This is a genomic window from Psychroserpens sp. (assembly GCF_045105015.1).
Taxonomy (GTDB): domain Bacteria; phylum Bacteroidota; class Bacteroidia; order Flavobacteriales; family Flavobacteriaceae; genus Psychroserpens.
The window spans coordinates 1-44,176 of record NZ_JBGCCX010000011.1 but is presented as its reverse complement, the minus strand read 5'-3'; the positions used below and the strand labels follow the sequence as shown (position 1 = coordinate 44,176).

At 32.0% G+C, this 44,176-nt stretch carries 46 protein-coding genes; 8 read left to right on the top strand and 38 right to left on the bottom strand.

The window, feature by feature from the left end:
* The 4 genes from AB8B90_RS00800 to AB8B90_RS00785 form a co-directional block, all read right to left on the bottom strand.
* The coding region (locus AB8B90_RS00800; RefSeq protein ID WP_405332682.1) for an HU family DNA-binding protein at positions 1-87 on the bottom strand (87 nt) is incomplete at its 3' end.
* Positions 88-282: 195 nt separating this feature from the next.
* Positions 283-1,236, bottom strand: a complete 954-nt coding sequence (fmt, locus tag AB8B90_RS00795) for a methionyl-tRNA formyltransferase (RefSeq protein WP_405332676.1) — start codon at positions 1,234-1,236, stop codon at positions 283-285.
* Positions 1,233-3,137 carry an ATP-dependent DNA helicase RecQ gene (locus AB8B90_RS00790; protein ID WP_405332673.1) on the bottom strand — a complete coding sequence of 635 codons (1,905 nt, stop codon included), beginning with the start codon at positions 3,135-3,137 and terminating at the stop codon, positions 1,233-1,235. Before AB8B90_RS00790 ends, fmt begins: the two co-directional genes overlap by 4 nt.
* Before the next feature lie 2 nt (positions 3,138-3,139).
* A complete protein-coding gene (locus AB8B90_RS00785) occupies positions 3,140-3,679 on the bottom strand; it encodes an AAA family ATPase (RefSeq protein ID WP_405332670.1) in 540 nt (179 codons plus the stop codon).
* 90 nt (positions 3,680-3,769) lie between these two features.
* Between AB8B90_RS00785 and AB8B90_RS00780 the strand changes: the two genes are divergently transcribed.
* The 3 genes from AB8B90_RS00780 (at position 3,770) to murA (ending at position 6,123) form a co-directional block, all read left to right on the top strand.
* Positions 3,770-4,063 (top strand): DUF493 domain-containing protein, encoded by a 294-nt coding sequence (locus tag AB8B90_RS00780; protein WP_405332667.1) that lies wholly within the window; start codon positions 3,770-3,772, stop codon positions 4,061-4,063.
* 88 nt (positions 4,064-4,151) lie between these two features.
* Positions 4,152-4,796: a DUF4290 domain-containing protein gene (locus AB8B90_RS00775; RefSeq protein ID WP_405332664.1), complete on the top strand. Its 645-nt coding sequence runs from the start codon at positions 4,152-4,154 to the stop codon at positions 4,794-4,796.
* A gap of 10 nt (positions 4,797-4,806) precedes the next feature.
* Positions 4,807-6,123, top strand: a complete 1,317-nt coding sequence (gene murA / locus AB8B90_RS00770) for a UDP-N-acetylglucosamine 1-carboxyvinyltransferase (RefSeq protein WP_405332661.1) — start codon at positions 4,807-4,809, stop codon at positions 6,121-6,123.
* A 56-nt stretch (positions 6,124-6,179) separates the two neighbouring features.
* On the opposite strand, the gene AB8B90_RS00765 is transcribed toward murA, so the two are convergent.
* The 20 genes from AB8B90_RS00765 to AB8B90_RS00670 form a co-directional block, all read right to left on the bottom strand.
* The gene (locus AB8B90_RS00765) at positions 6,180-6,548 is read right to left on the bottom strand and encodes a SnoaL-like domain-containing protein (RefSeq protein ID WP_405332658.1); all 369 of its coding nucleotides are present in this window, start codon (positions 6,546-6,548) and stop codon (positions 6,180-6,182) included.
* A 77-nt stretch (positions 6,549-6,625) separates the two neighbouring features.
* Complete coding sequence (locus AB8B90_RS00760) at positions 6,626-7,930, bottom strand: cryptochrome/photolyase family protein (RefSeq protein ID WP_405332655.1); 1,305 nt, start codon at positions 7,928-7,930, stop codon at positions 6,626-6,628.
* A 15-nt stretch (positions 7,931-7,945) separates the two neighbouring features.
* On the bottom strand, positions 7,946-8,413 hold the full coding sequence (locus AB8B90_RS00755; RefSeq protein WP_405332652.1) for a cell division inhibitor: 468 nt from the start codon (positions 8,411-8,413) through the stop codon (positions 7,946-7,948).
* Position 8,414: 1 nt separating this feature from the next.
* Positions 8,415-8,876, bottom strand: a complete 462-nt coding sequence (locus tag AB8B90_RS00750) for a TspO/MBR family protein (RefSeq protein WP_405332649.1) — start codon at positions 8,874-8,876, stop codon at positions 8,415-8,417.
* Positions 8,876-9,049: a Lacal_2735 family protein gene (locus AB8B90_RS00745; RefSeq protein ID WP_405332647.1), complete on the bottom strand. Its 174-nt coding sequence runs from the start codon at positions 9,047-9,049 to the stop codon at positions 8,876-8,878. Before AB8B90_RS00745 ends, AB8B90_RS00750 begins: the two co-directional genes overlap by 1 nt.
* A gap of 7 nt (positions 9,050-9,056) precedes the next feature.
* Positions 9,057-9,596 (bottom strand): glutathione peroxidase, encoded by a 540-nt coding sequence (locus AB8B90_RS00740; protein WP_405332644.1) that lies wholly within the window; start codon positions 9,594-9,596, stop codon positions 9,057-9,059.
* 1 nt (position 9,597) lies between these two features.
* Entirely contained in the window at positions 9,598-10,281 is a 684-nt protein-coding gene (locus AB8B90_RS00735; protein WP_405332641.1) for an SDR family NAD(P)-dependent oxidoreductase, read from the bottom strand.
* Between the two features lie 72 nt (positions 10,282-10,353).
* A complete protein-coding gene (locus AB8B90_RS00730; protein WP_299339285.1) occupies positions 10,354-10,578 on the bottom strand; it encodes a hypothetical protein in 225 nt (74 codons plus the stop codon).
* Between the two features lie 4 nt (positions 10,579-10,582).
* The gene (gene folE / locus AB8B90_RS00725; RefSeq protein WP_405332637.1) at positions 10,583-11,278 is read right to left on the bottom strand and encodes a GTP cyclohydrolase I FolE; all 696 of its coding nucleotides are present in this window, start codon (positions 11,276-11,278) and stop codon (positions 10,583-10,585) included.
* 55 nt (positions 11,279-11,333) lie between these two features.
* Entirely contained in the window at positions 11,334-11,606 is a 273-nt protein-coding gene (locus AB8B90_RS00720; protein WP_405332634.1) for a TIGR03643 family protein, read from the bottom strand.
* 2 nt (positions 11,607-11,608) lie between these two features.
* A complete protein-coding gene (locus tag AB8B90_RS00715; RefSeq protein WP_405332632.1) occupies positions 11,609-12,034 on the bottom strand; it encodes a hypothetical protein in 426 nt (141 codons plus the stop codon).
* A 139-nt stretch (positions 12,035-12,173) separates the two neighbouring features.
* The gene (locus AB8B90_RS00710) at positions 12,174-13,646 is read right to left on the bottom strand and encodes a deoxyribodipyrimidine photo-lyase/cryptochrome family protein (RefSeq protein WP_405332629.1); all 1,473 of its coding nucleotides are present in this window, start codon (positions 13,644-13,646) and stop codon (positions 12,174-12,176) included.
* Positions 13,636-15,168 (bottom strand): cryptochrome/photolyase family protein, encoded by a 1,533-nt coding sequence (locus tag AB8B90_RS00705; protein ID WP_405332626.1) that lies wholly within the window; start codon positions 15,166-15,168, stop codon positions 13,636-13,638. Before AB8B90_RS00705 ends, AB8B90_RS00710 begins: the two co-directional genes overlap by 11 nt.
* A complete protein-coding gene (locus tag AB8B90_RS00700) occupies positions 15,169-16,479 on the bottom strand; it encodes a DASH family cryptochrome (protein WP_405332623.1) in 1,311 nt (436 codons plus the stop codon).
* Positions 16,455-16,598 (bottom strand): DUF2256 domain-containing protein, encoded by a 144-nt coding sequence (locus tag AB8B90_RS00695; protein WP_405332620.1) that lies wholly within the window; start codon positions 16,596-16,598, stop codon positions 16,455-16,457. Before AB8B90_RS00695 ends, AB8B90_RS00700 begins: the two co-directional genes overlap by 25 nt.
* The gene (locus AB8B90_RS00690) at positions 16,591-18,015 is read right to left on the bottom strand and encodes an SDR family oxidoreductase (RefSeq protein WP_405332617.1); all 1,425 of its coding nucleotides are present in this window, start codon (positions 18,013-18,015) and stop codon (positions 16,591-16,593) included. The genes AB8B90_RS00695 and AB8B90_RS00690 overlap by 8 nt, the downstream gene beginning before the upstream one ends.
* A 25-nt stretch (positions 18,016-18,040) precedes the next feature.
* Positions 18,041-18,655 (bottom strand): flavin reductase family protein, encoded by a 615-nt coding sequence (locus tag AB8B90_RS00685; RefSeq protein WP_405332615.1) that lies wholly within the window; start codon positions 18,653-18,655, stop codon positions 18,041-18,043.
* Entirely contained in the window at positions 18,652-19,965 is a 1,314-nt protein-coding gene (locus AB8B90_RS00680; RefSeq protein ID WP_405332612.1) for an ABC1 kinase family protein, read from the bottom strand. The genes AB8B90_RS00685 and AB8B90_RS00680 overlap by 4 nt, the downstream gene beginning before the upstream one ends.
* A 9-nt stretch (positions 19,966-19,974) precedes the next feature.
* A complete protein-coding gene (locus AB8B90_RS00675; RefSeq protein ID WP_405332679.1) occupies positions 19,975-20,631 on the bottom strand; it encodes a TetR family transcriptional regulator C-terminal domain-containing protein in 657 nt (218 codons plus the stop codon).
* 99 nt (positions 20,632-20,730) lie between these two features.
* Entirely contained in the window at positions 20,731-21,387 is a 657-nt protein-coding gene (locus tag AB8B90_RS00670; RefSeq protein WP_405332609.1) for an MIP/aquaporin family protein, read from the bottom strand.
* A 101-nt stretch (positions 21,388-21,488) separates the two neighbouring features.
* Between AB8B90_RS00670 and AB8B90_RS00665 the strand changes: the two genes are divergently transcribed.
* Positions 21,489-22,340, top strand: a complete 852-nt coding sequence (locus AB8B90_RS00665) for a DUF2911 domain-containing protein (RefSeq protein WP_405332607.1) — start codon at positions 21,489-21,491, stop codon at positions 22,338-22,340.
* Positions 22,341-22,408: 68 nt separating this feature from the next.
* On the opposite strand, the gene AB8B90_RS00660 is transcribed toward AB8B90_RS00665, so the two are convergent.
* From AB8B90_RS00660 to dnaA, 6 genes are all read right to left on the bottom strand, one after another.
* Positions 22,409-24,112, bottom strand: coding sequence for a sodium:solute symporter (locus tag AB8B90_RS00660; RefSeq protein WP_405332604.1), 1,704 nt, complete (start codon positions 24,110-24,112; stop codon positions 22,409-22,411).
* Between the two features lie 113 nt (positions 24,113-24,225).
* A complete protein-coding gene (locus tag AB8B90_RS00655; RefSeq protein ID WP_405332602.1) occupies positions 24,226-26,727 on the bottom strand; it encodes a PIG-L family deacetylase in 2,502 nt (833 codons plus the stop codon).
* An 85-nt stretch (positions 26,728-26,812) separates the two neighbouring features.
* Positions 26,813-27,529, bottom strand: coding sequence for an SAM-dependent methyltransferase (locus AB8B90_RS00650; protein WP_405332599.1), 717 nt, complete (start codon positions 27,527-27,529; stop codon positions 26,813-26,815).
* A gap of 6 nt (positions 27,530-27,535) precedes the next feature.
* Complete coding sequence (locus tag AB8B90_RS00645) at positions 27,536-28,909, bottom strand: PQQ-dependent sugar dehydrogenase (protein ID WP_405332596.1); 1,374 nt, start codon at positions 28,907-28,909, stop codon at positions 27,536-27,538.
* 70 nt (positions 28,910-28,979) lie between these two features.
* Positions 28,980-29,444, bottom strand: coding sequence for a low molecular weight protein-tyrosine-phosphatase (locus tag AB8B90_RS00640; RefSeq protein WP_405332593.1), 465 nt, complete (start codon positions 29,442-29,444; stop codon positions 28,980-28,982).
* A 9-nt stretch (positions 29,445-29,453) separates the two neighbouring features.
* Positions 29,454-30,881: a chromosomal replication initiator protein DnaA gene (gene dnaA / locus AB8B90_RS00635; RefSeq protein ID WP_405332590.1), complete on the bottom strand. Its 1,428-nt coding sequence runs from the start codon at positions 30,879-30,881 to the stop codon at positions 29,454-29,456.
* Between the two features lie 193 nt (positions 30,882-31,074).
* Between dnaA and AB8B90_RS00630 the strand changes: the two genes are divergently transcribed.
* Positions 31,075-31,485 (top strand): acyl-CoA thioesterase, encoded by a 411-nt coding sequence (locus AB8B90_RS00630; RefSeq protein ID WP_405332588.1) that lies wholly within the window; start codon positions 31,075-31,077, stop codon positions 31,483-31,485.
* On the opposite strand, the gene AB8B90_RS00625 is transcribed toward AB8B90_RS00630, so the two are convergent.
* Genes AB8B90_RS00625 through AB8B90_RS00605 form a run of 5 tightly spaced genes read right to left on the bottom strand, consistent with a single transcriptional unit; the run spans position 31,482 to position 35,026 of the window.
* Positions 31,482-32,102, bottom strand: a complete 621-nt coding sequence (locus AB8B90_RS00625) for an IMPACT family protein (RefSeq protein ID WP_405332585.1) — start codon at positions 32,100-32,102, stop codon at positions 31,482-31,484. The two genes, AB8B90_RS00630 and AB8B90_RS00625, sit on opposite strands and share 4 nt — an antisense overlap.
* Before the next feature lie 2 nt (positions 32,103-32,104).
* On the bottom strand, positions 32,105-32,965 hold the full coding sequence (locus AB8B90_RS00620; protein WP_405332582.1) for an EamA family transporter: 861 nt from the start codon (positions 32,963-32,965) through the stop codon (positions 32,105-32,107).
* Positions 32,962-33,579 carry an HAD family hydrolase gene (locus AB8B90_RS00615; RefSeq protein ID WP_405332580.1) on the bottom strand — a complete coding sequence of 206 codons (618 nt, stop codon included), beginning with the start codon at positions 33,577-33,579 and terminating at the stop codon, positions 32,962-32,964. Before AB8B90_RS00615 ends, AB8B90_RS00620 begins: the two co-directional genes overlap by 4 nt.
* Positions 33,566-34,570 carry a bifunctional diaminohydroxyphosphoribosylaminopyrimidine deaminase/5-amino-6-(5-phosphoribosylamino)uracil reductase RibD gene (gene ribD, locus AB8B90_RS00610; RefSeq protein WP_405332576.1) on the bottom strand — a complete coding sequence of 335 codons (1,005 nt, stop codon included), beginning with the start codon at positions 34,568-34,570 and terminating at the stop codon, positions 33,566-33,568. Before ribD ends, AB8B90_RS00615 begins: the two co-directional genes overlap by 14 nt.
* Positions 34,571-35,026 (bottom strand): LEA type 2 family protein, encoded by a 456-nt coding sequence (locus AB8B90_RS00605; protein WP_405332573.1) that lies wholly within the window; start codon positions 35,024-35,026, stop codon positions 34,571-34,573.
* 53 nt (positions 35,027-35,079) lie between these two features.
* Between AB8B90_RS00605 and AB8B90_RS00600 the strand changes: the two genes are divergently transcribed.
* Both AB8B90_RS00600 and prmC read left to right on the top strand, forming a co-directional pair.
* Positions 35,080-35,571, top strand: coding sequence for a GNAT family N-acetyltransferase (locus AB8B90_RS00600; protein ID WP_405332570.1), 492 nt, complete (start codon positions 35,080-35,082; stop codon positions 35,569-35,571).
* Positions 35,568-36,437 carry a peptide chain release factor N(5)-glutamine methyltransferase gene (gene prmC / locus AB8B90_RS00595; RefSeq protein WP_405332567.1) on the top strand — a complete coding sequence of 290 codons (870 nt, stop codon included), beginning with the start codon at positions 35,568-35,570 and terminating at the stop codon, positions 36,435-36,437. The genes AB8B90_RS00600 and prmC overlap by 4 nt, the downstream gene beginning before the upstream one ends.
* Here prmC and AB8B90_RS00590 read toward each other — a convergent pair whose 3' ends face one another.
* The 3 genes from AB8B90_RS00590 to AB8B90_RS00580 are packed head-to-tail and all read right to left on the bottom strand — an operon-like array spanning position 36,438 to position 41,905.
* The gene (locus tag AB8B90_RS00590) at positions 36,438-38,915 is read right to left on the bottom strand and encodes a glycosyl hydrolase 2 galactose-binding domain-containing protein (RefSeq protein ID WP_405332564.1); all 2,478 of its coding nucleotides are present in this window, start codon (positions 38,913-38,915) and stop codon (positions 36,438-36,440) included.
* Positions 38,905-39,612: a copper homeostasis protein CutC gene (locus AB8B90_RS00585; protein WP_405332562.1), complete on the bottom strand. Its 708-nt coding sequence runs from the start codon at positions 39,610-39,612 to the stop codon at positions 38,905-38,907. Before AB8B90_RS00585 ends, AB8B90_RS00590 begins: the two co-directional genes overlap by 11 nt.
* A 1-nt stretch (position 39,613) precedes the next feature.
* The gene (locus tag AB8B90_RS00580) at positions 39,614-41,905 is read right to left on the bottom strand and encodes a beta-N-acetylhexosaminidase (protein ID WP_405332559.1); all 2,292 of its coding nucleotides are present in this window, start codon (positions 41,903-41,905) and stop codon (positions 39,614-39,616) included.
* Between the two features lie 60 nt (positions 41,906-41,965).
* Between AB8B90_RS00580 and ligA the strand changes: the two genes are divergently transcribed.
* A complete protein-coding gene (ligA, locus tag AB8B90_RS00575) occupies positions 41,966-43,960 on the top strand; it encodes an NAD-dependent DNA ligase LigA (RefSeq protein ID WP_405332556.1) in 1,995 nt (664 codons plus the stop codon).
* Positions 43,961-44,176 lie beyond the last annotated feature (216 nt).

The window sequence follows — 44,176 nt, the reverse complement described above, 5'->3', positions numbered from 1 at the left end:
TAATAATGAATCTAATGCTTTCTTAGCAGCTGCTTTTGTAATTCCAGCATTTTCTGCCATTCCATTGATTAAATCTGTTTTGTTCATAAAAATTAAATTTTAAATTATTAATATATAGTTGGGTTAAACATTATGTTAAATCCGTCTACAAATTTATATGTAAAATCCATCTACGCAAGTAATAGCAAGGGAAATACGGTTATTTGTTGATAACTTAACAGATTTGTTAATAAAGGATGTGCGTTTTATCGGATTTTTTGCAATATCAATGAGAATGAGGGTTTAAAGCAGTTTTGCGTTTTCTTCAAAATGATATCCATTTAGCAGAGACTTTACATCCATTTTTCGTTTGCCTGGTAACTGAATTTCTTTAATATTTATAAAGCCTTCTTTTACAGCAACTTTTAATTCATTTTTGTTAGTGACAAGAATTCCAATGTTTAAATTATGCTTATCAATTTCTTTTTCAACTTTAAATATTTTAACGCTTAAAGTTTCTTCTCCATTTTTAAGGTGAGTCCATGCTGCTGGAAAGGGATTTAAGCCTCTTATTTTATTATAAATAGCATCAATAGATAATGTCCAGTCAATTTTACAATTGTTTTTATTTAGTTTATATGCTGTTTTTAGATTTTCAGTTTTAGGTTGAATAGTAGTATTTACATTATCATTTTCAATAAGTTCAACTGTTTTTAAGACCAAGTTACTTCCAATGCACATCAGTTTATCATGAAGTGACCCTACAGTTTCATCGTCTTCAATTTTAATTTCATCCTGAAGAATCATTGCCCCTGTGTCAATTTTTTCATCTATAAAAAAAGTGGTTACACCTGTTTTTGTTTCACCATTAATTATAGCCCAGTGAATAGGAGCAGCACCTCTGTAGTTCGGTAATAGTGACGCATGCAGGTTAAAAGTACCAAGTTTCGGCATGCTCCAAACGACTTCAGGTAACATTCTAAATGCAACTATAATTTGCAAATTAGCGTTTAAGTCTCTCAGTTCCTCAAGAAAAGATTCAGCCTTTAGATTTGTAGGCTGTAATATAGGCAGCCCTTCAGATTGCGCATATTTTTTAACGGCAGATTCGTTTAGTTTTCTTCCGCGACCTGCAGGTTTATCTGGTGCAGTAATAACACCAACAATTTTGTATTGGGCATCAACTAAACTTTTTAATGAATCCACTGCAAAATCTGGTGTACCCATAAATACAATTCTTATTGTGTCTTTATTCATTGTGATACTATTTTATATGTGTTTGAGGCTGTCATTTCAATGATTTGATATTCTAATAACAGCTTTAATACTTCTAATATTTGTGTCTCTTTATAAGGCAATACTTCAGTTAGTACTCTAGAATTACATGCTTCTTCTGCTATTTTAGAAATGATGTGTTTTTGAATGATTTTTAAATCTGAAGTAGTTGTTTTATCTGAATTTGATATGCAAACAGAACATTTTCCGCAGGTTTCGTTTGAGGCTTCTCCAAAATACTTTAATAATTGTAATTGTTTACATTCTGAATCAGTTTTCACATAAGTTAATACAGCATTCACCTGAAGATGTTTTAGATTTTGTTGTTGCTTAACAATAGTTGTGATTCTATTGATGGTTTTATCGTCTTCTCTGGGCTGTAAGAATGTAATTTCAGAATCTGTGTTTGAATATTTGAAATTTACTACTTCATCTTTATCTAACTGTTCTAAAATGGCAATAATTTGTTTTTCAGACGTTGAAGTCTTTCCGGCAATAAGCGATAAATTAATTGCTAATGCATGCTCAAAAATACCACCATAAGTTCTGAGAATTGATTTTACGATAAGTTCGACATGTTTGTGTCGCTCTAAATACGAAAATAAAGCCGTATTACTAATAATGAATTGTAGTGTAGTTTTATAATTAAACTGTTGTGAGAGTTTTATTATACTATTTCGATCTAAAATCTGAAGCACATTATACGTTTGAGTTGTTTTAAAATCGTAAGCTTTACAAAAATCGTTAAAGTTGAATTGATGTGATGAAAATTCACCTTCACCATAAGATATTTGAAAATAATTGCAGAGTTTTCTGTACACTGTTTTTATAAAATCTATTGAAGGTAAAGTGTTTATGAATTGGTTTTTAAGACGTTGTTCGTCAGATTTATTAGTTAATAATATAGCATAGGCATTGGCATTATTTCTGCCAGCACGTCCTGCTTCTTGATAATAGCTTTCTAAGCTTTCAGGTAGATTGATATGAAATACTGTTTTTACATCAGGTTTATCAATTCCCATACCAAAAGCAGTAGTGGCGACCATGATTTCTTTTCGATTGTTCATCCATTGGTCAAGTCGCTCTTGCTTATCTTTTGTTGGAATACCTCCATGAAAAAAAGTAACGCTAAATCCAAATTTCTCTAATTGGTCATGAATTTCTATAGACAGTTTTCTGCTTCTCACATATATAATTGAAGAACCCTTATAAGTTTTTAAAAGTCGTTGTAGATCATAAAATTTGTCTTCACTGTGTATGACATTATAAGCAATGTTTGGCCTTTTAAATGAACCTTTAAAAAGCTTTGGTGAAATAAAATCTAATTCAGAAACGATGTCTTGAATTACTTTTGGTTTAGCTGTAGCTGTTAGCGCAATTACATTTACACTGGGTTGCAATTCTCTTAGAACTCTAATTTTTTTATAAGTAGGTCTAAAGTCATTTCCCCATTGACTGATGCAATGGGCTTCATCAACAGCTATGAGATTTACATTCATTTGCTGAATACGTTGTTGTACAATGTCTTGCTGTAAACGCTCAGGAGAAAGATATAAAAACTTATAATTGCCATAAATACAATTGTTTAATAAAGTGTCAAGCTCATTGTAACTTATCCCACTAGTAATTGCCATCGCTTTAATGCCTTTGTTTTTAAGACTTTTAACCTGATCTTTCATTAAGGCTACAAGAGGAGATACTACAATACATATACCTTCTTTGATAAGCGCAGGAATTTGAAAGCAAACGGATTTGCCTCCACCTGTAGGTAATAAAACAAAGGTGTCCTGGTTGTCTAAAACCGCATTAATGATTTCTTCTTGAAGTGATCTAAAAGAGGTGTGATTCCAATAACGTTCCAGTATGTTTACAGGATGCGACATTACTACAAATGTAAAGCATCTATGATGAAATCTGCACGTTTTACTATGCTGTCAAATGGAACATCTATAAGTTCGTAGCCAAATCCTTCATAAGTGTCTAATAAAGCATGATGAATTTCAACGGCCTGATCAAAGTTTTCGTAACGCTCGCTATCACTAACAAAAATTTCTTGCCAAGGCGCTAACACAAATACTTTGTCGTAAACATGAGTGTCACAAACCTCAGTAAAATGTTTCGGATATTTACTTTTTGCATAGTCCATATATGCTACAACATCAGGCAAGCCTCTATCTAAAAACACTAGATTTTTATTAGTGTTATTAGCGTCTATATATTGTTCGGTTCTCGCCTTTAAAAGTAATTCACTGAAGAGTAGTGGTTTGGTTAAAAATAATTGGTCAATACCTTCTTTTCTAGCATCAAGAGTAACTTGTCTTGAGATTTCTTCAAAGCAAGTATAGCCTCGTTTTATAAGTTCATTTATAATTGATGATTTTCCAGTTCCTGGTCCACCAGTAATAACGATTTTACGTGTATTCAAATTGGCAAGGTTTTGGTTGTAAAATTAACAATTAATTATGCAAAGCAAAATGTAACTATAATGTATCTTTGCTTTCGAAGAAGAAATATTATGAGTTCAAATAAAAAAACAGAAGAATTTTACAAAAAACTAAGAATTCAGCTTTATGAAACAACAAGCTGGCCTTCCGAATATTTATACAAATTTATTGTACCAACAGACCAAAAAAAGATACTTCAAATAGAAGACTTATTTAATAATCTGGGTGCAGTTATTACGACTAAAGAGTCTGGCAAAGGTACTTATACGAGTGTTTCAGTAAATGTCAATATGAAAGATCCTGATGCTGTGATATCTAAATATATAGAAGTTGCTGAGAAAGTAGAAGGTGTTATTTCACTTTAATTTTTAAATTGATAACTATTTTTTGTATTTTGCACCATATGCAGAAGTACTTCATGCATGATTTACAAATACTACACAAATATATATTTTGATTGACGATATAGAATACAACACAGAGCGTGAACATTTGATTATTCCAGAGTATGGAAGACATCTACAGAAGATGGTTAATTACGCTAAAGGATTACCTACTAAAGAAGAAAGAAATAAAGTTGCAAAATCTATCATAAATGTGATGGGGAATTTACAACCTCATTTAAGAGATGTGCCTGATTTTCAACATAAACTTTGGGATCAGCTTTTTATAATTGCTAACTTTGAGTTAGATGCAGATTCTCCATACCCAACTACTTCTAAAGAGGAGTTAAACGAAAAACCAGAACCTTTAAGATACCCTCAAAATCATCCAAAATATCGTTTCTATGGAAACAATATTAAAACTATGATCGATGTCGCTAACACATGGGAAGATGGTGATTTAAAAGAGGCTTTAGTATATACGATTGCGAATCATATGAAAAAGTGTTTTTTAAATTGGAACAAAGATACTGTAGAAGATTATGTGATTTTTAATCATTTATATGAATTGTCTGGTGGGAAAATCAATTTAAAAGAAGGTGCGGAAGATTTATCAGATTCTACAAGTTTGATGAGAAATAAAAAGAAATATTCTAATAATAAGAAATCTCATCACAAAAAAAATAATTCTAACCGAAATAGAAAACGTTACTAACACCTAGTACATGTCAACATTTATTATCGAAGGAGGTCACCAATTAAAAGGTAAAATTCAACCTCAAGGAGCCAAAAATGAAGCTTTGCAAATTTTATGTGCAGTGCTTTTAACTGATGAAGAAATTAGAATCGATAATATTCCAGATATTATTGATGTTAATAAATTAATTGCCCTATTAAAAAAACTTGGCGTAAAAATAAATAAAGTAGGTAAAGGATCTTATACATTTCAAGCTGATGAGGTTAATCTGAAATATTTAGAATCTGCTGAATTCAAAGAAGACGGTAAAGGACTAAGAGGTTCTATTATGATTGTCGGACCACTATTAGGTCGTTTTGGTAAAGGGTATATTCCTAAACCTGGAGGTGATAAGATTGGTCGCCGTAGATTAGACACTCACTTTGAAGGGTTTATTAATTTAGGTGCAAAGTTTAGGTATAATAGAGACGATTTGTTTTATGGTGTTGAAGCTGATAAACTTACAGGAGCATACATGCTTCTTGATGAGGCCTCAGTTACAGGAACAGCTAATATTGTCATGGCTGCAGTTTTAGCTGAAGGAACAACAACAATCTATAATGCGGCTTGCGAACCTTACTTACAGCAATTATGTAAGATGTTAAATAGGATGGGAGCTAAGATAAGTGGAGTAGGTTCTAACATGCTTATTATTGAAGGGGTAAAAGCATTGGGAGGAACTGAACACAGAATGCTTCCAGATATGATTGAGATAGGAAGTTGGATTGGTTTGGCTGCAATGACTAAAAGTGAATTAACAATTACCAATGTTAGTTGGGATGATCTTGGTCAGATACCAAATGTATTCAGAAAAATAGGGATCAATATTGAGCGCCTTGGCGATGATATTCATATTCCAGCACACATTAATGGTTATGAAGTACAAAGCTATATTGACGGTTCTATTCTAACAGTATCAGACGCGCCTTGGCCTGGATTTACACCTGATTTGTTAAGTATTATTTTAACGGTATTAACTCAAGCTAGAGGAAGTGCTGTTGTGCATCAAAAAATGTTTGAAAGTCGTTTGTTCTTTGTTGATAAGCTAATTGATATGGGCGCAAAAATTATTCTTTGTGATCCACATAGAGCTACTATTATTGGACATGATTTTAAATCACAATTGAAGGCTACTACAATGACTTCACCAGATATTAGAGCTGGTGTTTCTCTTTTAATTGCAGCGTTATCAGCTAAAGGCACGTCTACAATTCATAATATTGAACAAATAGATCGTGGTTACGAGAATATTGATGAACGTCTAAGAGCTATTGGAGCAAAAATTACTAGAGTAGAAGGTAATTAATATAGAAACTAAATATAAAAAAGCCTCATTAAATAAATGAGGCTTTTTTATGCTTATTAATTATTTGGCATTGTATAGAAATATTGCTCACTAGCAATATTACCATCTTGTACTTCATATACGCATACTTCCTCCATTTGCTGACGTCCACTTTCTTTAAAAGTGCAATCAAATCCCATTTTAGCAGTAAAAAAGTTTCCAGCGACAACAGGATCACTTATAGAACTTGCATGAAAATCATCAACACTATCCATCCATGCTTTACTTTTATTCCAAACGTTTTGTTTTCCTGTGATTAATTCTCCTGGTGTTCCAGGCATTTCTTTACTAACTACATTTTCAGAATATAGTTCATTAATGCAGTCTAGGTTTTTACCTTCTCTGCACATTTCTGCCCATTTTTGAGCAACATCTTTAGTATTCATTTTAATTAATTTTTAGATTGTTTCTAAAATTAATCAAAAACGATTAAGAACTATATAAAAGTAATGTTAATCTTAGTCTAGTTTAAAGCCTCTTTGTAAGTTTTTAAGCAGCGTTCTCTGGCTTCTTTATGATCTACTATAGGTTGAGAATAGGTGAGTTCTTGATATTCTGGAACCCATTTTTTGATATACTCATGGTTTTTGTCAAACTTTTGTATTTGTGAAGTAGGATTAAAAATTCTAAAATAAGGAGCAGCGTCAACACCAGATCCAGCTACCCATTGCCAATTCCCAACATTACTTGACATTTCATAGTCATGTAGTTTTTCTGCAAAATAAGCTTCGCCCCAACGCCAATCAATTAATAAATGTTTGCACAAAAAGCTTCCAACGAGCATACGAACTCTATTATGCATAAATCCAGTTTTATTTAATTCACGCATACCTGCATCAACTAAGGGATAGCCTGTGTTGCCTTCACACCATATTTTGAATTCTTTTTCATTATTTCTCCACTCAATTCTATCGTATTTCGATTTGAATGATGTATCCTTTGTATGCGGGAAATGCCATAATATTTGCATGAAAAACTCTCTCCAAATCAATTCTTGCCAAAAGATTTCATTGTCTTCTGCAATTGCTTTTTTTACCATTTTACGGACACTTACTGTACCAAAGCGAAGATGAGGTCCTAGTTTTGATGTTGAATCCTTTGCTGGGAAATTTCTTGTTTCTTCATACTCCTGAATGAGTGTTGGTGTGATTGTAAAATCTGCAATTTTTTGAGTTGATTTTTTAAATCCGAGATCACTTAAACTTAAATTTGGAAGCCTAGAATGTTTTACTAGATTATCAAAATAGTTTTCTGCATCATAATTTTTTAACTCATAATTTTTGAAAGTTTCTTTCCAAACTTTCATATATGGTGTATAAACGACATACGGATTTCCATCTTTTTTTACTACTTCATCTTTTTCAAAAACAACTTGGTCTTTATACGTTTTAAATTTGATATTATGTTTTGATAATAATGTTTTTATCTCAGAATCACGCTCTGTTGCATATGGTTCATAATCATGATTAGTAAAGACTGTTTTAATAGCATACTGATCAATTAATTGTTTATAAATATCAATAGGTTTCCCATGAAACATCGCTAAGCTACTACCATACTCATTCTGTAAAGTCTCTCTCATGTTTTGAAGCGTATCATAGATAAACGTCACTCGAGCATCATCTTCGGGTAGTTTGTCTAATATTTCAGAATCAAAAATAAATATTGGTAATACTGGATGGTTACTTTTAAGCGCCTCAAAAAAACCTACATTATCATCTAAGCGAAGGTCTCTTCTAAACCAAAAAATATTCAGAGATTGTTTCATTAAAGTAGTATGTATTTATTTTTGGTAAGTTCCGAATAATTCTTCCAATTTCTTAGTTCTATAATTGAATATTTCTTCGAGTTTAGGTTTTACTATGAATGGATGAACTAGCCGACCAATAAATCCAAATGGTACTTTGTAGTCAATTATGTCTTCCATTTCAACACCTCCATCAATGGCTTTTATGAAATGCTTGTGATGCCATAGTGCATAAGGACCAAAACGTTGTTCGTCAACAAAATATTTTTTATCAATGCTGTGTGTGATTTCAGTTACCCACTTAGTTTTTATGCCTAAAACAGGAGTGACAATATATTGAATAATTTGTCCAGCAAACATTGGTCTGTCTGCTCCAGAAAGGATGTTAAATCCCATATAATCCGGTGTAATTGTTTTAAGATTTTTAGGGTCAGATAAAAAATCCCAAGCAGTATCGATTGAAATTGGTAAATTTTGCTTTTTGTGTAATCGGTAAATCTTCATATCAATTATGTAGTAAGATGTATAAATTAAGTGATGTGGCAATACATAGCCAGAGCGCATATGGTAAAATTAATATAGATTTCAACTTTAAGTCTTTGGCATATGTAAATAAGAACGCAAACACTATTATAGTTAACAAAATGATATTAATTAGACCAATATCAACGAGTTTTTGGTTGAAAAAAAACAGATTCCAGCTCACGTTCAATATAAATTGAATTGCAAATAATAGGATGGTTTTGTTCGTCCATTTATTTAAGTAAAGAAATGCCATATAAATAGAAAAGCAAATCATTATGGTTGTCCATGCTGCTCCAAATACCCATCCATCTGGAGTCCAAGGCGCTTTTTCTAATTGTAAATACCAATCGCCTTTCGGTCCTTCAGCCATAAAAGTGGAACCGATAGCTAGAGCAGCAAAATTTATGATTAGAAATGCTATAAACGGCTTAATGAATTTCATTAAATTTGATTTACAAGGTCTTCAATTCGTTTTTGAAGATTTGTTGCTTCAGCAAATTTCTTATCACTTTCAGCTCTATTTGTAGCTGATAAAGTGTGCCATTCATTCATTAGCTTTTCGTATCTTTTTTGAAGTTTATCAACTTCAGATTTCTTTTTGAAAAATTTAAACATTTATTTTCTATTTTAAGTGTTTTGTGATTTTTGAACTTGTTGGACTGGTCATCGAAAAATAATAATCGATGAATTCTCCATTAGGGCCAATAAGATATTTTTGAAAATTCCATTTTATTTTAGAATTTTTAATACCATTCTTTTGTTTCTGAGTTAGCCATTGATATAAGGGATGCTGGTTATTTCCTTTAACATCAATTTTTTCAGTTATGGGGAAAGTTACACCATAATTAACTTCACAAAATGATTCAATTTCATTTGCATTACCAGGCTCTTGTTTTCCAAATTGATTACATGGTACTCCAACTATAACGAGGTTGTCATTATTGGCATCATATAGTTTTTGTAGGTCTTTATATTGAGGTGTGAATCCACATTTTGAAGCGACATTAACAAAAAGGATGTACTTTCCTTTATAATTTGAAAGTTGTATCGGCTTTCCATTTAATCCTAGAATTGAAATATCATAAATTGAAGACTCTTCAATTTCTTTTGTAGGATTAGATTTAGAGAATAATGTTGCCATAAAGATTTTTATTGGATTCATGTTATATTTTGAAACTGACGATTCCACAATCCATTTCAAATACTTGACCTGAAATTGCATTTGATTTGTCTGATAATAAAAAATCAGCCATTCCAGCTACATCCTGTGGTTCTAAGAACTTTTTCATTGGATGACGTTCTTTAATGTTGTCAATCATTTTATCGTTTCGCAAAAGTTTTGATGCAAGTTCTGTGTTAGTCACTGTTGGTGCAATGGCATTGATTCTAATTGAAGTTGCTAGTTCAGCACCTAGAGATTTAACTAAACCTTCAACACCTGATTTCGCTGCTGCTATGCTAGCGTGAAAAGGCATTCCAAGTTTTGCTGCAACAGTACTAAAGAGAACTACTGAAGGATTATGACTTGCCTTGATTGTATTCAAATACTTTTGAATCACTTTAACAGCACCAATAACATTAATTTCATAATCTGATCTGAAATCGTCTAACTTATAACGTTGAATTGGTTTGAGATTGATACTTCCAGGACAATAGACTAAACCATCAGCTACGTCTAAGTCTGGTAGTTCGTCTTTCAGAACATCACAATCATAATGAACTAAGTTTTCATGAGTTAATTCAGGTTTAGTTCTGCTAATATTTATAACCTTGTGGTTATCAAGTAAAAGGTTTACTATGGCATTTCCAATACCTCGGCTTCCACCTATGACGATATATGTTTTCATTCTAATTTATTGAAATTAACGAGCGCAGTTAAGTGTTATAATGCTACGCTCGTTTGAATGTTAAGATAGTATTTAAGCTGTTAAAGGCGCTCCTTTTAATCGTTTTTCAACTTTTCTTTTGATTACAGTTAAGCGCTTCATGATGTCCATAATTTTTTGATCTTTCTGCTCTTTATAGATTTGATTTAAATCTAGTATCAAAGCTTTTGCTTCTCTTGAAATTTTAACACGATCACTTGTTGATAATGATCTCATTTTTCTTTGCTCAAATTCTAAGGCTCTGTTTATTAATTCCATAATCTTAATTATTTATATAGTTGTGTAATTCTGTTATTTTTTCTGCTTTGTTAAATTGACCACCATAATATGTAGTAACTGTTGCTGATGTATCATCTTTAATTCCTCTAGACGAAACGCACAAATGTTTAGCATCTATAATAACAGCTACATCTTCAGTTTCCAATATTGCTTTTAATTCTTCTGCAATTTGATTTGTAAGACGTTCTTGTACTTGAGGACGTTTGGCATAATATTGCACTATTCTGTTAAGTTTTGAAAGTCCAATAACTTTTCCTGAGGAAATATAAGCTACATGAGCTTTTCCAATAATAGGAACGAAATGATGTTCACAATTGGAGTAGAATGTAATGTTTTTCTCTACAAGCATTTGATTGTATTGATACTTATTATCAAAAAGAGCAACCTTGGGCTTGTTTTCTGGATTTAAACCAGAAAATATTTCATCAATATACATTTTAGCTACACGCTTAGGTGTACCTTGAAGTGAATCATCTGTAAGGTCTAATCCCATAACATCCATGATTTCTTCAAATAGAATGGCGATACGTTGTTTTTTTTCGTCATCACTCAATTTAAAAGCATCTTTTTTCATTGGTGTTTCTAAACCAGTAAAAAGATGATCGTCACCGATTTCAGAATTAGAAAAACCATTTAATTGGTGACCATTTGTTTTTACTTTTAAAATATTTGTACTCATATTGTATCTTTTTTATGTGCTGTCCTTAGGAACTCATCTCTTTAGTCAAAGCACGTTATCGTTTTGAAATTGAGTTATGTGTAATTTGTTTTTGTCTAGAACATTTAAATCGACCTTCTGAAAAGACTCTAAGCTTTTCATGTTTTGTTTTTCGACCTTGAACTCGTTTGCGCCACATTCTGAAACTTTTAGGTTTCATCTCTTTGCGCATAAGGTCTATGACTTCTTGTTCTCTTAATCCAAATTGGAATTTAATAGCTTCAAAGGTTGTTCTGTCTTCCCAAGCCATTTCTATTATTCTATCTGTCGCTCTTGTATCTAGTATCATTACTAAAACTGAAATTTAAATTGTTCATCATAACTAACTTTCGCATTTAAAAGCTTATCCAAAAATGATTTGTTCTCTTTAAATGTTTTGTTATTTCTGAAATGAATAAACTTTCCTTGTGCATGAATACTTGCGCCATTTGTTTTGTAAATTACTAATTGATAATAAGGGATAACCCAAGAGTAATTTTTTAATCCTTTATTAATGTAAATAATAATACCATCTGTACGCATTTCAATATTTGCATAATTAATGTCAGATACTTTATTTAGGTATTGTTTCATGTTCGGACTAACGTCTTCAATTATCATTCGTTTTGATCCAATACCACCCATTTTGATAGAATCAAAAAATGAATATTTACCACCAATCAAATCTTTAATGATCTGTTTGTGCTCTTTGTTGGGATGTGTAGAATCTAAAATCAAACTTATATTTTTTTGAATTACTCAAATTTACAAAATGTTTAATGTTTTATATATAACATTAAACAAAAATTAACATATCACTATTGATTTAATTTATTATGACAATAAGTAGTTGATAATTACGTATTTAAAATCTTGTTTATTTGTTTCGAAGCGTATGTTTTTTTAATATCCTATTACTTTCAGTACGCACAAGTGTGTTTTTTCTTAAGTTCCATAAGGTGTCTGAAGCTTTTTTACGTGTTTGTTCTGAGTCAATGATTGGATTTGGATAATCTTCTCCTAAGTGAAAGTTATAAAGCTGTTGTTCCATTTGGGTCATAAGATATGGCTCATGAGCAAATGGTGTCTCTAAGTTTTTTAATTCTGGAACCCATTTTTTTATAAAATTAGCTTCAGGATCATGTTCTAGTCCGTTTTTGATTGGATTATATATTCTTAACATATTTGTGCCAGTTTCTCCAGCTTGCATTTGAAGTTGCGGGAAGTGTATGCCCGGTTCAAAATCTAAAAACATCCTTGATAAATGTTGAGAACATTCTTGCCATGGTTGCCATAAGTTGTGCGTGAAAAATGAAACGACTAAGGCACGCATTCTAAAATTTAAATATCCAGTTTCATTTAGGCAACGCATGCAAGCATCAATTAAGGGAAAACCTGTCTGACCAGATTTCCAAGCGTCTTGATATTGTTTTGAAATGTCTTTTTTTAATTTGTGAAAGCCTTTATTTATACTTTCTTCTTGCATTGTGTGCTCCATTTCAAATTTTTGAATAAAATGTGCTTGCCATCTTAAACGAGACATAAAAGCTTCTAGAGGTTTTTTGTGTTTTGAAGTTTGCTTTAAAATGTACGCTTTTCTATATACTTCTCTTATAGATAAATTCCCCCAAGCTATATATGGTGATAATCTACTACATCCTTTGCGCGCTAATTCTGGTTTCGAAATGTGAAACATATAGTTTTCATAGCGTTTGTTTAGAAATGTATTTAAATATCTTAACCCAGTAGTGCGTCCACCTTTTTGGAATGGTGATTCTTTTGGAGTTGATAAGGATGGGACAGATAATACTTTTTCAAGATTTTCAATTTCATCTATGCTTAATAATTGATTTTTGGAAGGGGTAAACGGTAGTGGTTCTTTTTCAAAATATGTATTGCATAATTCTGTCCATTTATCACGATTTTTTAAACCTCTTTGTACACCATTATTAATGTTTTCATGCCATTTGATTAAATTATTTTTACAATAACGTTTAAATGCTTTGTCACGATTGTAGGTTACAAGAATTCCAGTTTCTTGATGTGAATAGATATCTCTTACAGTATAAAACTCAATAAGTTTATTTACAACAGAAATCATATCGGCTTCAACTGAAAGAATTTTGGAATTGAGAGGTTTTAATCTCTCATTTAAATCACGAATAGATTCTTTAATGAAGTTCCAATGACGCTCGCTATAATGATTGTCTTCTAATAAAATGGTTTCAAAAACATAAAGTAATAGTGTTTGTTTACCAGACGCAATTGAGTTAAAAATAGCTTCATTGTCTTCTAAACGCAGATCACGTTTAAGCCATACCAAATTTATTTTTGGGCCATTAATAATCATCTTGATTTAAAATAATATGTTTTGCTTTTTCTTTTATCTTTTGAAGATCTTGCTTATCCATTTTATCTAGTAAGCTATACATCATCTTCATTCTAAAATTGTTGCCAAGTTGCTCACGCTTATCATCAAGGAAATTCCAATACAAACTATTAAATGGACAGGCATTTTCTTCAACTTTATTTTTGTGATTGTAATGACAACTACTACAGTAATTACTCATTTTGTTAATGTAAGAACCGGAGGATACATAAGGTTTCGTGGCTATTTTTCCTCCGTCAGCAAATTGACTCATACCACGTGTATTAGTAAGCTGAACCCATTCAATAGCATCTACGTAGATCCCTAAATACCAATCATCAACCTCGCCTGGATTGGTTTGTGTTAACAACGCATAATTGCCTGTAATCATCAAACGTTGAATGTGATGAGCATATCCATTATCAAGAGAATTATTAATGGCATGTTTTAAGCAATTCATTTTAGTGTCTCCAGTCCAGAAAAAATCAGGTAATTTGTTTGTATTATCTAATTCATTTAAATTTTTATAATTAGGCATAAATGCCCAATACATACCTCTCATGTATTCACGCCAGCCAATGATTTGTCTTATAAAACCTTCAACTTGAGATATATTAATGTCTTCGATATGTTTTCTGTAATAATTCATTACAGATATTACGATATCTTTTGGGGAAATCAGTTTTAGATTCATAGCAAATGATAGCCGCGAATGAAATAAGTATTCTTCATCTGTATGCATGGCATCTTGGTAAGTTCCAAAATGAATGAGTAATTCTTCGCAAAAATATTTAAGCTGATCTATTGCTTGTGCTCTTGTTATTGGGTAGTTGAATGTGTCGTTTTTAAACTTTCCGAAAGTTATAATCTTTGCTTTTTTAATATCTGAAACAACCTCTTTTACGTTGTTGTTAAACCATTTATAAGATGGGATTTTAACTTCGCCTTTCCATTTATTACGATTGCTTTTGTCGTAATTCCATTTGCCACCTTCTGGTTGACCAGCTATCATTAGAATATCATGTTTCTTGCGCATATCGCGATAGAAGTTTTCCATGAGGTATTGTTTTTTTCCTTCAAAGAAATCAGCGAGGTCGTTTCGGTTGGTGTAAAAATGTTCTGCAGAATTAGAAGTATAAGAGATGTGTAATTGGTCTGTAAATGTATGGAGCTGCTTGTCTAATCGATATTCATCTGGAAGAATGAATTCAAAATGTTCAATATTAAAATCTTGTATGAGTTGATTGAGGTTGTCTAATAAATTTTGTTTGTTATTTGAATCATTTATTTTGTAATAAACAACATGATGTCCATTTGATTTAAGAACTTCAGCAAACTGGCGCATGGCAGCAAAAAAACCAATAACTTTTTGTACATGATGTTTCACATAGTCAGTTTCTTGGCGCATTTCAAATAAACAATACACAATGGAATCATCACTCTTTTTAAACCAGGAGTGCTTTATGTTTAATTGGTCGCCAAGTATGAGTCGTAATGTTTTCATCTAAAATAAAACCTGTTGTAGCCAAATGTTTTGATACTTACCATTTGGATCGTAACGTTCAGCTTGAAGATCAACATTAAACTTTCGGTCTCTAGGATCATTGCCTACTCCAGCAACATACATCCAATTTCCATAGTTGCTGTGCACATCGTAATCGATAAGTAGGGATTCAAAATAGGCAGCACCAATTCTCCAATCTAAAAGTAATTCTTTCGAGAAAAAAGACGCTACATTTTGTCGTCCACGATTACTCATCCAGCCTGTTTTTTTGAGTTCTATCATATTCGCATTTACAAAAGATGAACGCGTCTCTCCATTAATCCATTTGTTAACTAAATATTTGTCTGTTTGCCATTGGTAGTCTTTTTTTAGAATGCCTCCAATTTTGAATATATTGTTTTGATGTTTTAGTGATATGTATTTAAAATAGTCTCTCCATATTAATTCGAAGATGAGCCAATAGGTAGACTGATTTTTAAAATGTTCTTTTTCAAAGGTTTTAACTGCCCAATAGATTGTTCTTGCAGAAATACTTCCGTTAGCTAGCCATGGTGAAAATTTAGAACTGAAATCTGTGCCAACTAAGCCATTTCTTGTTTTCTTGTAGAACCCTAATTTTTTGGTTTCAAAAAAATAATTATGCAATCTTTTTGAAGCATTAGATTCTCCACCTTTAAATGGAAATGCTGAGTTTGGATGTGTTTCAAAGTCATCAAAACCTAAATCTTTGAGATTGGGAATTGTGGACTCATTAATAATGTCTTTTATAGGTTCAGCTTTAGTATTCTCTATTGAAAAACGGACGCGACTGTATGTCTCAACTTTTTTTCTAAATTCTGTAAATACTTTAGGAATTGCAGGAAATCCCATTGAGATATCCGCAGGGTGGAATAAAAATTGGTCAAAGGTTTCAAAATAATTTATACTTTGAGGTAAATTCTTTTGAACGTTTTCAAAAGTAGTTATTTCTTCACTAGTCCATTCTTTTTGAACATATATTGAAGAAATGTCAAACTTTTTAACAAGTGTGTTTAATGTACTTTCAGGATAATCTATTGCGACAAACAATTCAATATTTAAAGCCTTTAAGTTTTGTTTTAAATCTTTAATCGTTTCAATAAGAAATTGTGTTCTAAATTGTTCAGTTTTTTTAAAACCAAACGGATTGGTTTCAAAATGTCTTGGGTCAAAACAATAACAAGCAATCACAGATTTGTGATTTTTAATTGCATTCTGCAATACACTATTGTCCTGTGTTCTTAAGTCGCTTCTAAACCAAACTAATCCTATTTCTTTTTTTGTCGTCTGCATCTTTCACTACAATATTTTACATGTTCCCAATTCTTTTCCCATTTTTTTCGCCAGGTATATGGAAATCCACAAGTATGACAAATTTTTGTTGGTAGATGTTCTTTTTTAAGTTTATACATCTACTAGTTTATTTATCATTCCATTGAAAATAATTCCATGGAATGGTAAAACACTATACCAATATAATCTACCCCAAAGGCCACGAGGTCTGAATGTAGCTGTCTGTTTTAGAAATCCATCTTCAATTTTAAATTCCAGCCAAGCTTCACCAGGTAGTCTCATTTCTGCATATAGCAATAATTTTTGTTGATTTTTGTCTGCAAAAATGACGCGCCAAAAATCTAAGGCATCACCAGCATCTAAATCAGTAGGACTTGTTCTTCCTCGTCTTAAACCAATCCCACCAAAAAGCTTATCTAAATACCCTCTAATTTTCCATAGAAAAGTACCGTAGTACCATCCGTTGGTTCCACCAATACTCCAGATTTTGTCTACTGTCTTTTTGTCGTTTATAACTTTACGTTCTTTATAATCCTTAAAGCATCCAAATTTCGGAACATTGATGTATTTATGAAGATTGTTTCTAAGTCGACCACTACTAATCATTGAATCTTTCCAACTTGAAACAATACTATTTTGTTCTATTTTTTCAAAAGCTAATTCCACTGCTTTTTTATAAGTCATTGGACTAACTTTTAGTAATTTATTGATATCACTAGGTTTACCAATAATTTGAACTCCCATGCTGTCAACCAAAGAAGTTGCGAGTTTATATGAAGTAGATGTCACAAAATAAAGCCAGTAAGAAGATAACTTTGGTGTCATAACTGGTACTGTTAAAATGTAACGCTTTAATCCTCTAACTTTGGCAAACTGTAAAAGCATTTCTTTGTAGGTTAAAATTTCAGGACCGAAAACATCATAAGTTTTATTGAAAGTCTCTTTTCTATCGAAGCTTCTGTGCAAAAAAGCTAAAACATCTCTAACAGAAAGAGGTTGTGTCTTTGTGTTTAACCATTTAGGAGCAATCATAAATGGTAGTTTTTCAACTAAATCTCTAATAATTTCAAAAGACGAACTACCGGATCCGACTATGATTCCAGCTTTGAAAATAGTTAAAGCATAAGCATCAGATTTTAATTGGTCTTCGACATTTTTTCTAGATTGCAAATGCTTTGACAATTCATCTTCATTTGTAATGCCACTTAAATAAATAACTTGTCTAGTGTTAGTTGTTTGAATATAATTCTTAAAGTTTATAGCACATTGTTCTTCAAGAGCCTCAAAATCTTTTGAGGTATTAGACATTGAGTGTATTAGATAATACACAACATCAATATCTTTTGGAATATTGTTTAAAGTTTCTGGTTTTAGAAAGTCTGCTTCAATAACATCGATAAAGTCATCTTCAATATAAGTTTTATCAGCGCGAAGTTTATCACGAACAGCACAAACTACATGATGTCCATCATTAGCAAGTAATGGAATTAGTCGTTTTCCAATATAACCTGTTGCACCTGTTACTAAAACTTTCATATTATAATTTTTAGACTTCAGTTGTTTATTTGGGTCTTTGATAACCAAAACGTGTTTTCAGTTTTGGAATTGCATAGCCATCTAATCCATTAATTGTAGCAATTCTCGCTTTAGATAAATTTATAAACCCGTCTTCTTCAATTAAAGCTTCTTGAATATGTAGTCCAACAATTTTTCCGATAACTAAAATGGTATTGTTAGCTTTTATTTCATATTCTTCAACATATTTCATAGCCAATTGTAAGGGCGCTTTTTTTACAAATGGTGCTTTAAAATCATTCTTATACTCTGGAGCCAAATTGGTTTTGTCAAACTCTGATACCGTTGCATCGTATTTTGCTGATGTATGGTGTGCATCTTTTAAAATACTTTCGTGTATATGATTCACAGTATAATATCCTGTTGCTTTTATATTTTCGTATGTATTACGTAATACTGTAGTAGGTCTTAAAAAAAAACCTAGCATTGGTGGATTTGAACCAATATGAGTTATAGAACTGAAAACGGCTACATTTTCACTCCCATCTTTGGAAGTAGTCCCAATAAGATTTGCAGACTTGTAACCTGAACAACTATTTATTAGATTTATTCGAAATAAGTGATGAAAGTTGTCAATATCTTCATTGGTAAAATATTTCATTTTAAGGTTTGAAAATTATTGATGGAAATGTGTTTGGCTTTTAGGTCGAACATTAAATTATATAAACCAAAGAATGTCCTATTCATATAAATAAAATGCTTTGAGCCTCTATTACCATTCATTTTACGGAGTTCTGTATTTTTTGAATACTTTTCACCTAAAGCAGCAATTTTACCAAAGAAAGATTCGTCTGAAAAATCGAAAGTTTCTGATTGAAAAGGCTGCGTGAATAAACTTAACATTTCGTGGAACATCTCTGTGAAGAACACAATTTCTTCTTTAGAATCGTCTTCCCTAAGAATTTCAAGTTCATATAATTTGTTTGTGAAATATTTCATGTTAGAAATATTTTCTTCTTGTGCTAATTCAAAATACGGAATGTAAAATTCTTCTGGAATAGTTTTCATACAACCAAAATCTAGCGCAATAAGCTCACCTTTATTAGATATTAAAAAATTTCCAGGATGTGGATCTGCATGCACTTTTTTCAATTTATGAATTTGATACATGTAGAAATCCCATAAGGCTTGACCAACACGGTTAGCTGCGTCTTGATTTTTATTGTGTGAAGCAAATTCAGATAAATGTTCTCCTTGCATGAAATCCATTGTTATGATGCGCTCATTAGAGAGGTCTTCATAATAATTTGGAAACTTTAGGTTTTCTATATGTTTACAAGCTTCTGATATTTCTTTACTTTGTTGTACCTCTAAAATATAATCAGTTTCTTCAACAAGCTTATTTTCAACTTCTTTAAAATATTTATCAGAACCTTTTCCCTTAATATTGAACATACTCATTGCAATAGGTTTAACCATTGCAAGATCTGTTGCGATACTTTCTGCAACGCCTGGATATTGAATTTTCACAGCAAGTTTTTTCCCATCCTTTGTTGCCACATGGACTTGTCCAATACTGGCAGCATTTACTGACGTTGCATTAAAAGTATCATAGAGTTCATTTGGTAGTTTACCAAAATAAGTTTTAAATGTTTTTATAACTAGAGGCGGAGATAAAGGAGGCACAGAGAACTGAGCTAATGAAAATTTTTCAACATATGCTTGTGGCATAATGCTTTTTTCCATGCTTAACATTTGTGCAACTTTCAAGGCACTACCTTTAAGTTGTTTTAAACCATCATATATATCTGATGCGTTGTTTTCGTTTAAACGCTCTTTTGCTTCAATTTCAGTCTTTGTTAATTTATCCCCATAATATTTAAGATAATTTACACCAACTTTTGCACCTGTTGAAACAAGCTTAGAAGCGCGACGAATTTTAGAAGTAGGTATGTTGTCAATGGTTTTCATATGTAACTATTAATTCATGTGAATTTTTTCTTTGTAGAGGAACTTTCCTAAATCAATTAGACTTTTTACTGGAGCTATATCCAAAACATCAAAAGTTGTATTTACAGATTTTTCGATGAATATATCTGTCTTTTCAAAACTAGACGAAGTATCGTCAATCCAAAATTTCATGGTCAACAAAAGTTGTAACCAAGCCGTCTCTTTTAAACCTCTACGTTGAATTTTATCGATTTGTTCTTGTTTGATTTCGATAAGTTCTATGCCAATGTTGTCAATGTAGTTTGTAAATACATGTTTTAATTCTGAAAGGGCTTTGTAGCTTTTCAAGCTATTTTTATGATTGTTAAGTGCATAAATAACATAGCTTCTATTAGCAGAAAGGTTTTCAAAAAAAGTGAAATAAAAACTTAATAATTTGTTTCGAGCATCAAATGATTGATAATCTTCACTTTTTGATAGAGCTTTGTGTGTATTGTCGAAAAAAGCTTTAAAAACTTGTTTTTCTAAAGTCTCAAAAGAACCAAAAAATTCATAAAATTTAGATTCTTCCATATTATTTGCTTTGGCAAATAAATAAACATTTTTAGGTTGATGGTTGTGTTCTAAAACATAATCCATGTAAAATCCTATAATATCGTTGCTTGTTAAATTTTTCTTTTTAGCCATCATTTCCCAATTATGATGTAAAGATACAAAATGTTTAATTATTTTCAATATAAGTTAAACAAAACTTTAACAAACAAAAATGTTAGAAAAGAATTTTAACTAGCAACAATTATCATCTTTAACCAAATTGCAGCTAATAACAGCAAAGAATGCACCAATAAAAGGTGCGCTTAAATAGAGCCATAAGTGTTGTAGATTACCAGAAATAATAGCTGGTGCTAATGACCTGATAGGATTCATAGATGCTTTAGTCATCGGACCTGCAAACATGGCTTCTAGTAAAATAATACTTCCAACGGCAATAGCTGCCATCGTTCCAATTTCTTTACTTCCAGTTGAAACATTAATTATGACGACCATCAAAAAGAAGGTGAGAATTAGTTCTAAAACAAATGCTTTGTAGGGTTCAAAACCATTTGCAGGAAAAGTACTTCCTAAAGTCTCACTTTCAGGAAATAAAAACCACAGTAAAAAGCATGCTAAAAAGGCTCCAATTGCTTGAGCGGTAATATATTTAGGAACTTCTTTCCATTCGAATTTTTTTGTCAAAGCAAAGCCAAAAGTAACCGCTGGATTAAAATGTGCTCCAGAAATTTCACCAAACGCATAAATCATGCACATTACAACTAATCCCCAAGTAATTGCTACTCCAACATGAGATATACTGCCATCTGTAATTTCATTGATTGTCATAGCGCCACAACCACAGAAAATCATTGTAAATGTTCCGATAAGTTCAGCGATATATTTTTTCATCAAGATCTAATATGTTTTAATTTATAGTTTTATTAACATCCAAAGGCTGAGTTCCTTTGTAAATTTACGCAAGTTTAAAACTAATCATTAAATATAACACAATGAAAAAATTATTACTTGTATTTGCTGTTTTTGCAATGGCATTCAATACTAACGCACAAATTGAAACACCACAACCTAGTCCTTTTTCAAAGGTAGAGCAAAAAGTGGGATTAACAGATGTTACAATTGAATATTCTCGCCCAGGAGTTAAAGGAAGAACTATATTTGGAGGTTTAGAGCCTTGGGGTACTGTATGGAGAACAGGAGCTAATAAGAATACTATAATTACATTTGGCGATGACGTAACTGTTGCTGGTCAGGATTTAAAAGCAGGTTCATATGCTATTTTTACAAGGTTAAATTCGGCTAAACAATGGGATGTGATGTTTTATAGTGATACCGAAAATTGGGGGTCACCTAGAGAATGGGATGACAATAAAGTAGTTGCAACAGCAAAAGTTGATGTTGAGGAAATTCCTTTTAGTGTTGAAACATTTACAATCGACATAAATAATATTTCTAATACAGGAGGTACCATTGATATCATTTGGGAAAAATCTTATGTTGGGATTCCTTTTACAGTACCTACAAATGATAAGGTTATGGCTAATATTAATAAAACAATGAATGGACCTTCAGCAGCAGATTATTATGCGTCAGCTGTTTATCATTTAGAATCTGGCAATGATATTAAAAAAGCTGTTAAATGGATTGATATGGCTATTGATATGACCAAAGATGAACCAAAATTTTGGTACATACACCAACAAGCATTAATTCATGCAAAAGCAGGAAATAAAGATAAAGCCATTGCTGCTGCAAAGTCATCTTTAGCTCTAGCAAAAGAAGCTAAATATGATGCTTACATCAAAAAGAATGAAGATGTATTAAAAGAATGGGGAGCAATGTAAATCTTCAATTTTAAAAGAATAAAAAAAGGACTTTTTGAATTTCAAAAGGTCCTTTTTTTAGCTTATAATTAAACCTGGGAGTAGGTATTGTTTCGATTTATACTTTGAATTAAACAAGCAATGCCTATGACTATTACGCAACCTACGAAGTTTAACCATAAGAAAGGAAGGTTAATGATTTCGTATTCATTCAATAGGAATAATGCTATAACAAGGACTTGAGTAATTAATGCAGCTGTAAAGACTGCATTTCCTTTTACAAACTTGAAGAAGAAACCTAGAAGGAAAATCCCGAGAACATTACCGTAGAAAATTGATCCTATGATATTTACCAATTGGATTAAATTTTCAGCAAGATTAGCGACACAAGCGACTCCAATTGCAACAATTCCCCAACCTAAAGTAAACCATCTGGAGGCTTTAACCATTTCGGTGTCTGATTTTTCAGCTGTATTTCTTTTATACAAATCCATTGTAGTTGTACTAGCTAAGGCGTTAAGCTCACTTGAAGTGCTGGACATTGCTGCACTTAGAATTACTGCTAATAACAATCCAATTAATCCACGAGGAAGGTTGTTTAAAATAAAATGAATAAAGACGTAGTCTTTATCGTTACTTTCTACTTTTAAATTTTGAGCATCTCCAGCTTTTTCTATTAAAACTCTTGCGTCTGCTCTAAGTTTATCATTTAATACATTTAACGAAGCGATGGCTTTTGAAGCATTTTCATCATTGGAATTGACTAGGGCAGAAATAAGAGTTTGCTTGTCTTCAAAAATAAGTTGTTGTTGATTTTGAATTGATTTGTATTCTTCAGCATATTCAGAATTTAAAACCACTTCTGTCGCTGTAGGGTTAAAATTTACAGGCGCTTGATTAAATTGATAAAATACAAATACCATGACTCCAACCATAAGAATAAAAAACTGCATTGGAACTTTTAGAAGTCCGTTAAACATCATTCCAATCTGCATTTCTTTTAGTGACTTTCCAGACAAATAGCGTTGTACTTGACTTTGATCTGTTCCGAAGTAAGAAAGCATTAGAAATGTTCCGCCAATTAATCCACTCCAAACCGTATACCTATTGTCAAAATCGAATGAAAAATCTAAAACTTGCATTTTTCCGTTAGCTCCAGCGATATCTAGAGCCTTTGAGAATGTAATGTCTGCTGGAAGTTTACTAATTATTAAAACGAAGGCGATAATCATTCCAGTAAAAATGACAATCATTTGATGTTTTTGAGTCACATTCACAGCCTTAGTTCCACCAGAAACGGTGTAGATGATAACTAATACTCCAATAATGACATTAAGTAGTAGAAGATTCCACCCTAAAACTGCTGAAAGAATGATAGCTGGTGCAAAAATGGTAATTCCAGCTGCTAAACCACGTTGTATTAAAAACAAAATTGCTGTAAGCGTTCTGGTCTTTAAATCGAATCTGTTTTCTAAAAATTCATAGGCAGTGTAGACTTTCAATTTATGATATAGTGGAATAAATACCATGCATATTACAACCATTGCAATTGGTAATCCAAAATAAAATTGCACAAAACCCATTCCGTCGTTAAAAGCTTGACCAGGAGTCGATAGAAAAGTTATGGCACTTGCTTGAGTTGCCATAACAGACAAGCCGATGGTCCACCATTTTGAGGTATTTCCCCCTTTTAAATAATCTTTTACATTTTTACTGCCTCGAGATTGGTAGGTTCCGTAAGCAACAATGAGTAATAAAGTACTTATGAGTACTATCCAGTCTAATGTTTGCATTTTAAAAGGCTTTAGTGATGAAGTAAAATGCTATGATGTAAATCACGTTAGCAAGGAGGACAAGGGTATACATTTTGTTCCATTTATATTTTTCCATTGGTAGTGATAAGTTTTTAATTACTGTTGTTTTTTCCTAAGGATAACATATTAGCAAATAACCTGTAAGCGCCAGAAACACCTGCGGGAAACTCTCTAAAAAAGCTTAAACCTGTATAAACATAATATCCTTTGCCATGCTTAGCAACCAATAAGCTTCCTGTTTTTGGAGTTTCTCCTTTATCGTTCATGGATAGAATAGGAGTAAACTCATTTGACCATTCATTAGGAAAATATAAGCCACGTTCTTGAGTCCATCCTTCAAAATCTTTGGAAGTGATTTTATTAGGGAAATTTAATATTTCATGGTTTTTAGCGAGTAACGTTACGTTAGCATATTCATCGGTAACTCTATCTCTAGATAATTTTAGTTCATAAGGAGCAATAGCATCAACTTTTATTCTATGACTAGTGTTATATTGGACTACCATGTTTCCGCCTTGAGCAACATAATCAAACAATGTTTGTTGTTTGAATTTTAATTCTTCAATAGTATTGTATGCTCTAATTCCAACAACTATGGCATCAAAACGATTTAAATTTTCAGCAGAAATATCTTTTGGCTTAATGACTGTTACATCATAGCCTATTTGTCTAAGGCTTTCCGGAATGACATCACCAGCACCTTCTATGTATCCAATGTTTTTACCTCGTTTCTCAATATCGAGTCTTACAATTTTACTTTCACTTGGCAATAAAACAGTTTGAAATGGAATATGGTCGTAATCAATTTCTACAAGTTCTCTGGTGTGGAATTTATCTCCAATTTTTACCATCGGAGTAATAAGACCTTCATTTTGATTATTTGGAGGGAAAATAGTAAATGTTACTTTTTGAATGTCATCTTTGTTAATGATGGAGATTTTTTGAGTTTTAGGATATACTTCCCAGCCTTGTGGATAGGCCATTTCAATAGAACCTTCTATGTTCTCTCGACCAGCTTTTACGATGACTTCGACTTCTTTTTCTTGATTGTTTTCAAAAATGTATACTTTTTCAGTCAATGAAGCAGTAGCTTCAGGAATGATTTCAAAAGGTTTGTATAATTCTCCTTTATCTGGTTTTGAATAGCGGTATACAATAGGTTTTGTGAAGGTTATTGGAGTCTTATTGATTAACACATTGAATTCAATATTAAACACTCTAGGTGTTTCTGGTTTTCCAATAAATTTAGAATCTGCTTTATACATTCCCAATGAACCTTTTTCTGCTAACCAATAGGGAGTTGTTGGCTTTTGGTTTTTAGGAATAGTAAAGGATTCCTTGAAATTAAATTTAGTGTTTTCTTTTAAATTGATTTCTTTGGAAATTTCTAGGTCATCAGGAGTATTGATACTTCTTAAGATGATATTCTGTTGACTACGATTAAGTACTTCTATGTTTAGTTTAATAGTCTCATTTGCAGTTGCCCAGTTAGTCTCAGCAGAAGCTTCCAAATATAAACCAAGGCAAGCTTCAATAATTGATTTTATCTCTTTTGTTTTAATAGTTTTCCAGTGTTTGTTTTCAACATTTACTAGCAATTGATATGCTTGTAATAATTCTGGAATATGTTTTGAAGGATTAGTAAAATCGAAATTGTTTTCAATATTTAATAAAATAGAACCAATTTCTTGTCCGTCTTCAATGCGATTCCAAGTTGTGTCTATACCATCAAATACATTATTACTGCCATTAAGTGGATTGCCCTTTAGAAATTCAATATATTCTTCTTGTGAACCTCTTTGAGTCATTCTCCCAAAACCCTGACATAAATGTTGACTACTAGCAATAGATGCTAATTCGTTATTTGATAAGCCTTTTAAAGGGTAATAAACACCAACATCTAGCATAGACATATTGCTTTTATCTACTTTGTCAAAAGCTTCTCGACTGCCGTATCGCCACCAAGAAGTGTTATAAAATAGACGTTCAGGTTGCCATAATTCAGTATGTAGTAATTGCTCAGGATATGCTGAAGGATTATTAACTAAATCAAAGGCTTCCATGCTTAAAAGAGCTGAACTTGTATGGTGTCCATGTGTTCTACCAGCACGTCTATGATCAAATCTATTGATTATTACATCAGGTTTGAATGTTCTTATAGCCAAAACCACATCACTAAGTACTTCATCTTTATCCCAAATGGCAAGTGTTTCATCAGGATGTTTAGAGTACCCAAAATCATTAGCTCTTGTGAATAATTGTTCGCCACCATCAACACCACGTGCAGCCAGTAATTCTTGAGTTCTTAATACACCCAATAATTCTCTTAGTTCTGGACCAATTAGGTTTTGTCCACCGTCTCCGCGAGTTAATGAAAGGTAACCAGTTCTTGCTTTAACTTCATTAGACATGTAAGAAATGAGTCGTGTGTTTTCATCATCAGGGTGTGCAGCAACATATAAAACAGAACCTAAAAAATTTAATTTTTTTATGGATTCATAAATCTCAGAAGATGTTGGTTTTGTCGGTTGTTGTGCTAAAGTAAGTGATGAAGTTAATAATAGTAGTATTGAAAATTGTAAATATTTTCTCATAATAGATTAGTTAGCTAAAAAACCAAATATAGCAAAGTAATCTAGTGTAAAGGTTTGTTTTAATGTTTCTTTAACTTAAAAGGAATTAGTCTTTATGAATGATAAAAATGGCTGGACGTTTATGTAAATCTACATTGGCGTGCTTCCATTCTTTTACTGTCATAGTTTTAATAAACTCGGAAGGCAAAGTGATGTCACAGGCTATACAGACTCTGGTTTCAGGATGTAATGCACTACAGAAATCTTCAATGATTTTATTATTTCGGTAAGGTGTTTCGATAAATAGCTGTGTTTGATTTTTTTCAAACGAAATGCGTTCCATTTTTTTAAGCGCAGCTTTTCGTTCACTTTTGTCAATTGGAATGTATCCATTAAAAGCAAAACTTTGACCATTCATTCCAGAACTCATTAGGGCTAAAACAATTGATGATGGTCCAACCAAAGGAACTACTTGAATATTGTTCTCGTGAGCTAGTTTTACAATATCAGCACCAGGATCGGCAATTCCAGGACAGCCTGCTTCGGATAACAAACCCATAGGTTTCCCCATTTTGCATGTATTCAGGAAGCTTTCAATCTCTTCTGGCTGAGTATATTTATTTAGGACCTCAAAATTTAATGAGGATTGCTGTTTTCTTGAATTTACTTTTTTAATAAAACGTCTAGCTGTTTTTTCATTTTCAACAATGTAATCATCCACAGTTTCAATTATTTTTTTAACTGAAATAGGTAAGACTTCCAAAGGCGGATTGTCTCCAAGACGTGTTGGAATGAGGTATAGCTTCCCAGTGTTACTTTGCATTTATAGTTAATTTATAACTAGCTTTTTTACTGTAGTTGTATTGTTGCTAATTTCAATTTTAACAAGATAAATACCTTTGCTTAAAAATGAAACATCAATATTTTTATCAGATACTAATATGTTTTGTTCTGAAAGTAAAGTGCTCCCTTTTAAGTCTATGATTGAAATAGAATTAATAGTGTTATTGTTTGAAGTGTTAATATTAAGATTATCTGAAGCAGGATTTGGTGTAATAGATGCTTTTTGTTCATCGAATTCAGTAACAGATAAAACGCTCCCTTGCACTCTATGAATACTGCCTGTTATGTCTGCAATGTACATTTCTTTATTAATATCTTCTCCGAAAGCTACCCAAACACCGTTATTGAAGTTGCCTTGGTTTACTAAATTATTTGAAGAATCTACTGTACCAATTTCACCGTTTCCAGTTGTGGCAAAAATATAGACACCAAATATGTCACTGTAAGTACTTCCTCTATAAACTTGTCCACCAGCTACATTACAAAAACAAGGCGGAATTGGGTATTCAACTACTGGAAAAGTCAGTGTGCCTGCTGAAGGGCATCCACTTGTGTTAAATGTATTTGAACCCTCGTAACATCTCCAGCCAAAGTTGTATCCAGCAGGTGTGACAGGAACTCTATTAATTTCTTCAGTTGTATTTTGCCCAACATCTCCAATCCACATTTCATTAGTGTCTGAATCAAAAGAGAATCTCCAAGGATTTCTCAAACCGTAAGCCCAGATTTCATCTAGTGCATTAGGATTACTTACAAAAGGGTTGTCAGCAGGTATGGCATAATTATTTCCGTTAGCAGTATTATCAACATCAATTCTCAGCATTTTTCCTAGAAAATCCATTAAGTTTTGAGATCTATTTCCAGGATCACCACCAGCACCACCATCACCAGTTGATATGTAAAGATATCCATCTGTTGGACCAAAATGTAAATCACCACCATTATGATTACTAAATGGTTGAGAAATAGTCATTAAAATTAATTCGGATGTTGAATCTGCCGTGTTTGCTGTGCTTCTAGTGAATCTTGAAATCACAGTGTCTCCAGAATTGTTTGTATAATTTAAATAAAAGAAACCGTTAGTGGCATAATTAGGGTGGAATGCTAAGGATAGCAGTCCTCGTTCACCTCCACTAGACACACGCGAATCGATATCTAAAAAAGGAGTAGAATTCGTGGTTCCATCTGAATTTAAAATCTTGATAGCACCATCTTGTTCAACAATGAATAGTCTATCATCTCCAGCATTTCTAATGCATAATGGATCTGAAAAACCGTCAGCAAATAACTCTAATTGTACGTCTTGGGAAAAACTTAATGCATATATCATACTCATTAAGCACAGGGTAATTTTTTTCATAACAAAATAATTTTTAGGACTCTTTTTTGCTAAAAATACAAAAAAAGAAATAAGTGATTAAAGAAAATTCCTATAGACGAGTCTCTAATAATTTATATGACAATGAATTGCAAGCTTTTTCTAGTAGTTGAAAAACAGATTGAAAGTCAGACATATCTCCATAATACGGATCAGGAACATTTGAGATTTGTATACTCTCATCGACTTCTAAGATACATTTTACTTTAGCAAAATCGTTGTTGTTTCTCGCTAAAGCAATCACATTTTTATAATTTGATTCGTCCATGGTATATATGAAGTCAAACGAATCAAAGTCAGACAATTTGAATTGTCTTCCTCTTTGGTTAGCAATATTTATTCCGTTTAATTTAGCTACTGCTATTGAGCGATGATCTGGATAATCTCCAACGTGATAATTTGCTGTTCCTGCTGAGTCTACATAAAAAAAGTCAGATGGTAATTTAGATTCTAAAATACCATGCGCTAATGGTGATCGACAAATATTGCCCAAACAGACCATTAAAATGCTAGTCATTTGTAAGTGTTATAATGAAAGTTTTTTGGAAAGATCTTCTACATATTTCCTGAATTGCTTATCAGTAGAAGATAAGTTGTCTACAGTTTTACAGGCATGTAATACAGTAGCATGATCACGTTTACCAATTTGAGAACCTATGCTTGCTAAAGATGCTTTAGTATATTTTTTTGCAAAGAACATGGCTAATTGTCTCGCTTGAACAATGTGACGTTTTCTTGTTTTAGATTGAAGAGTACTTACATCCATTTGGAAGTAATCTGATACGACTTTTTGAATATAATCGATAGATACTTCACGTTTGGTGTTTTTAACAAACTTCTCAACAATTTCTTTTGCAAGGCTAACGGTGATTTCTTTTTTGTTAAAAGATGATTGCGCAATTAATGAGATAATTGCACCCTCAAGTTCACGTACATTAGTTTTAATATGTTTTGCAACATATTCAATAATATCTTCAGGCATTTCAACACCATCACGATATAATTTGTTTTTTAAGATAGATACTCTAGTTTCAAAGTCTGGGCTTTGAAGTTCAGCAGATAATCCCCATTTAAATCTAGACAATAAGCGTTGCTCAATATCTTGCATATCAACAGGAGCTTTATCGCTCGTTAAAATCACTTGCTTTCCATTTTGGTGTAAATGATTGAAAATATGAAAGAATACATCTTGAGTGCCAGATTTACCTGATAAGAATTGAACATCATCAATAATTAAAACATCAATAATTTGATAGAAGTGAATAAAATCATTTCTATTATTCTTCTTAACTGAATCAATATATTGTTGTGTAAATTTTTCAGCTGAGATGTATAGAACTGTTTTTTCAGGATATTTGTCTTTAATGTCAACACCAATGGCATGCGCTAAATGTGTTTTTCCTAATCCAACACCACCAAAAATTAACAACGGATTGAAAGATGTGCCTCCAGGTTTGTTAGCAACAGCTAATCCAGCATTTCTAGCCAATCTATTTGAATCACCTTCTAAAAAGTTTTCAAAACTATAATTCGGATTCAGTTGAGACTCTATCTTTACATTTCTAATACCAGGAATGATGAACGGATTTTTTAACTGCGGATTTTTGTTGTTCAATGGAACATCAACATCTTGAGATTTTAATGCACCACGATTGGAGCTTGGAATCTTTTCAGTAAAAGGTTGTTTGTTACCATAGGTGTTTTCCATTTTGATAACATAAACCAATTTTGCTGTTTCGCCCAATTGTTTTGTTAGAGCAACTTTAAGAATTTTAACGTAATGCTCTTCTAACCACTCATAGAAAAATTTACTAGGAACTTGAATGCTTAATGCGTTGTCTGAAAGTTTTACTGCTACTATAGGCTCAAACCATGTTTTGTAGGCTTGAGGTTGAATATTGTCCTTTATAAAAGACAGACAGCTAGTCCAAACCGATTGCGCAGTTACATCCATTCTCTATGTGTAATTTTTAAGTTGTTAGTTTAGTTAGCAAAAAAAAGAGAAATTAAGGTTTCTCTTGTATCAATTTTCACATGACAAATATGTGAACAAATTTTTTAATAAAAAAATCAAAATGTATTGATTTTCTAGAATTTTTTCCTCATGTTTAAATCGAGTCGAAATTACAAAAAAAATATCAATAAAGATGACCAATATCACTAAATCTGATGAAATACAATTTAGAATACGTTATGGTGAAACCGACCAAATGGGAGTTGTGTATCATGGTAATTATGCTCAGTATTTTGAAATGGGACGAACAGAGTGGTTACGTAAAATGGGTTTTTCCTACAAGCAAATGGAAGCCGATGGCATTATGTTGCCTGTAATTGAATTAACTATAAATTACAAAAAGTCAGCGTGTTATGATGATCTCGTTAAAGTAAAAACTAAACTTGTAAAAAAACCCACTGCAAAAATTGAATTTGATTATGAGATTTTAAATGAAAACGATGAAATATTAACAACTGGAAATTCTGTTTTGGTATTTATGGATATTCATAAGAATCGACCTACAAGATGTCCAAAATATATTTTAGATAAACTGCAAATTTAATCGTTCAAATTCTTGATGTCAATTTCGTAAAGACGATCAAATATTTCAAAAATAATATGAGCTTCTTTTAATCTAACAGAAATGATAAGTTCACATCTTAATTCTAAAGTTTGATTTATAACATTAAGATTTTTTTCTTTAACAATTCGCATCACTTTATTCATGTTTTTGTAATCAAAAGTGACACTGTATTCAATGTTGATTGTTTTAGATGTAATTTTTGAAGCCTCTAATGCCATTTGAGCTCCAGTTCTATAAGCATTAATTAGCCCACTAACACCTAGTTTTACACCTCCAAAATATCTAACCACAACAATTAAGATGTTAGTAACTTCAAAGGATTGTATTTGTCCATAGATTGGCATTCCAGCACTGTTATTGGGTTCGCCATCGTCATTAGCCCTAAAACTAAATTCTTTTTCAGATTTCCCTAATTGATACGCATAGCACCAATGTCTGGCTTGATGGTGTTGTTTTTTGAGTGTTTCTAAATGTGTTTTAATATCTTTTTCTGTCGTAACAGGAAAAGCGTAACCAAAAAATTTACTATTCTTGTCTTTGAAGAGGACTTCTTGTGAAGGTTTAGTTATGGTTTTATAGATATCGTTTTCATTCATTATTATAAAGTTACCAATACTATTGAAATAATTGCTAACCCAATACCAAACCAATTTTTGTTTGTGATTGATTCTTTGAAAATAATAAAACCTAATAAAGTTGAAACCATTACGACTGCCACATTATTTACAGTAAAAATTGTCGAGCTTTCAAGATTTTCATGGTTAAGTGCTTTTAGTAAATAGTAAATTGAAAAGTAGTTGGCAATTCCTAAGCAGCATCCAGCTATTATAGTTTTAAGGTTAAATTTGATTGGATTTTTAAATGATTTATAAACTAGAATACTTGCACCTATAATAAGTGCAAAAGCAAATATAGTAGCAGAAAAAATTGGGATTCCGTTTTCCGAGATATAAGTAGTTTCAATATATTTTATAGATGTATCAATTATTCCTGAACCAAAAAATAGTAGAATTGGAAGCCATAATCCTTTTGTGACATTATTCATCGTTTTTGGTTTGACTGAAGTTAGATATACAGCCACTAATGCTAAAAGTATTCCTATAATTTTTTGAGTACCGACACTTTCATTATAAACATAAATTCCAAATATAATTGGAATAATCACACTCATTTTTGATGCAACAGAAGCTACTGAAAGTCCGTTGCGTTGAGCAGTTAAAGCCATAACATTAAAAATAGAAATAAAAAGAAATGCTAGTGCAAGTGCGCCATAAATCCAGCTAGACTCTAGTATTTCTGTGACATTAACAGGTTCATCTGAACTGATGATGCCAAATGAACAAGCTGCAAAATAATTAACTACAATGGCCTGCAATGTATTGATATTGTATTTATCAAGAAGTTTAAAAATTATAAATATTAGCGTAGATGCAGTTATGCTTAAGAGTAGGTATATCAAAATAAGTCTTTTTTAACAGTAAACATATTAATGATATCTTCCTTAGTTTCATCAATATTCCAAACATGTAGGCCTAGTTGAGCAGCTGTGTCAGTATTGTCTTTGGTATCATCAATGAATAAACACTGTTCCGCTTTCAATTTATTTTCTGTTAATACAAATTCATAAATATCTGTGTTTGGTTTTCTTAAATGAATCTCATGAGATAAATAGAATTGATCAAAACATGATTTGAAATCATCATAGAAAGAAACACGCTCTCTAATCCAATCGATATGCAATGCATTTGTGTTGCTTAATAATATGAGTTTGTAATGGTGTTCTTTTTTAAGATTTTGTAGGAATGTCAACCTTTCTTTTGGGAAATCTTTTAATATGAAATTCCAAGCATTAATGATATTGTTTTTTGACAGCTTCGGAAAGTTTTCTGTGTAAAATTCGATAAACTCTTCAGACGAAATTAAACCTTGCTCATATAATGTATTTATTGAAATGAGGTCTCTAGGTAATTCATCCAATTCAAATAAATCCAATGCATTTTTCATTGCACCTTCTTTGTCTAGATTGATGAAAACATCACCAAAATCGAATATTAGAGTCTTAATTGTTATCATAAACGTTTAAAGTGTCATCTATTATTAATTCTTCTGATATCATTTTTCCAGAAAACTGTGGTGCTTTTATCCCCTTTTTAAAAGTTGATGTTCCTTTAAATATGCGAGCTTCGTCCCAAAGATTTTCATCTATAAAAGTTTGTAGGGTTTGCGCTCCACCTTCAATAATTATTGAATTGATTTCCTTAAGGTATAAGAATGTGCAGATTTCTTTTGCTAATGGTTTGTTGAAATTGACTTCATTTTCAGAAATAGTAATTGTTTCATTTTTAGAATCGAATACCTTGTGGCCTTGAGTTAAAGTTTTCTTTCTGTCAATAACTACTCTTACAGGATGCACTCCAGTCCAATCTCTAACGTTTAAACTTGGATTATCATCTCTAACGGTATTTGTACCAACCAAAATAGCCTGCTCTTCAGCTCGCCATTTATGAACCAATTGTCTTGAATATGCGTTGGTAATCCAAATAGGTTCGGCTTTTTCTTTAGTAATAGGCGCTATAAAACCATCTTGTGTTTCTGCCCATTTTAAAATAATGTATGGTCGTTTTTTATTGTGAAATGTAAAAAAGCGTTTATGATGTGATTTACATTCGCTCTCTAAAACACCTACTTTTACATTGCAACCAGAAGCTCTAAGTTTTGCAATTCCTTTACCGTTGACTTCAGGATTGTCGTCAATACAACCAATAACAACATTCGGAATTTGATAGGTTATTATTAAATCTGAACAAGGCGGCGTTTTTCCATGATGAGAACAAGGTTCTAGTGTAACGTAAAGTGTGGCTTCTTTAAGGAGATTTTTGTTAGAAACAGAGTTTATCGCATTAACTTCTGCATGATTACCTCCATAACTGCTAGTAAACCCTTCGCCAATTATTTGATTATTATAAACAACAATACTACCTACCATCGGATTTGGAGCTGTGCTGCCTAATCCGTTTTTTGCGATAGTAATGCAACGCCTTATGTAGGTTTCGTCTATTGTCAATTATAATTTAATTTTTACATCTTCAGTTTTATCAACAGCATATGTGTATGAAAACCCGAATACTTTATATTCTATATCACCTTTATATTGCACTTGTAATTTTTTACTTAAAATACTTCCCAATAAACCACTTAAACTTTTATTGCTGAATAAACTGTCTGTAGGAATATTAGCTCGAAGTGGAATGGAAAATTCTTTTTTTGCAGGCACATTAAAAGATTCTGTAGATACTGAAGCCATTTCATTACCATTTACAAAAACTTTAATTTCATCAGTTTTCAATTCTCCACCAACATCATTAGGGTTTTTAAAAAAAGCATCTGCAGTTAGCGTGATAGATTTACTAGTTGATTCGAGAACTTTAATATTTTCAACACGTAAAAACTCTGGTTTTTCTTTCACAGAACATGATACAAATGTCATGATAAGTGTTGATAAGATTATGAGTTTCTTCATATGAGTATTTTTAGATTTATATTATCTTCACAACGCAAAAATAGACTATTAAAGTGAGCAAAGATACTATTGTTATACGAGAAATTCGTCCTGAAGATAATCCGCAAATTGAAGCAGTTATAAAAGCGTGTTTTCCAGAATTTAAAATCCCTTTAAAAGGCACAGCTTATGAAGATGCCGAAACACCTTTTATGTTTGAGTCTTATCAAGGAGAAAGGGAGATTTATTATGTTTTAGCAAATGATAAAGAAGTTTTTGGAGGAGGAGGAATTAAGCAATTGCAGAATTTTAATGGCAACGTTTGTGAGCTTCAGAAAATGTATTTTTCACCTAAAATTAGAGGTAAAGGTTTTGGTAAAAAAATGTTCGAAAAATGTTTAGAAGCAGCAAGAGATTTCGAATTTGAAACCTGTTATCTTGAATCGGCTTCACAATTGAAAGCAGCTATTCATATTTATGAAGACTTTGGGTTTGAGCATTTAAGTGAGCCTTTAGGGAATACTGGACATTATTCTTGTGGTGTATGGATGACAAAAACATTATGAAATTAAAATCAATTCTTAATAAATTTCATTCTGTATTAGATGATGAATATGGCAAGGAGGAAGTCAATTCATTCTTTGATTTATTGCTAGATTATTATTTGGGAATAAAACGTATTCAATTGGTTTTAGACTCTAATTATATGGTTACTTCAGCACAAGAGCAATTATTTTTAAATGCATTAAACAAATTAAAAACTCATAAACCGATACAGTACATTATTGGAGAAACTGAATTTTACGGTTTATCTTTTAAAGTCAATGAGCATACTTTAATTCCTAGACCAGAAACAGAAGAGCTGGTAGATTGGATTATTAAAAGCCATTCTAAAATAAATAGAAACCCACAATTAGAAATTCTTGATATTGGAACAGGTACTGGATGTATCGCTATTTCTTTGGCAAAAAAAATACCTAAAGCAAAAGTTTGTGCTCTAGATGTGTCTGAAGACGCTTTAAAAATAGCTCGTGTAAATGCTGATTTAAATGAAGTAGTTTTAAAATGTATTCATGGCAATATCCTAAATCCTTCTGAAATTGGGTTTAATTATGAGTCTAAAAACTTTGATATTATTGTTTCAAATCCACCATATGTTCGTGATTTAGAAAAAGCTGAGATACAACCTAATGTATTAGAATACGAACCACATTTGGCATTATTCGTTACTGATGAAAATCCGTTACAATTCTATAAAATCATTTGTGGATTTGCGCAATTAAATTTGAAAAATGAAGGCGTGTTGTATTTTGAAATTAATGAATATTTAGCTGAAGAAATGATTCAACTTTTAAAAGATTATGGTTTTAAAAACGTAGAATTAAAAAAAGACCTATTTGGAAAAGACCGAATGATCAAAGGCGTGAAGTAACTATTTTATTAGTTGATTCAAGGTCTTAATTTTTAAATCCTCCAAATTTTTGGCTTTAGTTTTATATTCTATGTTGATTTCTTGATTTGGTAATAAATCAAAATAATTGTCGCTAAAGTGACCTTTGGTTTTTGTGTTAAGAAAGACGTTTTTTTGAAGTGTTAAGCTTTTTAATCTAATATTAAACCCTTCTTTAGTTTTAGTAATTGTTTGTTTAATTGGCAATAGTTTTAGTTTTAAATCTTTCGGTTTCACGAAATAGTCATAAGATATAGCGTCACTAAATTTTGATACTAGAACAACTTCATTTGGATTCAGGTTTAGTGTCTTTGTATTTAATTCATAAGCCATTTTGTTGTCTAAACTTAAACGAATCATTTTTGAATCTCTCCAAATAATTTTACCATCAAAGTCCATAAGTTCTAACTGTAAATTTGAGGTAATACTTTCAGGCTTATCATTAATTAGATGGATTTTTAACGTGTCATTTTGAAGTGTTTTAGAAATTAATAAATTCTCAAAACTCTTTTTTGCGTGATAGTGCAAAGCTTTCCAATTTCCAAAATAATCAATGCTAGACCACGAAACAGCTGGCCAGCAATCGTTAAGTTGCCAAAATAAAGTTCCCATGTTATACGGTTTTGCTCTACGATGTGCTTCTATGCCTTTAGTGATTCCGTGTGCTTGAAGTAGCTGACTTACATATACATAATCTTCAGGATTAATAGGAACAGGAAAGTCACGTTTCATATAGTCGTCTATAATTTGAAAGCCTCGACTGTGTTTTTGATGGTTTTTAAATCCTTCCGAAGCAATATCAATAGTGTCATTCTGATTAATATATCTTATGGTTTCATAACTTGGAAACGATTGAAATCCAAATTCACTCATAAACCTAGGAACATTATTTTCTAAATGCTCAAACTGATAACCATCATGCCAAATCCACCAATCATGTGCGTCGCCTTCAGTTTTATATTTCGGATTTCCACGACCATACAGTGGTGAGCTTTCCCAATAATTGGTATTTGAATATTTACCCACGGTTTCAGGTAAAATACTATCAAATATTTTAAGGTAATTGTGCCATATTTCGTCTTTCTCTTTGTTACTTCGATTGCTTTGCCAGCCCCAACGATGCCAGCCTTCAGAGTTCTCATTGTTACCACACCAAAGCGCAATACTAGCATGATTTCGTATACGCTTTACATTCTGAATGGCTTCTTCTTGGACATTCTTCAAAAACTCGTCATCACCAGGATACATGGCACAGGCAAACATAAAATCTTGCCATACTAAAATTCCTTTTTCATCACATAAATCATAGAAAATATCATTTTCATAAATGCCTCCTCCCCAAACTCGAAGCATATTCATATTGGCATCAACAACGTTATTTAAAAGATTTTCATAATGTGAATCTGTAACTTTGTTTTGCATACTGTTTTGCGGAATATAATTCGCGCCTTTCATATAAACCGGAACATCATTAACTTTAAAATAAAAGGATGCTCCTATGCTGTCTTTTTCAGTGATAAGTTCGATAGTTCTGAGTCCGATTTTAGTTGAAATACTATCTAAAATGCGTTCATTATCTTTAACTACTAACTTAATGTTGTATAAATAGGGTTCACCTAAATTATGTGGCCACCAACGTTTTGGGTTTTCTATCGTTAAGGTTAAAGGTTTTGAATGTCTTTCATTAATTGGTGAGTTATTTAGTTGTGTTCGAGATAAAATTCCATTTAAGTATATATCATAATCTAAATTCTGTTCGATGTTATTTTTGCTTTTTAGATTTATTGCTAAATGAGCGAAGTCATTATTTATATCTAGTAACTGAGGATGTATTTCGTTAATTTTATAATCATTCCATGCATTTAATGTCACTGGTCGCCAAGCTCCTGAAGTATTAAGTTTCGGTCCCCAATCCCAACCATATTGAAACTGTGCTTTTCGAGTAAATATGCGATTGCCTTCGGGTAATTGGTAGCTTAGTTTCGCTTTTTCTTTTTCTTCGGAAATAGTAGTGCGCTGAAATACAATTTGTAATTCATTTTTAGGTTTTAAAATAGATTTTACATCTACTACAAATTCCTTGAAGGCATTATCTGTTTTTAGAATTAAACTGTCATTTAAAAACACGGAAGCATACGTGTCTAATCCTTTAAAATTGAGTTCAATGTGTTTTTTGTTTAGTGTCGCTTTATCTACTAAAAAATTAGTCTTGTATTCCCAATCGCTTTCAGAAATCCATTGCAATTTATTTTCGTTATTGCCAATGAATGGATCTTCAATTAGCTTATTATTTAGCAAATCAGTATAAACATTACCAGGAACCGTAGCTGAATTCCAAATAGAATCTTTAGTAGATTTAAATTCCCAATCACTATTTAATTCAAAAGTTACAGGCGTATCATGATTTGAGTCACAACCAAATAAAGTAATTATAAAAATGATAAAGACACTATACTTCATCTGAAATCACTTTTATAATGGACTTAATCTCATCAATACAAGATACAGTTTGTGGTGTATTTCCAAAATAGGTAGAAGATTCAGTTGAAACTACTTTTGAAGCCGAAGCATGGAGTTCTTTAAATTCTGCATCTTTAAATGTTTTAGCATTTTCTGAATTGATGCCACTACCAGCGACTATGGTAATTCGATTTTGGGCTTGGATATTTAATTCTTTTAGTTTTTCTATGCCATCAATAGCTTTAGATTGTTGACCAGACGTTAAAACCCTGTCAACTCCAAGATCTACAAGTTGTTCTAAAGCATCTTGAGTATTTGGAACGATATCAAAAGCACGGTGAAATGTAAATGCTAAAGGTTTTGATAGGTCAACTAGTTCTTGAGTTCGTTTTATATCAATCGTATTGTCTTTGTTTAAAACTCCTGAAACAACACCATGACAACCTAAATCTTTACAAACTTTAATATCATTTTTAATGATTTCAAATTCCTCATCAGTATAATAAAAGTTTCCGCTACGAGGTCTAATCAAAACAAATGTTTCAATATATAGCTCTGAAATGACTTTTTGTAACAATCCAAAGCTTGGTGTGATTCCTCCAATCGATAATTCACTACAAAGTTCAATGCGATGTGCACCAGCTAATTGAGCATTTTTGGCAGATTGGAATGAGTTGGTACAGATTTCTAGTAGCATATCAGTTGATTATAATTTCATCTATAAACGTCCAGGCTTTATTGCCAGCACCTTGTTTCCCTTCAGGAATGGTTCCATAATTTGGTATCCTTAACGTAATTGTATTAATTTTTATAGTTTCATTATTAAGCTTTTGAACTCTATAATTGAATTCTATTATGTTGTTTTTATTTAGTAATTTAATCTTATCCGTGAGCTTAAGACCATTCATAAGTGTTAACTCTAATTCGATTTCATTTGGAGCGTAAATCCATTGACCACTTGCATTGTAGAATCGAGTTCTAATTGAATTTATTTCAATTTCTTTTTCTAAATCAATTGTAATTTCAATGTCTTTTCCCCAAAAGCCTAACCATTCTTTGTCTCCATAACGTGTGTCACTTCCCGAAATCCCATTAACTAATCCTTGTGCACCACTACCAGAGTAAACAGGGCTTGGTTTTTCATTTATCGAAATTGTTTTACCAACAGCTTTATGAAAGTTTATTGTTTCTGAAAATATACGTCCTAGTTGTTTGTCAGAATTAAAAACAGCTGCTTTAATAGTTAAACTCTCGTTTATTGGAATTGCTTGTTTGTATACTTGTGAATCTAAAGTTGGTTCGGAACCATCTAGCGTATACTTTATTATTTTATCTGATATCGTGGTAGATAATTCATAATAATCGGATTTGTTTTCTGAAACTAATTCGCCTTCGACTTCATATAAGTGATTTGCATAGTTTATATCTAAGGCATCTAAGCGTTTATTGATATGTTCCACTCGTTTTGTGAAATCTGAATAGTTTTTATTTTTAGACCAAACCACTTCACTCATGGCAAGTATTCTAGGGAATGCCATGTACTCAACTTGATGTTCTGTCGGCATATACTCAGTCCAAATATTTCCTTGAGCACCTAATATATAGTTTGCTTCATCTTCATTAAGTTCTTCAGGAATAGGATTAAAATTGTATACTTTTTCTAAAGGCAAAAAGCCTCCAATAGCAACGGGTTCATTAGGGTTTGTAGATTGGTAATAATCAAAGTAACAATGCGAGGTTGGTGTCATAATAACATTGTGCTTTTGCTTTGCTGCCTCAATAGCACCTTTGGTACCACGCCAAGACATGACTGTAGCGTTTGGAGCAAGTCCACCTTCTAGAATTTCATCCCAACCAATAATTTGTTTGCCCTTAGAGTTCAAATATTTTTCGATTCTAGTAATAAAGTAATTTTGAAGTTCATGTTCATCTTTTAAGCCTTCAGTTTTAATTTTTTTCTGACATTGATTACAGTTTTTCCAATTGGTTTTTGGTGCTTCATCACCACCAATATGAATGTATTTCCCAGGAAATAACTCAACAACTTCGTCAAGCACATCTTCAAGAAATTCAAAAGTTTCGTCTTTTGAACAGTAAATTTGATCAAAAACACCCCATTTTTTTGCAACATCTACTTGTAATCCTGTACAGCCTAGATTCGGATAAGCACTGATGGCTGCTTGTGCATGTCCTGGTAATTCAATTTCTGGAATTATATTAATATGCCTTGATTGTGCGTAGACTACAACATCTTTAATTTCATCTTGAGTGTAAAAGCCACCATAGCGTTTGCCATCAAATTGATGCGGTTGGTCGCTGTAATGTCCGATTAAAGTTTCATCTCTAAAAGCACCTAATTCTTGAAGTTTGGGATATCTTTTTATTTCAATTCGCCAGCCTTGATCTTCAGTTAAATGCCAATGAAACGTATTCATTTTGAGCATCGCTAAAGCGTCTATATACTTTTTAATAAACTCAACCGAAAACATGTGGCGACCAACATCGAGATGCATACCACGATATTCAAACTGAGGAGCATCTTCAATAGTTACAGAAGGAATAGAAATAGGTTTGTCTAATTTCGCTTTATTTTCAAATTCAGTAGGAAGAAGCTGGCGTAGTGTTTGAACGGCATAAAAAGCACCTTGATCATTTTTTGCATAAATGGATATTTTATAGGGTTGAATATCTAATTTGTAACCTTCCGGATTTTTGATAGTTTCATCAAGAATGAATTCAATCTCATTATTACCTTTTAATTTAATGTCACTTCCTTCTTCAATGAAGTTTTGAAGAAATCTACCAGAAATTTTAAAAGTATCGTCATAGTATATTCCAACGCTATTGTTTAAAACGAAGTATCCTTTGTGTGTTTTTTGACTAGATGGAATCGGAATGATTTGTGGAATTTCAGCAGAATACTCTTCAGATTTACAGCTTGATAAAAAGCTAATAAAAAGTAAGGAAACCACAATAGTCTTGATGTTCATTTTAGTATATTAGATGCTTTAAATATAAAGTAAAAAGTTAACTTTTTCACGACGATTTTAATGAATACAGAAGCACAAATTCAGTCTCTGCGTAATGAATTGCGAGAGCATAATTATAATTACTACGTTCTAGATAATCCTACAATTGATGACTTTGAGTTTGATATGAAATTGAAGCAACTTCAAGAATTGGAGGCAGAGCATCCCGAGTTTTATGATTCAAATTCGCCAACATTACGTATTGGAGGTCAAATCACAAAGAATTTTAAGACTGTTGTTCATGAACACCGTATGTATTCATTAGATAATTCTTACTCTAAAGAAGATTTATTAGATTGGGAAAAACGTATTGAAAAAAATATTGATGGAGCAGTTGAATTTGTCTGTGAGTTAAAGTATGATGGCGCATCTATGAGTTTAACTTATGAGAATGGTAGTTTAGTTAGAGCTGTAACACGTGGTGATGGAACTCAAGGTGATGATGTTACAGCAAATGTAAAAACGATCAAGTCTGTTCCTCTACAACTTAAAGGTAGTTATCCAGCTAAGTTTGATATTCGGGGTGAGATTGTATTGCCATATGATGGGTTTCATAAAATGAATGAAGAACGGCTTGCAGCAGGAGAGGAGCTATACCGAAATCCAAGAAATACAGCTTCTGGTAGCTTAAAACTACAAAACAGCTCTGAGGTAGCAAAACGACCTTTAGAATGTTTGTTGTATAATATGAAAGGGAGAAATTTAGGATTTTCGACTCAATTTGAAAGTTTAGAGAAAGCAAGACAAATGGGTTTTAAAGTTCCAGATGCTTCAAAATTGGCTAGGTCTGTCGATGAAGTTTTAGAGTTTGTTGAATATTGGGATGTGCATCGTCATAAATTGCCTTATGAAACAGATGGAGTTGTGATTAAAGTCAATAGCTTACAGCAGCAAGAAGAATTAGGGTACACTGCAAAAGCGCCACGATGGGCAATGGCCTATAAGTTTAAAGCTGAACAAGTTTCTACGCGTTTGAATGAAATTACCTATCAAGTAGGAAGAACAGGAGCGATTACACCTGTTGCAAATTTAGAACCAGTTGAGTTAGCTGGTACCACTGTTAAAAGAGCTTCTTTACACAATGCTGATCAAATTAAAAAATTAGACATTAGAGAAGGTGATGAGGTATATGTTGAAAAAGGAGGCGAGATTATTCCTAAAATTATTGCAGTAGATTTAACCAAGCGACCTTCATATTCTGAGCCTACGCAGTATATTACTCATTGCCCAGAATGTCATACAAAACTGGTTAGGCAAGAAGGAGATGCAAAACATTATTGTCTGAATTATAACGGTTGTAACCCACAAATCATTGGTCGAATTCAACATTTTATTTCACGAAAAGCTATGGATATTGAGGGTTTAGGAGGCGAAACAGTTGCATTATTAGTTAATGAAAAATTGATATCTAATTATTCTGATTTGTATACATTAACAAAGGAACAGGTTTTGCCATTAGAACGTATGGCTGAGAAAAGTGCCGAAAATTTAATCAATGGCATAGAAGCTTCTAAACAGATTCCTTTTGAGCGCGTATTATTTGCACTAGGAATTCGCTATGTTGGTGAAACTGTTGCTAAAAAATTAGCAAAACATTATAAAAGTATTGATGCAATTATTAATGCGAATCAACAAGACTTAGTCTCTGTTGATGAAATTGGTGATCGCATAGCAGATAGTGTAATTGAATTTTTCTCATCTGAAGCAAATAGAACTTTTATTAATAAATTAAGGTCTTTTGGATTACAGTTAGCGTTGTCTGCAGAAAAATTAGCGAATCAGACAGATAAACTAAAAGGTTTGTCTATTGTAGTATCTGGAGTATTTGAAACAGTGTCTCGAACAGAATTAAAAAAAATAATTGAGGATAATGGTGGAAAGGTGTCTTCTTCAATATCCTCTAAAACAGCTTATTTGGTTGCTGGAGATAAAATGGGGCCAAGTAAACGTAGCAAAGCTGAGTCTTTAGAAATTCCAATACTAACTGAAATCGAGTTTTTAACTAAAATTAAGTAATTTCTTACATTTTATTGCTTTACATCGATTAAATAAGATTTTAATCGTTTATTTCTTTCTATTTTATATATTTGTTTTGTTATTAATTCAATAGATTATGCAAATAGGGAAATTTTTAGGAGCATTGATTCTTGCGCTTAGCTTATTTTTTCTTGGACTTCAATTTAAAGGACTAGAGATAGAAGCTGCTGGAGTGAGAGCTTTATCTGTTGCGTT

Excerpts from the sequence above, each read along its gene's own strand:
- AB8B90_RS00705 (WP_405332626.1), bottom strand. The coding sequence starts at position 15,168 with ATGAAAACATTACGACTCATACTTGGCGACCAATTAAACATAAAGCAC.
- AB8B90_RS00675 (WP_405332679.1), bottom strand. The coding sequence starts at position 20,631 with ATGGCTAAAAAGAAAAATTTAACAAGCAACGATATTATAGGATTTTAC.
- AB8B90_RS00685 (WP_405332615.1), bottom strand. The coding sequence starts at position 18,655 with ATGAAATATTTTACCAATGAAGATATTGACAACTTTCATCACTTATTT.
- AB8B90_RS00680 (WP_405332612.1), bottom strand. The coding sequence starts at position 19,965 with ATGAAAACCATTGACAACATACCTACTTCTAAAATTCGTCGCGCTTCT.
- AB8B90_RS00695 (WP_405332620.1), bottom strand. The coding sequence starts at position 16,598 with ATGTATAAACTTAAAAAAGAACATCTACCAACAAAAATTTGTCATACT.
- AB8B90_RS00650 (WP_405332599.1), bottom strand. The coding sequence starts at position 27,529 with ATGCAAAGTAACACTGGGAAGCTATACCTCATTCCAACACGTCTTGGA.
- AB8B90_RS00655 (WP_405332602.1), bottom strand. The coding sequence starts at position 26,727 with ATGAGAAAATATTTACAATTTTCAATACTACTATTATTAACTTCATCA.
- AB8B90_RS00630 (WP_405332588.1), top strand. The coding sequence starts at position 31,075 with ATGACCAATATCACTAAATCTGATGAAATACAATTTAGAATACGTTAT.
- ligA (WP_405332556.1), top strand. The coding sequence starts at position 41,966 with ATGAATACAGAAGCACAAATTCAGTCTCTGCGTAATGAATTGCGAGAG.
- AB8B90_RS00700 (WP_405332623.1), bottom strand. The coding sequence starts at position 16,479 with ATGCAGACGACAAAAAAAGAAATAGGATTAGTTTGGTTTAGAAGCGAC.
- AB8B90_RS00580 (WP_405332559.1), bottom strand. The coding sequence starts at position 41,905 with ATGAACATCAAGACTATTGTGGTTTCCTTACTTTTTATTAGCTTTTTA.
- AB8B90_RS00765 (WP_405332658.1), bottom strand. The coding sequence starts at position 6,548 with ATGAATACTAAAGATGTTGCTCAAAAATGGGCAGAAATGTGCAGAGAA.
- AB8B90_RS00660 (WP_405332604.1), bottom strand. The coding sequence starts at position 24,112 with ATGCAAACATTAGACTGGATAGTACTCATAAGTACTTTATTACTCATT.
- folE (WP_405332637.1), bottom strand. The coding sequence starts at position 11,278 with ATGAGTACAAATATTTTAAAAGTAAAAACAAATGGTCACCAATTAAAT.
- AB8B90_RS00755 (WP_405332652.1), bottom strand. The coding sequence starts at position 8,413 with ATGAAGATTTACCGATTACACAAAAAGCAAAATTTACCAATTTCAATC.
- AB8B90_RS00760 (WP_405332655.1), bottom strand. The coding sequence starts at position 7,930 with ATGAAACAATCTCTGAATATTTTTTGGTTTAGAAGAGACCTTCGCTTA.
- AB8B90_RS00590 (WP_405332564.1), bottom strand. The coding sequence starts at position 38,915 with ATGAAGTATAGTGTCTTTATCATTTTTATAATTACTTTATTTGGTTGT.
- AB8B90_RS00645 (WP_405332596.1), bottom strand. The coding sequence starts at position 28,909 with ATGAAAAAAATTACCCTGTGCTTAATGAGTATGATATATGCATTAAGT.
- AB8B90_RS00640 (WP_405332593.1), bottom strand. The coding sequence starts at position 29,444 with ATGACTAGCATTTTAATGGTCTGTTTGGGCAATATTTGTCGATCACCA.
- AB8B90_RS00615 (WP_405332580.1), bottom strand. The coding sequence starts at position 33,579 with ATGATAACAATTAAGACTCTAATATTCGATTTTGGTGATGTTTTCATC.
- murA (WP_405332661.1), top strand. The coding sequence starts at position 4,807 with ATGTCAACATTTATTATCGAAGGAGGTCACCAATTAAAAGGTAAAATT.
- AB8B90_RS00625 (WP_405332585.1), bottom strand. The coding sequence starts at position 32,102 with ATGAATGAAAACGATATCTATAAAACCATAACTAAACCTTCACAAGAA.
- AB8B90_RS00670 (WP_405332609.1), bottom strand. The coding sequence starts at position 21,387 with ATGAAAAAATATATCGCTGAACTTATCGGAACATTTACAATGATTTTC.
- dnaA (WP_405332590.1), bottom strand. The coding sequence starts at position 30,881 with ATGGATGTAACTGCGCAATCGGTTTGGACTAGCTGTCTGTCTTTTATA.
- fmt (WP_405332676.1), bottom strand. The coding sequence starts at position 1,236 with ATGAATAAAGACACAATAAGAATTGTATTTATGGGTACACCAGATTTT.
- AB8B90_RS00740 (WP_405332644.1), bottom strand. The coding sequence starts at position 9,596 with ATGAATCCAATAAAAATCTTTATGGCAACATTATTCTCTAAATCTAAT.
- prmC (WP_405332567.1), top strand. The coding sequence starts at position 35,568 with ATGAAATTAAAATCAATTCTTAATAAATTTCATTCTGTATTAGATGAT.
- AB8B90_RS00750 (WP_405332649.1), bottom strand. The coding sequence starts at position 8,876 with ATGAAATTCATTAAGCCGTTTATAGCATTTCTAATCATAAATTTTGCT.
- AB8B90_RS00720 (WP_405332634.1), bottom strand. The coding sequence starts at position 11,606 with ATGATACTAGATACAAGAGCGACAGATAGAATAATAGAAATGGCTTGG.
- AB8B90_RS00790 (WP_405332673.1), bottom strand. The coding sequence starts at position 3,137 with ATGTCGCATCCTGTAAACATACTGGAACGTTATTGGAATCACACCTCT.
- AB8B90_RS00665 (WP_405332607.1), top strand. The coding sequence starts at position 21,489 with ATGAAAAAATTATTACTTGTATTTGCTGTTTTTGCAATGGCATTCAAT.
- AB8B90_RS00735 (WP_405332641.1), bottom strand. The coding sequence starts at position 10,281 with ATGAAAACATATATCGTCATAGGTGGAAGCCGAGGTATTGGAAATGCC.
- AB8B90_RS00605 (WP_405332573.1), bottom strand. The coding sequence starts at position 35,026 with ATGAAGAAACTCATAATCTTATCAACACTTATCATGACATTTGTATCA.
- AB8B90_RS00780 (WP_405332667.1), top strand. The coding sequence starts at position 3,770 with ATGAGTTCAAATAAAAAAACAGAAGAATTTTACAAAAAACTAAGAATT.
- AB8B90_RS00730 (WP_299339285.1), bottom strand. The coding sequence starts at position 10,578 with ATGGAATTAATAAACAGAGCCTTAGAATTTGAGCAAAGAAAAATGAGA.
- AB8B90_RS00690 (WP_405332617.1), bottom strand. The coding sequence starts at position 18,015 with ATGAAAGTTTTAGTAACAGGTGCAACAGGTTATATTGGAAAACGACTA.
- AB8B90_RS00745 (WP_405332647.1), bottom strand. The coding sequence starts at position 9,049 with ATGTTTAAATTTTTCAAAAAGAAATCTGAAGTTGATAAACTTCAAAAA.
- AB8B90_RS00585 (WP_405332562.1), bottom strand. The coding sequence starts at position 39,612 with ATGCTACTAGAAATCTGTACCAACTCATTCCAATCTGCCAAAAATGCT.
- AB8B90_RS00710 (WP_405332629.1), bottom strand. The coding sequence starts at position 13,646 with ATGATTATTAATGGCCCAAAAATAAATTTGGTATGGCTTAAACGTGAT.